54 protein-coding genes and 1 pseudogene (2 of these 55 only partly in view) are annotated in these 55637 nt (G+C 71.8%); 27 read left to right on the top strand and 28 right to left on the bottom strand.

Annotated features, from left to right (window positions below; all coding sequences use genetic code 11):
• Both OG985_RS39460 and OG985_RS39455 read left to right on the top strand, forming a co-directional pair.
• Positions 1–664 carry the 3' portion of an MFS transporter gene (locus OG985_RS39460; RefSeq protein WP_371673178.1) on the top strand. 596 nt of this gene lie to the left of the window's left edge, so 664 of the gene's 1260 nt are visible here — the last part of the coding sequence; its start codon lies off the left edge, out of view; it ends in the stop codon at positions 662–664.
• 83 nt (positions 665–747) lie between these two features.
• Positions 748–1488 carry a maleylpyruvate isomerase family mycothiol-dependent enzyme gene (locus tag OG985_RS39455; RefSeq protein WP_371673177.1) on the top strand — a complete coding sequence of 247 codons (741 nt, stop codon included), beginning with the start codon at positions 748–750 and terminating at the stop codon, positions 1486–1488.
• Between the two features lie 175 nt (positions 1489–1663).
• On the opposite strand, the gene OG985_RS39450 is transcribed toward OG985_RS39455, so the two are convergent.
• Positions 1664–2056 (bottom strand): MarR family winged helix-turn-helix transcriptional regulator, encoded by a 393-nt coding sequence (locus tag OG985_RS39450; protein ID WP_371673176.1) that lies wholly within the window; start codon positions 2054–2056, stop codon positions 1664–1666.
• Positions 2057–2141: 85 nt separating this feature from the next.
• Here OG985_RS39450 and OG985_RS39445 point away from each other — a divergent pair, with 85 nt between their 5' ends.
• Together OG985_RS39445 and OG985_RS39440 are read left to right on the top strand one after the other, a co-directional pair.
• On the top strand, positions 2142–3635 hold the full coding sequence (locus tag OG985_RS39445) for an MFS transporter (RefSeq protein WP_371673175.1): 1494 nt from the start codon (positions 2142–2144) through the stop codon (positions 3633–3635).
• A 208-nt stretch (positions 3636–3843) separates the two neighbouring features.
• Positions 3844–4128 (top strand): DUF6332 family protein, encoded by a 285-nt coding sequence (locus OG985_RS39440; protein ID WP_371673174.1) that lies wholly within the window; start codon positions 3844–3846, stop codon positions 4126–4128.
• Here OG985_RS39440 and OG985_RS39435 read toward each other — a convergent pair.
• The 3 genes from OG985_RS39435 to OG985_RS39425 all read right to left on the bottom strand — a co-directional run bounded on the left by OG985_RS39435 (position 4089) and on the right by OG985_RS39425 (position 6826).
• Entirely contained in the window at positions 4089–4754 is a 666-nt protein-coding gene (locus tag OG985_RS39435; RefSeq protein WP_371673173.1) for a response regulator, read from the bottom strand. The two genes, OG985_RS39440 and OG985_RS39435, sit on opposite strands and share 40 nt — an antisense overlap.
• Positions 4751–5986, bottom strand: coding sequence for a sensor histidine kinase (locus OG985_RS39430; RefSeq protein WP_371673172.1), 1236 nt, complete (start codon positions 5984–5986; stop codon positions 4751–4753). Before OG985_RS39430 ends, OG985_RS39435 begins: the two co-directional genes overlap by 4 nt.
• Positions 5987–6097: 111 nt before the next feature.
• Positions 6098–6826 (bottom strand): TetR/AcrR family transcriptional regulator, encoded by a 729-nt coding sequence (locus OG985_RS39425; RefSeq protein WP_371673171.1) that lies wholly within the window; start codon positions 6824–6826, stop codon positions 6098–6100.
• 145 nt (positions 6827–6971) lie between these two features.
• Between OG985_RS39425 and OG985_RS39420 the strand changes: the two genes are divergently transcribed.
• Positions 6972–7421, top strand: coding sequence for a nitroreductase family deazaflavin-dependent oxidoreductase (locus OG985_RS39420; RefSeq protein ID WP_371673170.1), 450 nt, complete (start codon positions 6972–6974; stop codon positions 7419–7421).
• Here the strand turns inward: OG985_RS39420 and OG985_RS39415 are convergent.
• Positions 7411–8658, bottom strand: a complete 1248-nt coding sequence (locus OG985_RS39415) for a geranylgeranyl reductase family protein (RefSeq protein WP_371673169.1) — start codon at positions 8656–8658, stop codon at positions 7411–7413. The two genes, OG985_RS39420 and OG985_RS39415, sit on opposite strands and share 11 nt — an antisense overlap.
• Positions 8659–8791: 133 nt before the next feature.
• Between OG985_RS39415 and OG985_RS39410 the strand changes: the two genes are divergently transcribed.
• Both OG985_RS39410 and OG985_RS39405 read left to right on the top strand, forming a co-directional pair.
• Positions 8792–10147, top strand: a complete 1356-nt coding sequence (locus OG985_RS39410) for a dipeptidase (RefSeq protein ID WP_371673168.1) — start codon at positions 8792–8794, stop codon at positions 10145–10147.
• A 423-nt stretch (positions 10148–10570) separates the two neighbouring features.
• Positions 10571–10720, top strand: a pseudogene (locus OG985_RS39405) (Asd/ArgC dimerization domain-containing protein); the annotation flags it as partial.
• On the opposite strand, the gene OG985_RS39400 reads toward OG985_RS39405, so the two are convergent.
• From OG985_RS39400 to OG985_RS39390, 3 genes are all read right to left on the bottom strand, one after another.
• Positions 10708–11748 (bottom strand): NUDIX domain-containing protein, encoded by a 1041-nt coding sequence (locus OG985_RS39400; protein ID WP_371673167.1) that lies wholly within the window; start codon positions 11746–11748, stop codon positions 10708–10710. The pseudogene OG985_RS39405 and the gene OG985_RS39400 overlap by 13 nt on opposite strands.
• A gap of 139 nt (positions 11749–11887) precedes the next feature.
• Entirely contained in the window at positions 11888–12079 is a 192-nt protein-coding gene (locus tag OG985_RS39395) for a hypothetical protein (protein ID WP_371673166.1), read from the bottom strand.
• Between the two features lie 7 nt (positions 12080–12086).
• The gene (locus tag OG985_RS39390) at positions 12087–13067 is read right to left on the bottom strand and encodes a DUF1731 domain-containing protein (protein WP_371673165.1); all 981 of its coding nucleotides are present in this window, start codon (positions 13065–13067) and stop codon (positions 12087–12089) included.
• A 290-nt stretch (positions 13068–13357) separates the two neighbouring features.
• Here OG985_RS39390 and OG985_RS39385 point away from each other — a divergent pair, with 290 nt between their 5' ends.
• A complete protein-coding gene (locus OG985_RS39385; RefSeq protein WP_371673164.1) occupies positions 13358–15382 on the top strand; it encodes an NPCBM/NEW2 domain-containing protein in 2025 nt (674 codons plus the stop codon).
• 311 nt (positions 15383–15693) lie between these two features.
• Here the strand turns inward: OG985_RS39385 and OG985_RS39380 are convergent, their stop codons facing one another.
• On the bottom strand, positions 15694–16641 hold the full coding sequence (locus tag OG985_RS39380) for an ROK family protein (RefSeq protein ID WP_371673163.1): 948 nt from the start codon (positions 16639–16641) through the stop codon (positions 15694–15696).
• Positions 16642–16787: 146 nt separating this feature from the next.
• Between OG985_RS39380 and OG985_RS39375 the strand changes: the two genes are divergently transcribed.
• Both OG985_RS39375 and OG985_RS39370 read left to right on the top strand, forming a co-directional pair.
• Positions 16788–17882, top strand: a complete 1095-nt coding sequence (locus tag OG985_RS39375; protein WP_371673162.1) for a LacI family DNA-binding transcriptional regulator — start codon at positions 16788–16790, stop codon at positions 17880–17882.
• Between the two features lie 7 nt (positions 17883–17889).
• Positions 17890–18684 carry a hypothetical protein gene (locus tag OG985_RS39370; protein ID WP_371673161.1) on the top strand — a complete coding sequence of 265 codons (795 nt, stop codon included), beginning with the start codon at positions 17890–17892 and terminating at the stop codon, positions 18682–18684.
• 275 nt (positions 18685–18959) lie between these two features.
• Here the strand turns inward: OG985_RS39370 and OG985_RS39365 are convergent, their stop codons facing one another.
• Entirely contained in the window at positions 18960–20279 is a 1320-nt protein-coding gene (locus tag OG985_RS39365) for an aldolase/citrate lyase family protein (RefSeq protein WP_371673160.1), read from the bottom strand.
• A gap of 182 nt (positions 20280–20461) precedes the next feature.
• Between OG985_RS39365 and OG985_RS39360 the strand changes: the two genes are divergently transcribed.
• The gene (locus OG985_RS39360) at positions 20462–21355 is read left to right on the top strand and encodes an endonuclease/exonuclease/phosphatase family protein (RefSeq protein ID WP_371673159.1); all 894 of its coding nucleotides are present in this window, start codon (positions 20462–20464) and stop codon (positions 21353–21355) included.
• A 58-nt stretch (positions 21356–21413) separates the two neighbouring features.
• Here OG985_RS39360 and OG985_RS39355 read toward each other — a convergent pair whose 3' ends face one another.
• The 4 genes from OG985_RS39355 to OG985_RS39340 form a co-directional block, all read right to left on the bottom strand.
• A complete protein-coding gene (locus OG985_RS39355; protein WP_371673158.1) occupies positions 21414–22376 on the bottom strand; it encodes an electron transfer flavoprotein subunit alpha/FixB family protein in 963 nt (320 codons plus the stop codon).
• Positions 22377–22431: 55 nt separating this feature from the next.
• The gene (locus tag OG985_RS39350) at positions 22432–23220 is read right to left on the bottom strand and encodes an electron transfer flavoprotein subunit beta (protein WP_371673157.1); all 789 of its coding nucleotides are present in this window, start codon (positions 23218–23220) and stop codon (positions 22432–22434) included.
• A gap of 232 nt (positions 23221–23452) precedes the next feature.
• Entirely contained in the window at positions 23453–23962 is a 510-nt protein-coding gene (locus OG985_RS39345; RefSeq protein ID WP_371673156.1) for a flavin reductase family protein, read from the bottom strand.
• A gap of 424 nt (positions 23963–24386) precedes the next feature.
• Positions 24387–24800 carry a TlpA family protein disulfide reductase gene (locus OG985_RS39340; RefSeq protein WP_371673155.1) on the bottom strand — a complete coding sequence of 138 codons (414 nt, stop codon included), beginning with the start codon at positions 24798–24800 and terminating at the stop codon, positions 24387–24389.
• A 75-nt stretch (positions 24801–24875) separates the two neighbouring features.
• Here OG985_RS39340 and OG985_RS39335 point away from each other — a divergent pair, with 75 nt between their 5' ends.
• Positions 24876–25292: a DUF4395 domain-containing protein gene (locus OG985_RS39335; RefSeq protein WP_371673154.1), complete on the top strand. Its 417-nt coding sequence runs from the start codon at positions 24876–24878 to the stop codon at positions 25290–25292.
• Positions 25293–25476: 184 nt separating this feature from the next.
• The gene (locus tag OG985_RS39330; protein ID WP_371673153.1) at positions 25477–26205 is read left to right on the top strand and encodes a lysophospholipid acyltransferase family protein; all 729 of its coding nucleotides are present in this window, start codon (positions 25477–25479) and stop codon (positions 26203–26205) included.
• Between the two features lie 157 nt (positions 26206–26362).
• Here OG985_RS39330 and OG985_RS39325 read toward each other — a convergent pair whose 3' ends face one another.
• The 5 genes from OG985_RS39325 to OG985_RS39305 form a co-directional block, all read right to left on the bottom strand.
• The gene (locus tag OG985_RS39325; RefSeq protein ID WP_371673152.1) at positions 26363–27064 is read right to left on the bottom strand and encodes a B3/4 domain-containing protein; all 702 of its coding nucleotides are present in this window, start codon (positions 27062–27064) and stop codon (positions 26363–26365) included.
• Positions 27065–27077: 13 nt separating this feature from the next.
• Positions 27078–27671 (bottom strand): transglutaminase domain-containing protein, encoded by a 594-nt coding sequence (locus OG985_RS39320; RefSeq protein WP_371673151.1) that lies wholly within the window; start codon positions 27669–27671, stop codon positions 27078–27080.
• Positions 27672–27780: 109 nt separating this feature from the next.
• Positions 27781–28851 carry a low specificity L-threonine aldolase gene (locus OG985_RS39315; protein WP_371673150.1) on the bottom strand — a complete coding sequence of 357 codons (1071 nt, stop codon included), beginning with the start codon at positions 28849–28851 and terminating at the stop codon, positions 27781–27783.
• Positions 28848–29603, bottom strand: a complete 756-nt coding sequence (locus OG985_RS39310) for an SDR family NAD(P)-dependent oxidoreductase (protein ID WP_371674620.1) — start codon at positions 29601–29603, stop codon at positions 28848–28850. The genes OG985_RS39315 and OG985_RS39310 overlap by 4 nt, the downstream gene beginning before the upstream one ends.
• 41 nt (positions 29604–29644) lie before the next feature.
• Positions 29645–31042 (bottom strand): DUF6421 family protein, encoded by a 1398-nt coding sequence (locus tag OG985_RS39305; RefSeq protein WP_371673149.1) that lies wholly within the window; start codon positions 31040–31042, stop codon positions 29645–29647.
• 393 nt (positions 31043–31435) lie between these two features.
• Between OG985_RS39305 and OG985_RS39300 the strand changes: the two genes are divergently transcribed.
• A complete protein-coding gene (locus tag OG985_RS39300) occupies positions 31436–32119 on the top strand; it encodes a glycerophosphodiester phosphodiesterase (protein ID WP_371673148.1) in 684 nt (227 codons plus the stop codon).
• 21 nt (positions 32120–32140) lie between these two features.
• Here the strand turns inward: OG985_RS39300 and OG985_RS39295 are convergent, their stop codons facing one another.
• The gene (locus OG985_RS39295; RefSeq protein ID WP_371674619.1) at positions 32141–32686 is read right to left on the bottom strand and encodes a GNAT family N-acetyltransferase; all 546 of its coding nucleotides are present in this window, start codon (positions 32684–32686) and stop codon (positions 32141–32143) included.
• A 79-nt stretch (positions 32687–32765) separates the two neighbouring features.
• Between OG985_RS39295 and OG985_RS39290 the strand changes: the two genes are divergently transcribed.
• Positions 32766–33158 carry a VOC family protein gene (locus tag OG985_RS39290; protein ID WP_371673147.1) on the top strand — a complete coding sequence of 131 codons (393 nt, stop codon included), beginning with the start codon at positions 32766–32768 and terminating at the stop codon, positions 33156–33158.
• 2 nt (positions 33159–33160) lie between these two features.
• Here the strand turns inward: OG985_RS39290 and OG985_RS39285 are convergent, their stop codons facing one another.
• Positions 33161–34072, bottom strand: a complete 912-nt coding sequence (locus OG985_RS39285) for an N-acetyltransferase (protein WP_371673146.1) — start codon at positions 34070–34072, stop codon at positions 33161–33163.
• A 166-nt stretch (positions 34073–34238) separates the two neighbouring features.
• Between OG985_RS39285 and OG985_RS39280 the strand changes: the two genes are divergently transcribed.
• Positions 34239–35003, top strand: a complete 765-nt coding sequence (locus OG985_RS39280) for a VOC family protein (protein ID WP_371673145.1) — start codon at positions 34239–34241, stop codon at positions 35001–35003.
• Positions 35004–35067: 64 nt separating this feature from the next.
• On the opposite strand, the gene OG985_RS39275 is transcribed toward OG985_RS39280, so the two are convergent.
• The 3 genes from OG985_RS39275 to OG985_RS39265 all read right to left on the bottom strand — a co-directional run bounded on the left by OG985_RS39275 (position 35068) and on the right by OG985_RS39265 (position 40027).
• Positions 35068–37674, bottom strand: a complete 2607-nt coding sequence (locus OG985_RS39275; protein WP_371673144.1) for a cellulosome protein — start codon at positions 37672–37674, stop codon at positions 35068–35070.
• Positions 37675–37811: 137 nt separating this feature from the next.
• Positions 37812–38351, bottom strand: a complete 540-nt coding sequence (locus OG985_RS39270) for a MarR family winged helix-turn-helix transcriptional regulator (protein ID WP_371673143.1) — start codon at positions 38349–38351, stop codon at positions 37812–37814.
• The gene (locus tag OG985_RS39265) at positions 38348–40027 is read right to left on the bottom strand and encodes an FUSC family protein (RefSeq protein WP_371673142.1); all 1680 of its coding nucleotides are present in this window, start codon (positions 40025–40027) and stop codon (positions 38348–38350) included. Before OG985_RS39265 ends, OG985_RS39270 begins: the two co-directional genes overlap by 4 nt.
• Positions 40028–40199: 172 nt before the next feature.
• Here OG985_RS39265 and OG985_RS39260 point away from each other — a divergent pair, with 172 nt between their 5' ends.
• The 5 genes from OG985_RS39260 to OG985_RS39240 all read left to right on the top strand — a co-directional run bounded on the left by OG985_RS39260 (position 40200) and on the right by OG985_RS39240 (position 44939).
• Positions 40200–40748, top strand: coding sequence for a DUF5134 domain-containing protein (locus OG985_RS39260; protein ID WP_371673141.1), 549 nt, complete (start codon positions 40200–40202; stop codon positions 40746–40748).
• Positions 40749–40896: 148 nt separating this feature from the next.
• Positions 40897–41832, top strand: a complete 936-nt coding sequence (locus tag OG985_RS39255; protein ID WP_371673140.1) for a M56 family metallopeptidase — start codon at positions 40897–40899, stop codon at positions 41830–41832.
• A gap of 831 nt (positions 41833–42663) precedes the next feature.
• Entirely contained in the window at positions 42664–43353 is a 690-nt protein-coding gene (locus OG985_RS39250) for a phosphatase PAP2 family protein (protein ID WP_371673139.1), read from the top strand.
• A gap of 51 nt (positions 43354–43404) precedes the next feature.
• A complete protein-coding gene (locus OG985_RS39245) occupies positions 43405–44112 on the top strand; it encodes an HAD family hydrolase (RefSeq protein ID WP_371673138.1) in 708 nt (235 codons plus the stop codon).
• Between the two features lie 152 nt (positions 44113–44264).
• The gene (locus OG985_RS39240) at positions 44265–44939 is read left to right on the top strand and encodes a TetR/AcrR family transcriptional regulator (RefSeq protein ID WP_371673137.1); all 675 of its coding nucleotides are present in this window, start codon (positions 44265–44267) and stop codon (positions 44937–44939) included.
• On the opposite strand, the gene OG985_RS39235 is transcribed toward OG985_RS39240, so the two are convergent.
• Positions 44927–46432 carry an LVIVD repeat-containing protein gene (locus OG985_RS39235; RefSeq protein WP_371673136.1) on the bottom strand — a complete coding sequence of 502 codons (1506 nt, stop codon included), beginning with the start codon at positions 46430–46432 and terminating at the stop codon, positions 44927–44929. The genes OG985_RS39240 and OG985_RS39235 overlap by 13 nt on opposite strands.
• Positions 46433–46625: 193 nt before the next feature.
• On the opposite strand from OG985_RS39235, the gene OG985_RS39230 reads away from it, so the two are divergent.
• Entirely contained in the window at positions 46626–47279 is a 654-nt protein-coding gene (locus OG985_RS39230; RefSeq protein WP_371673135.1) for a DUF305 domain-containing protein, read from the top strand.
• Between the two features lie 60 nt (positions 47280–47339).
• On the opposite strand, the gene OG985_RS39225 is transcribed toward OG985_RS39230, so the two are convergent.
• The gene (locus tag OG985_RS39225) at positions 47340–47795 is read right to left on the bottom strand and encodes a DUF6214 family protein (RefSeq protein WP_371673134.1); all 456 of its coding nucleotides are present in this window, start codon (positions 47793–47795) and stop codon (positions 47340–47342) included.
• Positions 47796–47997: 202 nt separating this feature from the next.
• Here OG985_RS39225 and OG985_RS39220 point away from each other — a divergent pair, with 202 nt between their 5' ends.
• Together OG985_RS39220 and OG985_RS39215 are read left to right on the top strand one after the other, a co-directional pair.
• A complete protein-coding gene (locus OG985_RS39220) occupies positions 47998–49341 on the top strand; it encodes an FAD-dependent oxidoreductase (RefSeq protein WP_371673133.1) in 1344 nt (447 codons plus the stop codon).
• 125 nt (positions 49342–49466) lie between these two features.
• The gene (locus OG985_RS39215) at positions 49467–50879 is read left to right on the top strand and encodes a nucleobase:cation symporter-2 family protein (protein WP_371673132.1); all 1413 of its coding nucleotides are present in this window, start codon (positions 49467–49469) and stop codon (positions 50877–50879) included.
• Here OG985_RS39215 and OG985_RS39210 read toward each other — a convergent pair.
• The gene (locus OG985_RS39210; protein ID WP_371673131.1) at positions 50802–51158 is read right to left on the bottom strand and encodes an ArsR/SmtB family transcription factor; all 357 of its coding nucleotides are present in this window, start codon (positions 51156–51158) and stop codon (positions 50802–50804) included. The genes OG985_RS39215 and OG985_RS39210 overlap by 78 nt on opposite strands.
• A gap of 157 nt (positions 51159–51315) precedes the next feature.
• Between OG985_RS39210 and OG985_RS39205 the strand changes: the two genes are divergently transcribed.
• On the top strand, positions 51316–52395 hold the full coding sequence (locus OG985_RS39205; RefSeq protein WP_371673130.1) for an NADH:flavin oxidoreductase/NADH oxidase: 1080 nt from the start codon (positions 51316–51318) through the stop codon (positions 52393–52395).
• Positions 52396–52799: 404 nt separating this feature from the next.
• On the opposite strand, the gene OG985_RS39200 is transcribed toward OG985_RS39205, so the two are convergent.
• On the bottom strand, positions 52800–54101 hold the full coding sequence (locus tag OG985_RS39200) for a PHB depolymerase family esterase (protein ID WP_371674618.1): 1302 nt from the start codon (positions 54099–54101) through the stop codon (positions 52800–52802).
• Positions 54102–54556: 455 nt separating this feature from the next.
• Here OG985_RS39200 and OG985_RS39195 point away from each other — a divergent pair, with 455 nt between their 5' ends.
• Both OG985_RS39195 and OG985_RS39190 read left to right on the top strand, forming a co-directional pair.
• Positions 54557–55537 (top strand): polysaccharide lyase family 1 protein, encoded by a 981-nt coding sequence (locus tag OG985_RS39195; protein WP_371673129.1) that lies wholly within the window; start codon positions 54557–54559, stop codon positions 55535–55537.
• An 84-nt stretch (positions 55538–55621) separates the two neighbouring features.
• Positions 55622–55637, top strand: partial view of a pectate lyase gene (locus tag OG985_RS39190; RefSeq protein WP_371673128.1) — the start only. The gene runs 794 nt beyond the window's last position; the window shows 16 of its 810 coding nt (coding positions 1–16); its start codon is at positions 55622–55624; the stop codon falls past the right edge of the window.

The following is a 55637-nucleotide window of genomic DNA, read 5'->3' as shown; positions in this document are numbered from 1 at the left end:
CCCGGCGCCCGTGCACGACCTGCCCCGCGAGGAGCGCGCGCCCCGCCGCCTCGACACCCGCACCCGGGGACTCGTCATCGTCTTCGGCCTCATCGCACTGTGCACCGCCTACGGCGAAGGGGCCCTCGCCGACTGGGGTGCCCTGCACCTGGAACAGGACCTCGACGCCTCCCCCGGTCTCGCGGCCGCCGGCTACTCCTGCTTCGCGCTCGCCATGACGGTCGGCCGGCTCACCGGCACCACGCTCCTCGAACGCCTGGGCCGCACCCGTACCGTCGTCGCCGGCGGCACCACCGCCGCGCTGGGCATGCTGGCCGGCTCACTCGCCCCCACGGTCTGGATGGCGCTGCTGGGCTTCGCCGTCACCGGGCTCGGCCTCGCCAACATCTTCCCGGTGGCCATCGAACGCGCCGGTACGGCGGCCGGCCCCACCGGCGTCGCCGTCGCCTCCACCCTCGGCTACGGCGGCATGCTCCTGGGACCACCGGCCATCGGCTTCATGGCCGACTGGTTCTCTCTGCCCGTCGCCCTGACCAGCGTCGCCGGCCTCGCGGCCGTCGCAGCGCTGGTCGGCCTCGCTGTCCACCGGGCGGACGCGAGGCCGGACGCGAGGCCCGACGCGAGGCCCGACGCGAGGCCGGACGCGAGGCCGGACGCGAACTGAGCGGGCATCCCCTCCGCCGACGCCGACCGCTCATGCCGGGACGGCCTCCCTTCGACCCCGCTCCATCGGGCACACTCACCCGCATGGAGACTGCCGAGTTCGTCGAGATCCTGGACCGCGAGGGCCGGTTGCTGGCCGGGGCCGCCGAGGCGGCCGGGACCGACACCAAGGTGCCCACCTGCCCGGAGTGGCAGGTGCGCGACCTGCTGCGGCACACCGGGATGGTGCATCGCTGGGCAGCCGCGTTCATCGCCGAGGGGCACACGTCCTGGCGCCCCGACGGGGGCCTGCCGGACCTCGACGGCACCGCGCTCCTGACCTGGTTCCGGGAGGGGCACACCCACCTCGTGGACACCCTCCGCTCCGCCGCACCCGACCTGGAGTGCTGGTCCTTCCTGCCCGCGCCCTCCCCGCTCGCGTTCTGGGCGCGGCGGCAGGCGCACGAGACGACCGTGCACCGGTTCGACGCGCAGTCGGCCCGCGGCGGCACTCCCGACCACATCGCCCCCGGCTACGCGGCCGACGGCATCGACGAGTTGCTGCGCGGTTTCCACGCCCGCCCCAAGAGCCGGGTCCGCAGCGACCGGCCCCGGGTTCTGCGGGTGCGGGCGACGGACCTCGAAGACGCCGTGTGGACCATGCGCCTGTCCCAGGAGGCGCCTACGGCCGTGCGGGGCGAGGCGGGCGACGCCGACTGCGAAGTGGCGGGACCGGCCGCCCCGTTGTACCTGTCGCTGTGGAACCGGCTGCCGTTCCCGGACGTCAGCGGTGATCCCGCGATCGCCGCGCTGTGGCGCGAGAGGTCGGCCGTCACCTGGAGTTGAGCGGGGAGAGTCGGGCCGTTCGGCCGTCGGCATCCGCGCCAGAGGTGAGAGGCCGGGCGAGAGGCCGAACGCCTCCTGGAGTTGAGCGAGCCCAGGTGCCTGATCGGGCTGTGGGGCGTCCGCGCCGAACACGAGAGGCCGGGCGTCACCTGGAGTCGAAGGACCAGACGCGCCGTCAGGCCGTCAGCATGCGCGTCAGCACCTCGCGCTGTACGGGCAGTACGTCACCGTGCAGCGCGCGCCCCTTCGGGGTGAGCCCCACGCGTACGCCCCGCCGGTCCTCCGGGCACATGCCGCGCTCCACGAGGCCGTCCTTCTCCAGCCGGGCGATGAGCCGCGACAGCGCGCTCTGGCTGAGGTGGACCCGTTCGGCGATCTCCTGGACGCGGTACACGCAGTCACCGTCCGCCGCTCGCGCCTCGGCCAGCACGTCGAGGACCTCGAAGTCGCTTGCGCACAGACCGTGTTGGTGCAGGACGCGGTCGAGTTCACACTGCGTGCGCGCGTGCAGCGCCAGGATGTCCCGCCACTGGTCCACGAGCGCCTGCTCGGCCTTCTTCGCCGCCATGGCCGCACCGTAGCAGAGAAGGAAATTTATTGCATCGACATTAAATGCGTTTGCATTGAATGCATGCGCATGTAGTCTCTCCGGCATGACCTCTCCGCTCACCCACCCCGCGTCCGAGGGACGCTGGACGCCCCGGCTGTGGGGCACTCTGCTGGTGCTGTGCGCCGCGATGTTCCTGGACGCGCTGGACGTGTCGATGGTCGGCGTCGCACTGCCGTCCATCGGCACCGAGCTCGATCTGTCCACCTCGACGCTGCAATGGATCGTCAGCGGCTACATCCTGGGATACGGCGGCCTGCTCCTCCTCGGCGGACGCACCGCGGACCTGCTGGGCCGACGCCAGGTCTTCCTCGTGGCCCTGGGCATCTTCGCGCTCGCCTCCCTGCTCGGCGGGCTGGTCGACTCGGGACCGCTGCTGATCGCCAGCCGCTTCATCAAGGGACTGAGCGCCGCCTTCACGGCGCCGGCCGGACTGTCGATCATCACCACGACCTTCGCCGAGGGCCCGCTGCGCAACCGCGCCCTCTCCATCTACACCACGTGCGCGGCCACCGGCTTCTCCATGGGACTCGTGCTCTCCGGCCTGCTCACCGAGGCCAGCTGGCGCCTGACCATGCTGCTGCCCGCGCCGATCGCCCTGATCGCCCTGGTGGCGGGCCTGAAACTGCTGCCGCGCAGCGAGCGCGAGAAGGACCACAACGGCTACGACATCCCGGGCGCCGTCCTGGGCACCGCCTCGATGCTGCTGCTGGTCTTCACCGTCGTGCAGGCCCCGCAGGAGGGCTGGACGTCCGCCCGTACGCTGCTGTCCTTCTTGGCGGTGGCCGTTCTCCTGACCGTCTTCGTCGCGGTCGAGCGACGCTCGGCGGGCCCGCTGATCCGGCTCGGCGTGCTGCGCTCGGGCAGCCAGATCCGCGCCCAGCTCGGCGCCATGGCCTTCTTCGGGTCGTACGTCGGCTTCCAGTTCCTGGTCACGCTGTACATGCAGTCGCTGCTCGGCTGGTCCGCACTGCACACGGCACTCGCGTTCCTGCCGGCGGGCGCGCTGGTGGCGGTGTCCTCGACGAAGGTGGGCTCGATCGTCGACCGCTTCGGCACCCAGCGGCTGATCGCGGCGGGCTTCGCGCTGATGGTCGTCGGGTACGCGCTGTTCCTGCGGGTGAACCTCGACCCCGTGTACGCCTCGGTCATCCTGCCGTCGATGCTGCTCATCGGCGCGGCCTGTGCGCTGGTCTTCCCCTCGCTCAACATCCAGGCCACCAACGGCGTCGACGACCACGAGCAGGGCATGGTCTCCGGGCTGCTCAACACCTCGGTGCAGGTGGGTGGCGCGATCTTCCTGGCCGTCGTGACGGCCACGGTGACCGCCGGCGCCCCCGAGAACGCCACTCCGCAGGCCGTCCTCGACAGCTACCGGCCCGGCCTGGTGGTGGTGACGGCCATCGCCGTCGCCGGCCTGCTGATCAGTCTCACCGGACTGCGCGCCCGCCGGCCGCGTCAGTCCGTCGTGGTCGCCAAGTCGACGTCCGCGGCCGCCTCCCCGTCCCAGGAGTCGGAGCGCGTGACGGTGCGCGACTGAGGGCGTCGGACGGCCACGGGCAGCAGGCAGTCCGTACACCGACCCGGTGTGAGGCGCCCCGTCAGGCGCTGATCACCGCACCAGGAGGCCGTTGCGACCGGCCGGCGGCACCGACAGCCGCCGGACCCGGTCCGGGGGACGCCTCCGAAGCCTGTGCCCGGCGGGGCCCGCTTGCCCCGCCGGGCACACGGCTGTGACACTCGGCCCCATGGGGAGCTACGGGGGACGGCGCGATCAGGCCGAGCGGGACGCGATCACCGTCGAGATCGGATACGCGCTGTGCAGCGCGTTGTTCGCGGCGGCGGTCGTCTTCGGGGCGGTCGCCGGACCGGCGCTGCTGTTCGAGCTGCCGGACACCGCGAGCCGTCTGCTGCTGCGCGCGGGCCTCGTCCTCGCCCCCGTCCTGGGCGCGGCCCGCACGATCAGCGTGCTGATGCGCTTCCGGTCCGGGCCTCAGCCCAGCCAGCCCGGGCGCACCAACCCCGACTCGTAGGCCAGCACCACCAGTTGGGCCCGGTCACGGGCGCCCAGCTTCACCATGGTGCGGCTCACGTGTGTCTTCGCGGTGAGTGGGCTGACCACCAGGCGGCGGGCGATCTCCATGTTGGACAGGCCGATGCCGACCAGGGCCATCACCTCCCGCTCCCGCTCGGTCAGCCCGGCGAGGGCGTCGGCGGCGGCGGGCTCCTTCGAACGGGCCGCGAACTCGGCGATCAGACGGCGGGTCACTCCCGGTGACAGCAGCGCGTCGCCCCCGACCACCGCCCTGACCGCGCGCAGGAGTTCTTCCGGCTCGGTGTCCTTCACCAGGAAGCCCGAGGCGCCCGAGCGGATCGCCTCGAAGACGTACTCGTCGAGCTCGAAGGTGGTCAGCATGACCACCTTGACGTCCGCCAGCCCACCGTCGGCCGAGATGTGGCGGGTCGCGGCCAGGCCGTCGAGCACGGGCATGCGGATGTCCATCAGGACGACGTCGGGGCGCAGTTCGCGCGCCTTGCCAAGCGCCTCCTCGCCGTCCGCGGCCTCACCGGCCACCTCGATGTCCGGCTGCGCGTCGAGCAGCGCCCGGAAGCCGGCCCGTACCAGTGACTGGTCGTCGGCGAGCAGTACGCGGATCACCGGTCCTCCTTGAGCTTCAACGGCAGAACGGCGAGCACCTCGAAGCCGCCGTCCGGGCGCGGGCCCGCCTCGATCGTGCCACCCAGCGCGGCGGCCCGCTCCCGCATCCCGGCCAGCCCGTTGCCGCTGCCGCCCACGTCGGCTCCGGTCGCGGGCCCGTCGTCGTCGATCCGCAGCCGGAGCGCCGTATCTTCGTGGTCGAGGCGCACGCGTGCGTGCCGCGAGCCCGAATGCCGTACGACATTGGTGAGGGCCTCCTGGACGATGCGGAAGGCGGCGAGGTCCGTGCCGGGGGCGAGACGGGGAGGCCGCCCCTCGACCGCGACCGTGAGCCCCGCGCCCGCCGCCTGCTCCACCAGCTCCGGCAGCCGGTCCAGGCCGGGCGCCGGGGCGCGCGGTGCGGCGCCGGGCGCGCGGAGCGTGTCGAGCACCTGGCGGACCTCGCCGAGCGCCTCCTTGCTCGCGGTCTTGATGGTGGTGAGCGCCGTGCGGGCCTGCTCCGGATCGGTGTCCAGGAGGGCGAGGCCGACGCCCGCCTGCACGTTGATGACGGAGATGCTGTGCGCGAGAACGTCGTGCAGCTCCCGGGCGATCCGCAGCCGCTCCTCGTCGGCGCGTCGCCGGGCCGCCTGGGCGCGCTCGGCACGGTCACGGACCCACTGCTCACGCTTGGTCCGGGCCAGTTCCGACACGGCGACGATCGCCACCACCCAGGTGGCGATGACGATCTCCTGCGCCCAGGAAGCGGACGGGTCGCGGGACGCGGGCAGCCATCGGTAGAGCCAGTGGGCCACCAGGACATGCCCGGCCCAGAGCATGCCCAGGGCGCTCCAGGCGGCCCGCCGGTGGCCGGCGACCACGGCACTGAAGCAGGCCACGGCGACGGTCAGGAAGACCGGGCCGTAGGTGTAACCGGCGCCCAGGTAGACCATGGCGGCCGCCGCCGTGCCGAACACGACGGCCACCGGGTACCTGGTCCGCCACAACAGCAGGCCCGAACCGAGCACCAGCAACACGCGCGCGAAGCCGTCGGGGGCGGTCCGGTCACCCTCCTGGATGTGGGCGGCGGCGTTCGATCCGATCAGTACGAAGACGGTGAACAGCACCGTGGAGCGCCACGGCCACCGGACCGTCCGCTCCTGGCCGCGCCGGCCGTCCCAGCCGGTCCGCCACTGCGGGCCGTGCCGCCACGACCGGGGCGGGCCGCCCCCGCGTACGCGCTGCTCGTCCATGACCGCCACGCTAGACGCCGCACGGCACGGGGGGCGTCAGCCGGGCGCGGTGATCACGCGTACTCCCCGGGGAGTACGTCCCCCGAGATCTGCGGGCCTGCCCGGAGAGGGCTATCCGAGGCCCACGTTGACGCCGAGCCGGGCCGCGGCGTGCCGGAAGAACGGCCCGCGGTCCTCCACGACCCGGTGGAACTGGCCGAACAGTTCGAACCCGATCAGCCCGTACAGCTCGGCCCAGGCAGTGACGAGTGCCGCGACCACCGCCGACGGGAGGTCGGGCGCGAGGTCGGCGGCCATCCGTTCCGCCTCGGCGCGCAGTTCGACCGGCAACGGGGGCTCGACCAGACCGCGGCCGCGGTGGGCGTCCCGGACGATGCCGATGAGCAGCAGACCCACCCGGGAGGCGGACGGAACGGTGCTCACGGGCGCGACATATCCCGGAACCGGTGATCCGTAGATCAGCGCGTACTCGTGCGGGTGCCCGAGCGCCCAGTCGCGTGCCGCCTCGCACACCGCCGACCAGCGCCGCAGCGGATCGGCGTGCGCCACGGCGGCGTGGGCGGCCTCGGCGGCCTCGCCCTGGGAGTCGTAGGCGTCGACGATGAGCGCGGTCAGCAGGTCGTCGCGGCTGGGGAAGTAGCGGTACAGCGCGGAGGAGACCATGCCGAGTTCCCGGGCCACCGCGCGCAGCGACAGCTTGGCGGCCCCGTCCGCGGCGAGCTGTCTGCGCGCTTCGTCCTTGATGGCCGCGGTGACCTCGACCCTCGCCCGGGCGCGCGCGCCCTGTGCGGCGCCGCGGGGGGTGTTCGTGGGAGGAGTGCTCATGGGAGGAGTGCTCATGGGAGGAGTCTTCCACGCTCCTGGAGCGGTGCACACAAACGAGAGCATCAATCAGAAAAGAGAGCAGTGCTCTTGCTTCGTTCGCCGAACTCGTCCACACTCGAACTCAGGCGAGAGCACCGCTCTCCGACGATCTGGGGGCACCATGTCCACGCACGTGCAGAAGCCCGGCTGGTTCACCGTCAACGTCCTCAACCGTGCCGTGAGCTGGATGACGCGCCGCGGCGTCAGCGTGTGGGGCTCCAGGATTCTGGCGGTGCGCGGCCGCAGGAGCGGGGAGTGGCGCACCACCCCCGTGAACCTGCTGACCGTCGACGGACAGCAGTACCTCGTCGCCCCCCGCGGCCACGTCCAGTGGACGCACAACATGCGGGCGGCGGGCGGCGGGGAGCTGCGCCTCGGCAAGAACGTCGACGTGTTCACGGCGACCGAGATCGGCGACGACGACAAGGTCCCGCTCCTGCGCGCCTATCTCAAGCGCTGGAAGGCCGAGGTCGGCGTCTTCTTCAACGGGGTCGGCCCCGACTCCACCGACGCCGACCTGCGGCGCATCGCCCCCGACCACCCCGTGTACCGGGTCACGGTCAGGAACTGACCCCGCTGCCGCCCGAACGCCGGTCGAGCGCCATCAGCGCGCGCTGCGCCATCGGATGGGTGCGGACGAGCTCGCCGAGCGTCGTCGAGCCCCGCGTGATGTCCCTGAACGCGTTCCAGGCCGGGCGGAAGCCGGTGAGTGCCGCGTGGAACAGACCGGGACGGCGTTCGAACGCCGCCAGCATGGTCTTGCCGACGCTCATCTCCACGCCGAGCCCCGCCTTGATGGCGAAGGCGTAGTTGAGGGCCTGGCGCCGGGCGTCCACCGCGTCGTGGGCCTCGGCGATCCGCACCGCCCACTCCCCCGCGAGCCGCCCCGAGCGCAGCGCGAACGAGATTCCCTCCCGGGTCCACGGCTCCAGGAGTCCCGCCGCGTCCCCGCACACCAGCACCCGGCCGCGCGACAGCGGCGAGTCGTCGGCACGGCAGCGGGTCAGGTGACCGGAGGAGATGCTGGGCTCGAAGCCGGCGAGCCCGAGCCGGGCGACGAAGTCCTCCAGATACCGCTTGGTCGCGGCGCCCTCACCGCGTGCCGAGATCACACCGACCGTCAGCGTGTCGCCCTTGGGGAAGACCCAGCCGTAACTGCCGGGCATCGGGCCCCAGTCGATGAGCACCCGGCCCTGCCAGTCCTCGGCGACCGTCTCCGGCACCGGGATCTCCGCTTCCAGCCCGAGATCCACCTGGTCGAGCTTCACCCCGACATGTGCTCCTATCCGGCTGGCACTGCCGTCGGCGCCCACGACCGCCCGTGCGAGCAGCGTCTCGCCGCCCTGCAGCACGACGGCCACCGAGCGCCGGTCCGGGACCGCCGAGCCGTGCTGCTCGACCCGCGACACGGTGACGCCCGTGCGCAGTTCGGCGCCCGCCTTCTGCGCGTGTTCGACCAGCTGCTGGTCGAACTCGGGACGGTTGATCAGCCCGAACAGCATCTGCCGGGAACGGCGCGTGCGGGTGAAGCGGCCGTTGTTGGAGAACGTCACCGCATGCACCCGGTCCCGCAGCGGCAGCTCGAAGCCGGGCGGCAGACAGTCGCGCGACGGCCCGATGATGCCGCCTCCACACGTCTTGTACCGGGGCAACTCCGCTTTCTCGAGCAGCAGTACGCGCCGCCCCGCGACCGCCGCCGCATAGGCGGCGGAGGCGCCCGCGGGTCCCGCGCCCACCACGACGACATCCCACACCTGCTGGACGTCGTCCGCCGAAGAGTCGTCCGCCGAAGAGTTCTCGCTGCTCACGATGGTCTACTGCTCCCGATCAAGCCGCTGCCGCACCTGTCTCCCGCATCCTACGGCGGGTGTCGCCGCAGACCGCTGTGGGAGGATCTGCAGCACTCACCAGTACAACGTCGCACCCACAAGGAGCGTGCCCATGTCGTCGCATCCGGTCGCCGAGACCGTCGCCTCACTGATGCCCGGAGCGAGGGCGGAACTCGCCGAGCTCGTGGCGTTCAGGTCGGTGGCGGACTTCGACCAGTTCCCCAGAAGCGAGAGCGAGGGGGCCGCGCGGTGGGTCGCCGACGCGCTGACCGCCGAGGGGTTCCAGGATGTCGCCCTCCTCGACACGCCTGACGGCACGCAGTCCGTGTACGGCCATCTGCCCGGACCGCAGGGCGCGAAGACCGTCCTGCTCTACGCGCACTACGACGTGCAGCCGCCCCTGGACGAGGCCGCCTGGGCCTCCCCGCCGTTCGAGCTGACCGAGCGCGACGGCCGCTGGTACGGGCGCGGGGCCGCCGACTGCAAGGGCGGCGTGATCATGCACCTGCTGGCCCTGCGCGCCCTCAGGGCCAACGGCGGGGTGCCGGTCCACGTGAAGGTGATCGTCGAGGGCTCGGAGGAGCAGGGCACGGGCGGACTGGAGCGGTACGCCGAGGAGCACCCCGACCTCCTCGAGGCCGACACCGTCGTCATCGGCGACGCGGGCAACTTCCGCGTCGGGCTGCCCACGGTCACCGCCACGCTGCGCGGGATGACCCTCGTCCGCGTGCAGGTCGACACGCTCGAGGGGAACCTGCACTCGGGCCAGTTCGGCGGCGCCGCGCCCGACGCCCTCGGCGCGCTGATCCGCGTACTGGACTCGCTGCGCGCCGAGGACGGTTCGACGACCGTGGACGGCCTCACCCCCGCGACCCGGTGGGAGGGGCTGCAGTACGAGGAGGAGCAGTTCCGCGAGGACGCCAAGGTGCTGGACGGCGTCGAACTGATCGGCTCGGGTACGGTCGCCGACCGCATCTGGGCGCGTCCCGCGGTCACCGTCCTGGGCATCGACTGCCCGCCGGTCGTCGGCGCCACGCCGTCCGTACAGGCCGGCGCCCGCGCGCTGGTCAGCCTGCGGGTGCCGCCGGGTGTGGACGCGGTCGAGGCCACCAAGCTGCTCCAGGCCCACCTGGAGGCGCACACTCCGTGGGGCGCCCGGGTGCGGACCGAACAGATCGGCCAGGGGCAGGCGTTCAGCGCCGACACCACCAGCCCGGCGTACGCCGCGATGGCGGAGGCGATGGCGGTGGCGTACCCGGGCCGGGAGATGCAGTACGCCGGCCAGGGCGGGTCCATCCCGCTGTGCAACACCCTCGCCGCGCTCTACCCGCGCGCGGAGATCCTGCTCATCGGCCTCAGTGAGCCGGAGGCCCAGATCCACGCGGTCGACGAGAGCGTGTCCCCGGAGGAACTGGAGCGGCTGTCGGTCGCCGAGGCGCTGTTCCTGAGCAACTACGCGACCGGCTGAGCCCGGCACTCGCACCCCCGACGGCGAAGGGCCCCTCACCCGAACCCGCACTGGGGGACGGGCGAGGGCCCTCGTCACCCGACGAGGGCCCTTTTCGGCCGTGCGCAGCCCGTTCTGGTGTTGCGCGACGTCACGATCTCGAACGCCGTCGCCGTCGCCGTCGCCGACGGAGAGGCAGAGGGGCCAGGTCTCCGTCCATGACCGGGGTGACCGTGCCGTCCGCGCCCTCGTAGCCCTCGCTCCCTTGTGGAGCTGGACCGCACGCGCAGCCCGTCCTGCCCCTCTGCCACTCGACGCTCTCGACCGTCACGGTGCCGCCGAGCTCCTCGCAGCCCTCGCTCCCCTGCGGGGCCGGGCCGCTTCCGTGAAGGAGCACGAACGCGCCGCCGGCCCCACACGCGTGGGGACCGATGCCGGGCAGGCCTCGGCGCGCCGCACGCCGAGTTCGGGCTGCGTGAACTGGTCGTCTCTTCCTATCAGGCGGTCAGCGGCGCGGGCCGGGCCGGCGTCGAGACACTGCGGCAGCGGCTCGCCCGGCCGGGCACACCTGGTGAGCGGCGTCAGCCGACCGGGACTCCCGCCTCCAGGTACAGCGCCGCGCCGCGCTCCCGCGCCCGCAGTGCCCAGCGCAGCCGTTCGTAGCGGACGGGCGGCAGCAGCTCCGCGGCCTCCTGCTCACCGACGAAGCGCCAGCCGCGCAGTTCCGGTCCGGGCAGCAGGAGTCGGCCGGCCGTGGCGGCGTCGAGCCGGCCGCCGTCGAAGAGGAGTCTCAGGCCGCCGAAGCCGGGAGGTGCGGGGGCCTCCCAGTCGACGACGAGCAGCCGGGGTACGTCGGCCAGCCGGATGCCGGTCTCCTCGGCGACCTCGCGCATGCCGGCGCGGGCGGGGGCCTCGCCGGGTTCGACGACGCCACCGGGGAACTCCCAGCCGGCCTTGTAAGTGGGGTCGACGAGCAGCACCCGGTCCTGCTCGTCGAACAGGAGCACTCCGGCGGCGAGTGTCTCCGCGGTGGGTTCCGGGGTCTGCACGATGTCGCAGACGGGCACGGCACCGGCGCTGACGGCCTCGGCGACCCGGGCAGCGGTCTCGTACGGGGTCAGCGCGCCGTTGTCGACGAGATGGGCGTCGGCGGTGAGCCAGGTGGCCAGGGCGGCGCGGTAGGGCTCGATGTGGTCGTACGACCACTGCCGGACGCGTATCTCGCCGTCGGGCAGGTCCGGCGGGATCTCCCGGTCGGCTATTCGCTCCCGCAGGATCGTTTCCGCCGGGGCGAGGAGCACATGGCGGACCGTGATCCGGCGCGCGGCCAGGCCGCCGAAGATCTCGTCGCGGTACTCCTGGCGCAGCAGGGTCATGGGAACCACCAGGGTTCCCCCTAGCTCGGCGAGCAGCGCGGCCGCCGTGTCGATCACGAGACGCCGCCAGATCGGCAGGTCCTGGAAGTCACCGACCTCGGTGAGGCGTTTGGGCGGCAGCATGTGCGTGAGCGCCGCGCCGATGACCTCGGGGTCGAAGAGCGTGCTGTTCGGGATCAGGTCGATCAGTTCCCGTGCGGTGGTCGTCTTCCCCGCACCGAACGCACCGTTGATCCAGACGATCACGGTTCCCCCTCTTCTGTTGGCCCCCTGTGGCTTGCCCGCTCCACCCTGCCACGGAAACCAGCCCCAGTTGAGGGCGCACAACTGTGGCGCCGACCCCCCTTCCGGGGGTACCGGCGCCACGGTCCTGCCGCCGCGTCCGTCAGCCGTTCCGGCCGAGGGCGTTCTCGTCGACGGCCAGGCTGTCGCCGGCGGCGGTGTGGTCGGGGGTGCTGATGGTGTCGCCCACGTCGAGGTCACCCAGGTCGTCCCCCACGGCGTGGGACGGGGTGAGCGCCGCGACGACGAAGCCGGTGGCGAGGGAGGCGATGGCGAGCATGCTGCGCTTCTTCATGGCCGGTTCAACTGGGAAACGGCGCGGTGGTCACGCCCGGGCCGCCGACGGAGCCCCGCACCCGCCCCACGAGGTCGGCAGCAGCCTCCGGCCACCGCGCGTGACCGAAGGCGAAGTTCGCGTCAAGCAGGCGGCCGGGTACGACACGGCGGCTCTTGAGCAGGAGCTCGGTGTCCGAGCGCAGCACGAAGGCGCCGATCTCGGCCATCCACTTCGTGGCGGGCAGGCCCACCGGGACACCCCACGCGGTGCGCAGGGCCCGCATGAACGCGCGCTGGGGCAGGGGCGCGGGGGCGGCGAGATTGACCGGTCCGGCGAGATCGTCGCGGTCGGTCAGGAACTCGACCGCGCGGACGAGATCGTCTGCGTGGATCCAGGACACGTACTGCGCGCCGCCCGCGACCGGGCCGCCCAGGCCGAGCCGCGCCAGCCGTGACAGGACGTCGAAGACGCCACCGCGGTCGGGGCTCATCACCATGGCCGAACGCAGGGCGACCTTGCGGGTGTGCGGGGTGTCGGCCCGCTCCTGGGCCCGCTCCCAGGCCTTGGCGATCTCGACGCTGTAGCCCCAGTAGTCCGGGACGCCGGCCTCGCCGCCGCCGATCACCCCGGTCGCCTCGTCGTTGGCGGCGTCGAAGCGGTGGGCGTAGACGGTGGCGGTGCTCATCTGGAACCAGACGCGCGGAGGGTGCGCGGCGGCGGCGATCGCCTCGCCCACGACCCGGGCGGAGTTCACCCGCGAGTCCATCATGGCGCGCAGGTTCGCCGGACCGTAGCGACAACTGACGCTGCGTCCGGCCAGGTTGACCACGATGTCGCTGCCGTCGATCTCCCGGGCCCAGCGACCCAGGCTCTCGCCGTCCCAGTGGACCTCCCCCTCGCGCACCGGCCGTCTGGTCAGCACCACCACCTCGTGACCCGCGGCTGTCAGCGCGCGCTTCAGGATCGTGCCCACCTGTCCCGTCCCGCCGGGAATCACGTACTTCATCTGGCTCCCCCTTCGTCCAGGGAAGCCTATCGCAAAAAGTTGAACGTGTTCAAAAAGGTGCTTCAGCCGTGTTCCGCACCGCGCACCACCCAGGTCGGCACCGCACACAAACAAACACGCAGATCACCTTCCCTGTCCTCTTTGCGCCCACGAACAAGGACTCCCACAGGAGACGGAACAACCGCTACCGCTCCTCTTCCACCAGAGACCAACACGGCCTACCGTAAGCGCGCACGATTGGCGCGAGCATGCAGACATCCCATCTGTCGCGAGGATGGAGGAACGTAACGATGCGTCACCTTCCCACCCGCACCTCTCTCCGAAGAGTCGCCGGAGCGCTCACCGCGGGGCTGCTGTGCACGGCCGGGCTCGCCGCCCCGGCTGTCGCGGCACCACCCGCCGCAGCCCCCACGGCGCCCGCCCTGGACGACGGACTCGCCCTCACTCCCCCCATGGGTTTCAACAACTGGAACTCCACGCACTGCCGCGCGGACTTCGACGAGTCGATGGTCAAGGCGATCGCGGACATCTTCGTCACCAAAGGCCTCAAGGCCGCCGGGTACCAGTACGTCAACCTCGACGACTGCTGGGCCCTGCCCTCACGCGACGCGGACGGCCGGCTCGTACCGGACCCGGCCCGCTTCCCGAACGGGATCAGGGCTGTCGCGGACTACGTGCACGATCGGGGACTCAAGCTCGGCATCTACACCAGCGCCGGCAGCAAGACCTGCAACAGCGCCGGGTTCCCCGGCGCGCTCGGCCACGAGTACAGCGACGCCCGGCAGTTCGCCGACTGGGGTGTCGACTACCTCAAGTACGACAACTGCAACAACCAGGGCGTGGACGCGAAGGCGCGCTACACCACCATGCGGGACGCCCTGAAGGCCACCGGCAGGCCCATCGTCTACAGCATCTGCGAATGGGGCGAGAACAAACCCTGGGAATGGGCGGCGGACGTGGGCCACCTGTGGCGCACCACCGGTGACATCAGCGACAGCTGGGGCTCGATGCTCTCCCTCCTGAAGCAGAACCTGCCGCTCGCGGCGCACGCCGGTCCCGGGCACTGGAACGACCCCGACATGCTGGAGGTCGGCAACGGCGGCATGACGGACACCGAGTACCGCTCGCACTTCTCCCTGTGGTCGGTGATGGCCGCCCCGCTGCTCATCGGAACGGATCTGCGCAAGGCGTCCGACGCGACCTACGACATCCTCGGCAACAGGGAGGTCATCGCCGTCGACCAGGATCCTCTGGGCAGACAGGGCACGGTCGTGTCCTCCGAGGGCGGCCGCTGGGTCGTCGCCAAGGAAATGGCCGACGGCAGCCGCGCGGTGGCCCTCTTCAACGAGTCCGGGCGCGCCCGGCGCATCGCCACGACCGCCGGGGCCGTCGGACTCCCCGCGGCCCGCGCCTACACCCAGCGCGACCTCTGGCAGCACCGGAGCTCCAACACGGCGGGCACCGTCTCGGCGACCGTCCCGGCACACGGCACGGTCCTCGTGCGGGTCGCAGCAGACCGCGCGTGGGCCAAGTATCCGCCCGCCGTCGAACTCGGCCTCGACGCCGACCCGTTGGTCGAGGCGGGCACGCCGGCCACGCTGACGAGCACGCTCACCGACCTGGGACGTACGCCCGCCGAGCGGGTCAGGGTCAGACTGACCGGGCCCGAGGGCTGGACCGTCAAAGCCGCCTCGCCGACCACGGCCGCCTCGCTGCCGACGGGCCGCTCGCTGCGCACCAGATGGTCGCTCACCGCTCCGCCGGGGACGCCGACCGGGTCGTACGACCTCACACTCGCGGCGAGTCACCGGTCACCGGCCGGTGTCCGCGTCGACAGCGTGCTGCCGCTCACAGCGAACGTGGTGCTGTCGCCTCCGCCGGGCACGAGTGGCTTCGGAGACCTTCCGTGGCTGTCGGCCACCAACGGGTGGGGACCGGTCGAGCGCGACACCAGCAACGGGGAGCAGGCCGCGGGCGACGGCCGCCCCCTCACCCTCGGTGGCGTGGTGTACGCCGAGGGGCTCGGTGTCCACGCGGAGAGCACCGTCGAGTTCTACACCGGCGCGGCCTGCGAGACGGTGACCGCGGACGTCGGCGTCGACGACGAGAAGGGCGCCGCCGGAAGCGTCGCCTTCGAAGTCTGGGCCGACGACACCAAGGCCACCGCGACCGGTGTCCTCACGGGCGCGATGCCCGCCCAGCCGGTCACCGCGGACGTGACCGGCGCCCGGGTGGTCCGGCTCGTCGTCACCGACGGCGGCGACGGCATCGACTCGGACCACGCGGACTGGGCGAACGCACGCCTGAGCTGCTGAGCACACCGTCAGCCTCCGGGGCCGGCCCCTGAGCCCCGGAGGCCACGCACGGCGGACGCACGGCTGAGCCGCCCAGCGTCGACCCCGCGCTCCGGAAACCGCGAAAGCCACCGCGGACGCACGCCTGAGCTGCCCAGCCGCCGAGCCAGTCCCCGAGCCCCCGAGCCCCGGAGCCCCGGAGCCCCGGAGCCCCGGAGCCCCGGAGGCCACGAAAGCCCACCGCGGACGCACGGCTGAGCCGCTCAGCCCCCGAGACCGCGCACAGCGCACAGCGCACAGCGCACGAGTGAACGTTCCTGCCGCGTCCCGGCTCAGACCGCGGCCGCGGTCTCGCGCCCGACGAGCGCGGCCGCGGCCGCTCCCACCAGCCCCGCGTCCGTGCCCATCTGGGCGGGCGTCACCGTCAGCCGCTGGACGAAGGACAGCGTGGCGTAGTCGGCCAGCGCCTTCCGCAGCGGCGCGAACAGGACGTCACCCGCCTTGCCCACGCCCCCGCCGATGACGGCGATGTCGATCTCGACGAGGGTGGCGGTGGCGGCGATACCGGCGGCCAGGGCCCGCGCGGCGCGCTCGAAGGAGGCGATGGCCACCGGGTCGCCGGCGCGCGCCGCGGCCGCCACCGCCACGGCGGAGGTGTCGCCGTCCGGGCCGGGCAGCCAGCCGCCCTCGATCGCTCGCCGGGCGATGTTCGGGCCGCTCGCGATGCGCTCCACGCAGCCGCGCGAGCCGCACGGGCACAGGTCGCCGTCGAGTTCGACGCTGATGTGGCCGATGTGGCCCGCGTTGCCGGTCGGGCCCGGGTGGAGCTGCCCGTTCAGGACCAGGCCGCCACCGACGCCCGTCGAGACCACCATGCACAGGGCGTTGTCGTGGCCGCGGGCCGCACCCTGCCAGTGTTCGGCGGCCGTGATGGCCACGCCGTCACCGATCAGCTCGACGGGCAGTCCACCGGCCGCCTCCCGGACCCGCCGGACCAGGGGAAAGTCACGCCAGCCCGGCACGTTCACCGGGCTGACCGTGCCCGCGGAGGCGTCCACCGGGCCGGCGCTGCCGATACCGACGGCTGTGGCGCTCCCCCACAGCGGAGCGGCGGTCAGCTCGCCGAGCACCTCCTCGACGGCCCGCATCACGGTCTCGCCGTCCTGCTGTGCGGGCGTGGCGCGCTGCGCGCGGACCAGGATCCTGCCGTGGCCGTCGACCAGGCCTCCGGCGATCTTGGTGCCGCCGATGTCGAGCGCGGCCACTAGGTCGGTGTGCATCAGTGTCGGATCTCCCCGTCAGCCATGAGAAAAAGGGTGGCCGGTCGCAGTGGGGGGCGCGGGCCGGAGATTGCGGTGGACAGTGTCTCGCGCATCTGACAACGTTGTCCAGGCTCTATGCTCGACGCCACATCTTCATATAAATCATGGACCGACGCATCCCCGTGGACGACAGGACAGGACGCCGCACCGTGCCCGAGACCCACCGCCGAGCCGACCGCCTCCCCGGAAACCGCTACGGCACCCGTCCGACGATGAAGGACGTGGCGGCTCGTGCGGGTGTCGGGCTGAAGACGGTCTCGCGTGTGGTCAACGCCGAGCCGGGCGTCACCCCGGAGACGGAGCGGCGGGTCCAGGACGCCATCGAGGCGCTGGGCTTCCGCCGCAACGACAGCGCCCGGGTGCTGCGCAAGGGCAGTACCGCGAGCATCGGCCTGGTCCTGGAAGACCTCGCGGACCCCTTCTACGGCCCGCTCAGCCGCGCGGTCGAGGAGGTGGCCCGCGCCCACGGCGCCCTGCTGATCAACGGCTCCAGCGCGGAGGACCCGGAGCGCGAGCAGGAACTGGTGCTGGCCCTGTGCGCCCGGCGGGTGGACGGGCTGGTCGTGATCCCGGCCGGCGACGACCACCGGTACCTCGAGCCGGAGCTCAAGGCGGGTGTGGCGACGGTGTTCGTCGACCGTCCGGCGGGAAAGATCGACGCCGACGTCGTACTGTCGGACAACTTCGGCGGCGCCCGCGACGGGGTCGCCCATCTCATCGCCCACGGACACCGCCGGATCGGCTTCATCGGTGACATGCCCCGCATCCACACGGCCGCCGAGCGGCTGCGCGGCTACCGGGCGGCCATGGAGGACGCGGGCATACCCGTGGAGGACGCCTGGATGTCGCTCGGCGTCACCGACCCCGAGCGGGTGCGCGCGGCGGCCGAGGAGATGCTGTCCGGCCCCTCGCCCGTCACGGCGGTCTTCTCCGGCAACAACCGGGTGACGGTCACCGTGATCCGCGTCATCGCCGAGCAGGACCGGAGTGTCGCCCTCGTCGGCTTCGACGACATCGAGCTGGCCGATCTGCTGCGACCGGGCGTCACCGTCGTCGCCCAGGACGCGGCGGCCATCGGCCGGACCGCGGCCGAGCGCCTCTTCCGGCAACTGGACGGCACCCTGCTCGCCCCCGAGCGGATCGAGCTGCCCACCCGCCTGATCACCCGCGGCTCGGGCGAGCTGCCCCCGGCCGAGTGAGCCGCCCGTGACCGGCCGCACCCTCGAGACGCTGGGCCTGGCCGAGGCCCCGCGCGACCATCCGCTGCTCTATCCGGGAGCCTGGCCGCGGGAGTCGGGGGTTCTGCACGGGGACCGACTACTGCCGCTGGACCGCCCCGTGCACGAGGGTCGCAGCCCGGTCCTCGCTGTCGGCTCCAACGCCAACCCCGGTCAACTCCGGGACAAGATGGCCGAGTTCGGGATCACCTCGCCCATCCCCATGGTGCGGTCCCGGGTGACGGGCATCGGCGTGGGCGTCTCCGCCCATGTGAGCCGGCTCGGCTATGTGTCGGCGTCGCCGTTCCACGCGCCCGCTGCCGTACGGGAGTTGTTCGTCATCTGGCTCGACGAAGAGCAGCTCAGGGTGGTCGACGCGAGCGAGGGCGTGCCGCTGCCCAAAGGCAACTTCCGCCGGGCCTGGCTGTCGGCGCCCGAGGTGCGGATCGAGGTGGCGGACGGCGTGACGCTCCCGGGCGGGTACGCGTACGTCAACCGCCACGGTGTCCTGCGCGACGGCAGCGGCGCCCCGCGCGCCCACCCGGGCCAGCGGGAGCTGCTCTCCGAACTCCTCGCGGGATCCGCGCGGTGGCGGGAGCTGTTCGGTGTCACGCCCGAGGAGTTCTGCGCCCGGGCCCGCGCCGATCACCGCCTGTGCGAACGCGGTACCCGGCTGTTCGCCGACGAGAAACGGGTGACGGCGTCCGGCCTGGAGAGCTACCTGACGGGTCGGCACGGCGAGAGTCCGGGACCGGGCGCGTCCTCGTCGCCGTCCTCGCCCTGACCCGTGCGGCGTCGGCCGGGCCCTCGCCGTCCCCGGTCGCATTCGTGCCGCGGAGCGGCAGGTGGGAACAGCCGCACTCCATCCCCTTCGGACGCTGGCGAACCGCACCGCACCGAACCGCACTGAGCCGGACCGGATCGCACAGAACCGCATCGCACCGCATCGGACCTCACCGAGGGGACGGGCGGGGCCCGGCGGGGATGGCGCGTTCTCTCGCCCCGCCGCCCGTACCCGGTCCGCCCCGTCCTCAGGGGCTCCGCCCCCGCACCCGATCCTCAGACGCCGGAGGGGCTGATCGCCGACCCGGTCAGGTCCGCGCGCCTCGGTGACGCGAAGGCCTCCAGGTCGGCGCGGGTCAGGCCGGCCAGGCGGGCCACCTCGGCGATGTCGAGGGCGCCGCAGTCCAGGCCGCGCAACAGATAGCCGCTGAGGGCCTTGGCGGTGGCGGGCTCGTCCATGACGTCGCCGGCGGTCCGGTTGGCGTAGCGGGACAGGCGGGCGGCGGCCTCGGCGAAGCCCTCGCGGTAGAAGGCGAACACGGCCGCGTAGCGGGTGGGGATGTGCCCGGGGTGCATGTCCCAGCCCTGGTAGTAAGCCCGGGCCAGGGCGCGGCGGGTCAGGCCGTAGTGCAGGCGCCAGGCGTCGTGGACCTTCTCCGTGGGACCGACCGGCAGGACGTTGGTCGACCCGTCCGAGACGCGTACCCCGGTGCCCGCCGCCGCGACCTGCATGATCGCCTTGGCGTGGTCGGCGGCCGGGTGGTCACTGGCCTGGTGGGCGGCGGAGACGCCCAGGCAGGCGCTGTAGTCGAAGGTGCCGTAGTGCAGGCTGGTGGCGCGGCCCTCGGCGGCCTGGATCATGCGGGCGACGGTGGCGGTGCCGTCGGTGGCGAGGATGGACTGACTGGTCTCGATCTGGATCTCGAAGCCGATCCGGCCGGGCTCCAGCCCGCGCGCCTTCTCGAAGGCCTCCAAGAGCCGCACCATGGCGGTGACCTGCTCGGCGTACGTCACCTTCGGCAGCGTCAGGACCAGACCCCCGGGCAGGCCGCCGGCCTCCGTCAGACCGGTGAGGAAGATGTCGAGGGTGCGGATGCCCCGGTCGCGCACGGGGGCCTCCATGCACTTCATGCGGATGCCCATGTACGGGGCCGCCGTGCCGTTCTCGTACGCCTCGGCGATCAGCCGGGCCGCCCGGGCCGCGGCCTCGTCCTCCTCGGCGTCGGAGCGGTTGCCGTAGCCGTCCTCGAAGTCGACGCGCAGGTCCTCGATCGGCTCGCGCTCCAGCTTCACGCGGACGCGGTCGTACACCGGCCCGGCGAGTTCGTCCGACAGACCGAGGACCGCGGCGAAGGAGGCCGCGTCGGGGGCGTGTCGGTCGAGCGCGTCGAGGGCCCGGTCGCCCCAGGACCGCACGGTGTCGGCGGCGAAGACGTCGCCGGGGACGTAGACGGTGTGGACGGGCTGGCGGGTGCCGGGGTCTCCCGGGTAGCGGCGGTCGAGCTCGGCGTCGACCGGCGCGAGGGAGGCGCTGATCTCCTCGCTCACCGCGCCCGCGAGGCTCGTCGCGACCTTCTCCTGCTGGCCCTGACCCATCCCAACACCCTCCAGTTTTCCGCTGTGCGGAATCAACAATCCGTAGAACGAAGCTATCCGTGGACCTTCCCGCCGGTCAACACCCGTCCCACAGCCTGGTCCACCCTGACACTCCTTCCCCTACGCCTCCTTCCGCACGACAGGGCTCAGCCGTCATCCTGGCTCGCGAGGGAGGGGATCGCGTGTCGGACGTGAACGGAGTGACCCGTCGGGCGGGCCTGCGGACGGCGGGGGTGGCGGCCGTGACCCTGCCCCTGTTCACCACCGCGTCCGCCTCCGTCCTTCGCGGGAGGGGCCGGCGGCTGGAGGTGATGAGCTTCAACCTCCGCTTCGCCGGCACCACCGGACCCAACAGCTGGGCCGCCCGCCGCCCGGTGATGCGCGAACTCCTGCGTCGCGAGGCCCCCACGGTCATCGGCACCCAGGAGGGCCTCTACCAGCAACTGCGCGACATCGACTTCGACCTCGGAGCGCGCTACGACTGGATCGGCACCGGCCGCGCGGGCGGCAGCCGCGACGAGTTCATGGCCGTCTTCTACGACACCCGCCGCCTCGCCCCCGCCGAGTACGACCACTTCTGGCTCTCCGACACCCCCGAAGTGGTCGGCTCGAACACCTGGGGAGGCTCCACCATCCGCATGGTCACCTGGGTGCGCTTCCGCGATCTGCGGGACGGGGAGCGGGAGTTCTACCTCCTCAACACCCATCTGGACAGCGGCAACCAGGACGCCCGCCTGCGCTCGGTACCGCTGATCGCCCGGCGGATGGCGGGACTCGACCCGGACCTGCCGCTGCTGACGACCGGCGACTTCAACGCTCCCGCCCACGGCAGTGCCGTCTACGACGCGATGCTGGGCACCGGACTGGTCGACACCTGGGACGCGGCGGCCGAACGCGGTGCGCCGTACGGGACGTTCCACGGCTACCGGCCGCTCGTCCCCGGAGGGGACCGCATCGACTGGATTCTGGCCACACCCGGCGTGACGGTGCGGCGCGCGCGGGTGAACACCTTCTCGCGGGACGGGCAGTTCCCGAGCGACCACCTGCCCGTGCAGGCCTCCCTCACCCTGCGCTGAACGCGCGAGGCCCCCGTGACCGTGGCGGTCGCGGGGGCCTCGTACGGCGGTGCGGTGATCAGCCCTTGCGGGTCTTGACCTCCTCGGTGAGCTGCGGGACGACGTCGAAGAGGTCGCCGACCACGCCGTAGTCGACCAGGTCGAAGATCGGGGCCTCGGCGTCCTTGTTGACGGCCACGATCGTCTTGGAGGTCTGCATACCGGCGCGGTGCTGGATGGCGCCGGAGATGCCGTTGGCGATGTACAGCTGCGGGGAGACGGCCTTGCCGGTCTGGCCGACCTGGTTGGTGTGCGGGTACCAGCCCGCGTCCACCGCGGCACGCGAGGCGCCGACGGCCGCGCCGAGGGAGTCGGCGAGGGCCTCGATGATCGCGAAGTTCTCGGCACCGTTGACGCCACGGCCGCCGGAGACCACGATCGCGGCCTCGGTCAGCTCCGGGCGCCCGGTCGACTCACGCGGCGTACGGCCGGTGACCTTGGTGCCGGTGGCCTGCGCGGAGAAGGACACCGACAGGGCCTCGACGGCGCCGGCGGCCGGGGCGGCCTCGACGGCGGCGCTGTTGGGCTTGACCGTGATGACCGGGGTGCCCTTGGCGACCCGGGTCTTGGTGGTGAAGGAGGCGGCGAACACCGACTGGGTGGCCACCGGGCCCTGGTCGCCGGCCTCGAGGTCGACGGCGTCGGTGATGATGCCGGAGCCGATGCGCAGCGCCAGCCGTGCGGCGACCTCCTTGCCCTCCGCGGAGGAGGGGACGAGCACGGCGGCCGGGGAGACGGCCTCGACGGCCGCCTGGAGGGCGTCCACCTTCGGTACGACGAGGTAGTCGGCGTACTCGGACGCCTCGTGGGTGAGGACCTTGACCGCGCCGTGCTCGGCGAGGGTGGCGGCGGTGTCGGCGGCGCCGTTGCCGAGGGCGACGGCGACCGGCTCGCCGATACGGCGGGCGAGCGTCAGCAGCTCGAGCGTGGGCTTGCGGACGGCGCCGTCCACGTGGTCGACGTAGACGAGAACTTCAGCCATGAGAAGGGTCTCCTGCGTGTTGCGAAGTCTGGGGGGGCGGTGAGCGGATCGGGTCTCAGATGAACTTCTGGCCCGCGAGGAACTCGGCGAGCTGCTTGCCGCCCTCGCCCTCGTCCTTGACGATCGTGCCGGCCGTGCGGGCCGGACGCTGGGCCGCGGCGTCGACCGAGGTCCAGGCACCCTCCAAGCCGACCTCCTCCGCCTCGAGCTCGAGGTCGGACAGGTCCCAGGACTCCACCGGCTTCTTCTTGGCCGCCATGATGCCCTTGAAGGACGGGTAGCGGGCCTCACCCGACTGGTCGGTGACCGACACGACGGCCGGCAGCGAGGCCTCCAGCTGCTCGGAGGCGCTGTCGCCGTCGCGGCGGCCCTTGACCGTGCCGTCCTCGACCGAGACCTCGGACAGCAGCGTCACCTGCGGGACGCCCAGGCGCTCCGCCAGCAGCGCGGGAACGACGCCCATCGTGCCGTCGGTGGAGGCCATGCCGGAGATCACCAGGTCGTAGCCGGCCTTCTCGATCGCCTTCGCCAGCACGAGCGACGTGCCGATCGCGTCGGTGCCGTGCAGATCGTCGTCCTCGACGTGGATCGCCTTGTCCGCACCCATGGACAGCGCCTTGCGCAGCGCGTCCTTGGCGTCCTCCGGGCCCACCGTCAGGACGGTGATCTCCACGTCGTCGTCGGAGTTCTCCGAGATCTGCAGTGCCTGCTCGACCGCGTACTCGTCCAGTTCGGAGAGCAGACCGTCGACGTCGTCACGGTCGACGGTCAGGTCATCGGCGAAGTGCCGGTCGCCGGTGGCGTCGGGCACGTACTTCACAGTGACAACGATCCTCAAGCTCACGCCGGCTCTCCTACTGCATCGTCATTTTTCGGCTGCCTACTTGCAGGCAGCATAGGCGCCCCAAGCGGCCGATCCCGGTCGGGGCGGCCTGCGCTCCGACCGGAATATTACTCGTCAGTACACCTAGTTCTTTCCCGCTAAGCAAGCGCTTTGAACTGTGACCTGTGCAACGCAGCGTAATCGGAACTCGACGGCTTCGCAGAGGGAGATCGCTCACGCGGCAGACGGCCGGTCAGTCGCGCAGGCCGTTGAACCGTCCCTGGTGATAGAGGAGCGGGCGGCCCGGGCCCGCGGGATCGCCCAGCACGACCTCGGCCAGGACTATGCGGTGATTCCCGGCCGGAACGCGCCCCACCACCCGGCACACCAGCCACGCGAGCACGTCGTCGAGGACGGGTACGCCTTTCGGGCCCTCACGCCAGGCGGTGGGCGCGCCGAAGCGGTCCGCGCCGCTGCGGGCGAAGACGCCGGCCAGGTCCTGCTGGTGCTCGCCGAGTATGTGGACGCCCACATGGTCGGCGTCGGCGATGGCCGGCCAGCTCGAGGCGCCGGTGCTGATGCCGAAGGAGAGCAGCGGGGGCTCGGCGGAGACGGAGGTGAGAGAGGTGGCGGTGAAGCCGACCGGGCCGGTGTCGCCTGCGGCCGTGATCACGGCGACTCCCGCCGCGTGCCGCCGGAAGACGGAGCGCAACAGGTCGGGAGAAGCGAGCTGCGGTGTGCGGAGGTCGGGCGTGGCCGTCATGGACGTGTCCTTCTGCGGGAGGTGACGAGCTGGTCCGTGGCTGCTCAAAAGCCCGGACAGCGCGCGCTCGCGGTACGGGCGAGGTCGACGTGGACCCGTCCGACAAGAAGGAGATCAGAAGGCATACGGTCAGGCTGACGATAGGTGGCGCGCGCAGTCAAGTACGTTCCGGCATATGGGAGGTGCCTCACCGTCCGCCCACCTGCCCGCAAACCGCCGCCACCCCGGCCCCGTCCGCCGCTTCGGGCACACACCCGCCCGCCGGACCCGGTACCGGCCCGTCCGCCGAACCCGGTACCGACGTCCCCGCCGGACCCCGTACGGGCCCGTCCACCGTTTCCCGTAAGGACACTTACGACGCTTCGCGGGAGGACACTCCCGACGCTTCGCGTACGGATCCTTCCGTCGTTTCCCGTACGGGTCGTCAAACCGCCTCCCCCAGCGCGGCGATCACGTCGGCCTTGCGCGGCTGCCCGGTGGCGCGCCGCACGATCCGGCCGTCGGCGTCGAGGACCAGCACGGTCGGCGTCTTGAGGATGCCGAGTTCGCGGACGAGGTCGAGGTGGTCCTCGGCGTCGAGTTCGACGTGCGAGACGCCGGGGACCATGCCGGCCACCTCGCCGAGGACCCGCCGGGTCGCCCGGCAGGGCGCGCAGAAGGCGCTGGAGAACTGCAGGAGCGTGGCACGCTCCCCCAGTTCCCCGCCGAGCTCGGCCGTGCCCAGCCGCTTGCCGTCGTCACGCCCGCGCACCCGTACTCTCCCGCTCCGCCGCCGATGCAGCACTCCGTAGGCGCTCGCCACGGCGAGCACAGCCACGCACACGACAAGTCCGCTCATGAGCTGCTCCAGCGTTCACGAGACTGCAAAGATTCCCGACTCCATGAAGGGTTACCGATGCGGAATGCTTGATTCATGGACATCGACGTGAGGGGTCCGCGCTTCGGGGCGGCCGTGACGACCCTGGTGCTGGCGGTCGTGCTGATCACGGGCAGCGCCTGGCTGCTGGCCTGGCAGACCCTGGCGTTCGCGCTGGGCGCGGCGGGTGGAGTGGGCCGTTCGCCCTACGGTTGGCTGTTCCGCACACTCGTACGCCCCCGGCTCGGCCGGCCGACGGAGTTCGAGTCGCCCGAACCGCCGCGCTTCGCGCAGGCGGTGGGCCTCGCCTTCGCCGGCGTCGGCCTGGCCGGCTTCACGCTGGGAGCGGACTGGCTGGGAGTCGCCGCCACGGGGGCCGCACTCGCTGCCGCCTTCCTCAATGCCGCGTTCGGGTACTGCCTGGGTTGCGAGATGTACCTGCTCGTGCGGCGTCTGGCGGTACGCGCGGAGTAAAGGCGCCTTAAAAGCCCGAGGTGGATCACGGGCCGACGTGACAAGAATCTCGCCGTTCCGGGGCGACAGGACTGGCTCCCCGTCCGTTCTTGGGGCACGATCTGCGAGATGCCGTAAACCTACGGCTGCGTAACTTTTCACCGGGGGCTTCCCCCCGGCAGAGAAGGAAGGGCCCACTCCGTCCATGGCAGAGCTTGTCTACCGTCCCGTCGTCGGTCTCGCCCGCACGTTGTTCAAGGCGTGGGACCTCAAGATCGACTGCAAGGGTTCGGAGAACATCCCGCGCTCGGGCGGAGCCGTGCTGGTCAGTAACCACATCAGCTATCTGGACTTCATCTTCGACGGGTTGGCGGCGCTTCCGCAGAAACGTCTCGTTCGCTTCATGGCGAAGGAGTCCGTCTTCCGGCACAGGATCTCCGGTCCGCTGATGCGCGGAATGAAGCACATCCCGGTGGACCGCACACAGGGCGAGACGGCCTACGCCCACGCGCTGGAATCGCTGCGCGCCGGCGAGATCATCGGGGTGTTCCCGGAGGCCACGATCTCGCCCTCGTTCACGCTGAAGAGCTTCAAGTCCGGTGCCGCGCGCATGGCCCAGGAGGCCGGTGTCCCCCTGATCCCGATGGCGGTGTGGGGCACGCAGCGGCTGTGGACCAAGGGCCAGCCGCGCAACTTCAAGCGCAGCCACATCCCGATCACCATCCGGGTGGGCGAGGCGATCGAGGCGTCACGCGACAAGTACGCGGGCGCGATCACCCGGCAGTTGCGTGAGCGCGTGCAGGAACTCCTGGAAGCCGCGCAGCGCGCCTACCCGGTGCGGCCCAAGGACGCCAACGACACCTGGTGGATGCCGGCCCACCTCGGCGGCACGGCGCCGACCCCGGAGCAGGTCCGCGAGGCCGAAGCCCGCTGACGTAGGCCGGACCCCGGGACACGGCAGGCGGACGGGCCTCGCTCACGCCCAAACGGCCCCGGTGGCGCGGCCGAGTCGACACGGCCGACCCCTCCCCGCCACCAGCCGTCCTTCGGGCGCGTTGAGCGGGGCCGGAGACTCACGGCCGACGGCGCGCTCAGGCCGCGGACTCCGGGGCGTGGACGGTGATCCGCGCTCCCGGGCTGAACTTCTCCAGCAGTTCGGCGAGTTCGGCGCCCGCAGCCACCACGTCGGCGACCGGCATCGGCGCCAGGCTCTCCAGCAGGAAGATCGCGGAGACGGACTCCTCGGTGAGCCGGGTGCGCGGGCCCTGGCGCCAGTTCCAGCGACGGCAGGTCACACCCGCCTCGTCGCGCCACACGACCTCTCCGGCGTCGGGGTGCTCGACGGTCTCCTCGCCGCCCGCCGTGGTCACGAAGTCCTCGTCGCCGGTGGCCCGTACGAGCCGCATGCCGCCCTGGACGCGGTCCAGGTCCTCGCCGCCGACCGGAATCAGGTGGGCGACGCTGATCGCGTTGTAGAGGTCGACGAGCAGGTTGATCCGGGGCAGTCCCGACTCCGTCAGGGCCCGCTTGGCGAGCGCCTCCGCGGAGTTGCGGGTGCGTGAGGGCTTCGAGCCGAACGCCGTGTAGACCTCGCGCCAGGCGGCCACGTGCGGGTCCTCGTGCGGGGCCCGGCCGTCCAGGCGTACGGCCAGGCGCCGGGCCGCGTCCTCGAGAAGCGCCGAACTCTCGTCGGTGCTCGGTCCGTTGACGAGACCGTGGGCCTCGACGGCGACGTGCGTGAAGCCTGGAGCGAGGGTGCGCACCTCGTCGGAAACGGTCAACGAGAGAGTCATGGTTCGTCGTGCCTCACAGTCCGGTGGGGAGCGTCTTCCACAGATGCGGCCGGTCGGACGCGGCCTTCAGCGCGCCCAGAACGACAGGGTGAGGTTCAGCATACAGGACTGGATAGTCCATCTCACTGGACTGCACGTCCGGGATCCAGGCCAGCCGCTCACCCTCGAGGGAGAAGTGGGCGTCCACACCGGGTTTGTTGCCGCGCGGATCCTGCCGGTGCCAGGCGCCGTTGAACCGCACGGCGACCAGCCCGTGCACGACATGGCCACCGCCTTCGTCGTGCGCCAGGCGCTGATAGCAGAGCGCCGTGGGTATGTCCTCGGCGCGCAGCAGCGCGGCCAGGGCGTGAGCCTTGGCGAAGCAGATGCCGGTGCGCTGTTCCAGGACGTCGGAGGCTCGCCAGGTGACCCGCAGGTCGCCGCTGTCGGCGGAGTGGGGAATGGTGTCGCGCACGAATTCGTACGCTGCCCGCGCATAGGAATACGAGTCCTGTGCATTCGCGGCAAGCCGGGCGGCCACCTCCCGGACGACGGGGCGGTCATGGTCGATCACCTCGTCAGCAGCCAGATAGGCGGACAGGTCGGGGGTGTTCTGGATCAGCTCCATACCCGCAGAGCATAGGAAAGCGATCACTCGACAGTCAATGACTTTTCAAGTGATCGCATACCTATGCATCATTCGACCCTGCTGCCGAAGGTCCGTCCGGCGGGTCCGCCTAGCGAGCCATCTCCTCCTTCAGGGCCGCCACGAACGTGTCGACGTCGTCCTCGGTCGTGTCGAAGCCGCACATCCAGCGGACGTCACCCGCGGCCTCGTCCCAGAAGTAGAAGCGGAACCGCTTCTGCAGACGCAGGCTCACCTCGTGCGGCAGGCGGGCGAAGACGGCGTTGGCCTGCACCGGGTGGAGGATCTCGACGCCGTGCACGGCACGGACGCCCTCGGCCAGCCGCTGGGCCATCTCGTTGGCGTGGCGGGCGTTGCGCAGCCACAGGTCCCTGGCGAGCAGGGCCTCCAACTGCACGGACACGAAACGCATCTTGGAGGCGAGCTGCATGGACAGCTTGCGCAGATGCTTCATGTGACTGACCGCGTCCGGGTCGATGACGACCACTGCCTCACCGAACAGCGCGCCGTTCTTCGTCCCGCCCAGCGAGAGGATGTCGACGCCGACGGCATTGGTGAACGTGCGCATCGGCACGTTCAGCGAGGCGGCCGCGTTGGATATCCGGGAACCGTCGAGGTGCACCTTCATGCCGTGCGCGTGCGCGTGGTCGCAGATGGCGCGGATCTCGTCGGGTGTGTACAGAGTGCCGAGTTCGGTGCTCTGGGTGATCGAGACGACCTGTGGCATCGCGCGGTGCTCGTCCTCCCAGCCCCAGGCCTGTCTGTCGATCAGCTCGGGGGTGAGCTTGCCGTCGGGTGTGGGCACGGTGAGCAGCTTCAGGCCGCCCATGCGCTCGGGGGCGCCGCCCTCGTCGACGTTGATGTGCGCGCTCTCGGCGCAGATCACCGCACCCCAGCGGTCGGTGACCGCCTGGAGCGCCACCACGTTGGCGCCGGTGCCGTTGAAGACCGGGAAGGCCTCCGCCGTGGCGCCGAAGTGGCTGCGGACGATCCGCTGGAGATTCTCGGTGTAAGCGTCCTCGCCGTACGCGACCTGGTGCCCGCCGTTGGCCAGGGCCAGGGCGGCGAGCACCTCCGGGTGGGCCCCGGCGTAGTTGTCGCTGGCGAAGCCGCGGACGCCCGGGTCGTGGTGGCGCCGGGCGTCGGTCTTCGGAGGGTTCACGGCTTCTCGGTCAGCCACAGCCGGTTTCCGTTCACTTCCGCGGCGGGCTTCGTCCAGACGTCGACGATCGCCTCGGCCAGATCCTTGACGTCGGTGAAGCCCGCGAACTTCGCGTTGGGGCGCTCGGCGCGCATCGCGTCGTGCACCAGCGCCTTCACCACCAGGATGGCAGCCGCGGACGTCGGACCGTCGGCGCCCTCGGAGATCCCGGCCTTGCGGAAGTAGTCGGCGAGGGCGAGTGTCCAGGCCTCGGCCGCGGCCTTGGCGGCGCTGTACGCGGCGTTGCCCGCGGTGGGATTGCTCGCGCCGGCCGCGCTGATCAGGACGTAACGGCCGCGGTCGCTGCGCTGCAACGCCTCGTGGAAGGCGAGGGAGGTGTGCTGCACGGTGCGGATGAGCAGCATCTCCAGCAGGTCCCAGTCGTGCAGGTTCGTCTTGGCGAAGGTCTCGCTGCCACGCCAGCCGCCGACGAGGTGGACCACGCCGTCGACCCGGCCGAACTCCTTCTCGACGTGGACCGCCCAGTCGCGGGTCGAGTCCAGATCCAGCAGGTCCACCGTCTCGCCGACCACGGTGGCACCGCCGTGCCCGTAGCGGGCGGCGTCCACGGCCTCCGCCAGACGCTCGGGATCGTTGTCCGCTCCGACGACGGTCGCGCCCGCCTCCGCGAGCCGTACGAGCGCCGCGCGCCCGGCCGGTCCGCCGGCGCCGGCCACCGCGATCACCGCACCGCTGAGAGCCCCGTTCCCCACCATGTTCCTCGCCTCCTGAGCAGTGTTCTGTGCGCGGTCGCTCACGCGGCGACCGGTTCGGCGCTCTCCGCGGTGATGCCCCTGGTGGAGGCGATCACGTTCTTCAGCTTCTTGGAGAGTGCCTCATAGAACATGCTCAGCGGAAACTCGTCGGGAAGCACGTCGTCCACGAGTTTTCGCGGCGGCTGGTTCAGATCGAGGGCGTCGGGGCCCTTGGCCCAGCGGGAGCCGGGGTGCGGGGCGAGGTAGGTCGAGACCAGCTCGTACCCGGCGAACCAGTGGACGAGCTTGGGCCGGTCGATGCCGTCGCGGTAGAGCCGCTCGATGTCGGCGCACAGCTGGTTGGTGACCTGCGGGGCGCGCTGCCAGTCGATGTGCAGCTTGTTGTCGGTCCAGCGGACGACGTCGTGCTTGTGCAGGTAGGCGAAGAGGAGCTGGCCGCCGAGGCCGTCATAGTTGCGCACGCGCTCACCGGTGACCGGGAAGCGGAACATGCGGTCGAACAGCACCGCGTACTGCACGTCACGGGCCTGCGGGACGCCGTCGTCGGCCAGCTTCACGGCCTCCTTGAAGGCGGTGAGGTCGCAGCGCAGCTCCTCGAGGCCGTACATCCAGAACGGCTGGCGCTGCTTGATCATGAACGGGTCGAAGGGCAGGTCGCCGTGGCTGTGGGTGCGGTCGTGGACCATGTCCCACAGGACGAAGGCCTCCTCGCAGCGCTTCTGGTCGTGGACCATCGCGGCGATGTCCTCGGGCAGTTGGAGGCCCAGGACGTCCACGGCGGCGTCGGTGACCCGGCGGAAGCGGGCGGCCTCGCGGTCGCAGAAGATGCCGCCCCAGGTGAAGCGCTCGGGCGCCTGCCGCACGGCGATCGTCTCCGGGAACAGGACGGCGGAGTTGGTGTCGTAGCCGGCCGTGAAGTCCTCGAAGGTGATGCCGCAGAAGAGGGGGTTGTCGTAGCGGGTGCGCTCGAGCTCGGCCAGCCAGTCCGGCCAGACCATGCGCAGCACGACCGCCTCGAGGTTGCGGTCCGGGTTGCCGTTCTGCGTGTACATCGGGAAGACGACGAGATGCTGCAGACCGTCCTCGCGGTGCGCGGCGGGCTGGAAGGCCAGCAGCGAGTCGAGGAAGTCGGGCACCTCGAAGCCACCGTCGGCCCAGGCGCTCAGGTCCTTGGCGAGGGCCTCGTGGTAGGCGCTGTCGTGCGGGAGCAGCGGGGAGAGTTCCCCGACGGCCTGCACGACACGCCGGACGGCTCGTTCGGCGTCCGCCGGGGCGGGGGCGCCCTCGGCCTCGAAGTCGATGGACCCGTCCTTGGACTGCCATGGCCTGATCTGCTCCACGGCATCCTTGAGCACGGGCCAGGCAGGGTGCTCCACCACCCTGGCCACGGGAGGAATTCGTTCCTCCGAACCCACCTGCACAAGAATTTCCGTCATGTCCCATCCTTCACGGGAGAAGCTAGCGTATGAAGACCGTATACATACGAGCTTCCTCCCAGCAAGTGAAGACTCGGGAAATTATCCTGCGTAGTCAGGTCGTCACCTCACTTTTTCCTGTCGGAAACCATCGGAGTCCCTACCCCGGTCGCGCGCGATCACACGTGCGACGTACGTCGGGGGTCGCTACCGGTCAATGCGCGCGGGACTCGCCCACGCCAGGGTGACCGCCGCGCGCACTGCGCGGCAGGTCGGCACGGCCGCCGCACCAATCTCCGGTGTACGTGCGGGTTCATCGGGGAAGGTGGCCGTTAGGCTGCGGCTCTGCCCGTGCGACCGTCCGCTCCGGTCGCGCGTGCGACCGAGCCGCCGTCGACGGAAGCGAGTTGAACCTTGAACTTCCTTACCATCGGTCATCGCGGAGTCATGGGTCTCGAGCCCGAGAACACCCTCCGTTCCTTCGTCGCCGCCCAGCAGGCCGGCCTCGACGTCATCGAACTCGATCTGCACCTGAGCAAGGACGGCGCCCTCGTCGTCATGCACGACGCCGACGTGGACCGCACGACCGACGGCACCGGCCCGATCGCCGAGAAGACCCTCGCCGAGCTGCGCTCCCTGGACGCCGGCCACGGCGAACGCGTCCCGGTCTTCGAGGAGGTCCTGGACAGCGTGCGGTCGCCGCTCCAGGCCGAGATCAAGGACGTGGCGGCGGCACGTGCCCTGGCCGAGGTCATGCACCGCCGGGATCTGGTCTCCCGGGTGGAGGTCTCCTCGTTCCACGACGAGGCGATCGCCGAGATCGCCCGTCTGGTGCCCGGCGTTCGGACCGCGCTCATCGGCAGCCGCTTCGGCCCAGACATCGTGGACCGCGCCGTCGAGGCCGGCTCCGCGACCATCTGCCTGAACATCCGCCGGCTGACCCTGGAGGTCGTGGAGCACGCGCGGAAGGCGGACCTCAAGATCATCGGCTGGGTGGTGAACACGCAGGAACACCTGCGCCTCGTGCGGGCCCTGGAGCTCGACGGCGCGACCACCGACTATCCGGAGATCAAACGCACCGGCCGCTTCACGGCGTGACGCCGGGGCACGCCGTGACCGTCACGCGAGCTCCTTGACCAGCAGCTCGAACTGCAGGTCGTCGCGCTGCGGGACGCCGAAGCGTTCGTCGCCGTACGGGAACGGGGTCATCCGGCCCGTACGGCGGTAGCCGCGCCGCTCGTACCAGGCGATGAGGTCCTCGCGTACGGAGATCACCGTCATGTGCATCTCCGTGACGCCCCAGCTCTCGCGGGCCGCCCGCTCCGCCTCGGCGATGATGACCTTGCCGAGACCGGCGCCCTGGAGGGCGGGGCTGACCGCGAACATCCCGAAGTAGGCGTGGTCGCCGCGGTGTTCGAGCTGGCAGCAGGCGACGACCTGCCCGTCGCGCTCGACGGTCAGCAGCCGGCCGTCGGGCGACTTGACGACGGCCCGCACACCCTCCGGGTCGGTCCGCTGTCCCTCGAGGATGTCCGCCTCGGTGGTCCACCCGGCCCGGCTGTCGTCCCCGCGGTAAGCCGACTCGATCAACGCCACCAGGGCGTCGACGTCGGCGTCCACGGCGTCCCGGAAAGTCAGTCCGGTGGTGGTGTCGGCGGTGTCCATGGGGCGTTCTCCGATCTGCGGCACGGCTCGGCACCGATGAGAGTAACGCCGCACCGGCCAGGCCCTAAGCTCCGGGTGCATGGTGCACGTACTGAGCGGCCGGATTCTGCTCCGCCCCACCGACCCCGAGCGCTCCCACGCCTTCTACGGCGGACAGCTGGGCCTCGCCGTCCACCGTGAGTTCGGTACCGGGCCGGAGCGCGGGATCGTCTACTTCCTCGGCGGCGGCTTCCTGGAGGTGTCCGGGCGGTCCGAGACCCCGCCGTCCCCGGCCGTACGGCTGTGGCTCCAGGTGGAGGACGTCGTCGCGGCGCGGGAGGAGTTGCTGGGCCGGGGGGTCGAGATCGTGCGACCGCCGGTGCGGGAGCCCTGGGGACTGATCGAGATGTGGATCGCCGATCCGGACGGGACACAGATCGTGCTGGTGGAGATCCCGGCGGACCATCCGCTCCGGTACCGGCCGGGGATCTGAGGTCACCGGGGGCGGTGCTCCCAGCCGCGGTCCGTGCGCGTCAGCTCCCGGAAGCCCGCGCTGCGCAGGACGTCGATCGCGGCGCCGTCGGTGGCCGCCTCGTACGCGAGGAGCCGGTCGGTGCCGCACAGCCGCAGCCAGTCGGCGGCCCGGGCCAGCAGACGGTGCTCCCAGCCCTCGCCGGCGTCCGGGGCCACGTGCAGGTTGCCGACGTCGGCCAGGCCCGGGGCACGCGTGTGGCGTTCGGGCCGCGCCAGTGCCGTGTCCACCTCGACGAACCCGAGGGCGCGGCGGCCGTCGTACGCGGTCAAGCGGGTTCCGCACTCCCCCAGGGTGCGCTCGAAGGTGACGCCGGGGTGGGTTTCGGGCCGGGGCAGGTCGTCCACGTGCGCAATGAGCAGCACCTCCGTGTCGCCGGTGTGCCGGAAGCCCGCGCGGTCGTACACAGCCCGGATGTGGGGCCAGGGGCGCGGGAGTCCGTATACGGCGGGGGCGGGCAGGGCGCCGTCGGCGTAGCGCACCCGCACCCGCCAGCGGGCCAGCCGCGCCAGGCAGGCGCTCATCAGCAGGTCCGCGGCCTGTTCGGAGTCGGGCCGGTAGGACGCCGGAGGACGGCAGACGAACCAGTCGATCGCGCCCGCGTCCCGGTAGTGGTCGCCGACCTCGGGGCCGGAGCGGTAGCGCAGCAGGTGGGCGGCGGCGACGACGTGCCCGCGCTGTTCGGCGACGAGTGTCGTCCGCTCGCTCACCCAGGGGTCCGTGATGAACTCGTCCGGCTGCCGTTCCAGGCCGCTGAGCACGGTGTTGGTCGAGACGGAGACACCGGGGACCACGGCGGCCACGTGCAGGTTGATCAACTCGGTGAGCTGGTCGCGGTCGACGCGGTGGAAGGGGCGCACCTCGAGCGCGGGCATGCGGGACCTCCGGAGGCAGGGGGAAGAGCCGGGGCCGCCATGCGATGCGGTACGGGGCCGAGCGTACGGCGACTTCGGGGCCGCAGACGAGGGATCGCGCCGGATGGCCTTGGCCTGTGCCGGGGACTAGCGTGCTGGAGGGGGTTTTCCTTTCGGAAGGAACGCCATGAAGCTCGAGAAACCGGTCGACGGCGGCCCCTGCTGGACCGAGCTGGGGACCAGTGACCTGGAGGCGGCCAAGCGGTTCTACGCCGAGTTGTTCGGCTGGCGTCCCGAGACGGATCCGCGCCAGGAGGCAGGCGGTTACACGGTCGCGCACCTGGGGGACGCGGCGGTCGCCGCGCTGTCGCCGCTGTACCAGGAGTCGCAGCCCGTCGCGTGGAACGTGTCCTTCGCGGTGCCGGACGCGGACGCCGCCGCGCGGAAGGTGACCGAGGCGGGCGGGACGGTGCTGGTCGGGCCGATGGACGTGTTCGACGTCGGCCGTTTCACGGTGGCGCTCGATCCGGGCGGCGCGGCCTTCCAGATGTGGCGGGCGCGGGCCTTCCCTGGTGCCGGGCTGTTCAACGCGCCCGGCGCGCTGGGCTGGGTGGAACTGATGACGCGCGCCCCGGAGCGAGCCGTCGGCTTCTACACGTCGGTGTTCGGCTGGAGCGTCAACTCCTCGGAGCACTACACCCAGTGGGGGATCGACGGCGCGGACTTCGGCGGCATGGTGATGATGGACGACAGGTTCCCGCCCGAGGTGCCGCCGCACTGGCTGCCGTACTTCGCGGCCGCGGACGTGGACGCCACGGCGGGCGTGGCCGTCGGCGCCGGCGGCACCGTCCTGATGGAGCCGACCTCCGTGCCCGACGGACCACGCATCGCGGTGCTGCGCGATCCGCAGGGCGCGGTGTTCGGCGTGTACCGGGCGGGCGACGAGCAGTGATGCCGCCCCGACGGTGAGCCTGGCCGGCCGCCGGCGCAGGCTCCGGCTCCGGACGCGCCGGCCGTCAGGCCAGCGGTGTCACCGTGACCCGGTCGATGACCGGGGCGTACGCGGAGCGCTGCCCGAACCGGTTCCGCGTGATGCCGTCGAAGTCGGGGAGTTCGTCGGCGGTGAAGGTGACCGTGTTGGCTCCCGGCACGAGCGTGACGGGGACGGAGAGGTTCCAGAAGTTGTTGAAGTGGAAGGTGGTGGGGAACAGGACGCGGTGCGGCGCGGCCCGGTTGACGGAGATGTCGGCGTGGCGGCAGACCGGGTCAGGGTTGTAGTGGGTCGCGGGCGCCTGTTCGCCGTTGGAGTAGCGGATCGTCAGCGCGTGCCGTCCGGCGCGCTCGGCCGTCACCACCAGGGTGAGCGCGTTCGCGGGGCCGGCGCCGACGCCCCCGACGGCCTTGCCGCCGGTGGCGTACGAGTGGGCGCCGGTCACCGTCGCGGTGCCGGTCAGGGTGCCTTCCTCGGCGGCGTACACCGTGCTGGGCAGCTGTCCCCGGGACGGGCCCACGCGTACCCGGTCCACCACCAGGAGCTCCGAAGTCCCGGTGATCGTCAGCTTGTTGACGCCGCCGGAGAGGAACAGCGCGGCGGCGCCGGGCCCGACGGGCCCGAGGTCCTCGCCGTTGACCGCGATCAGACCCTCGCCGGGGCCGAGGACGTCGACGGTCACCGTCGCCTCGCCGTCGTCGGCCGCGTGCACCCAGAAGGTGGCGGTGCCGCCCGGCGGCAGCACGGCGGCGCCCGGGCCCGAGGCGCCGCGGTGGTCGTAGGCGGCGCGCGCGCCGGCGCCGAGGTCGGCGTACTCGGCGTCGTACACGGCGGTGGGGTCGCTTTCGCGCAGGGCCAGGTCGAGCCTGTCGACGACCGCGTCGCCCCGGGTGACGCCGAGGTCGGGGTCCTGGGCGGCGAGGGTGATCCGGTGCCGGCCGGCGGTCAGTGCCACCTCGGTGTCGGTGTGACCCCATACCGCCCACTTGTAGCCGAGGGGCAGCCGCAGTTCACGCGCCTGCCCGCCGTCCACGCGCAGGAAGACGTTGGTGGGGCCCTGCTCCCGGACCGGGTCGGCCAGGTTGTGGGAGTTGGCGAAGACGCTGACGTCGTACGTCCCGTCCTGCGGGGCCTCGACGTCGAAGGTGAGCACGCCGTCGGAGCCGGTGCGGAGTCCGCCCACGTGATACCCGCCGGAGGTGGCGAACCGGTCGACGGCGGTCGGCGATCCCTCCGGACCGTTGAGGGAGTGGCCGCCGCCCGTGTACGTCGCCTCCTCGGCCTCGTACGTCCTCCGCCGACGGGTCGGGGGCGGGACGGCCACCGCCCCGTTGCCGCCCGGGGCGAGGACGAGCTGATAGGCGGACATCTCCTGAAGGTCGCCGACGTGCAGGGTCACCCGGCCGTCCCGGACGGGCAGTTCCCTGTCCCCGAGCGGCGACGGCTGCGCTGCGGCGCCGACCTGGCCGGTCCACGGGATCTCGAGAAGCCGTGCGTGGACGGTCGTGCCGAAGACCAGCGGGTCGACGTGCTCGAAGACCAGCTCGGCGGCACCGCTCGCGCCGCCGAACAGCAGCCGGGCCTGCCGCTTGGCCCGGTCCAGCGCGGCGACGCCCTGGAGGGTGTACTGCGCGTCGGGGTGCGGCGCGGTGACCCGCACGGTGTCGCCGGTCAGCTGCCCGTAGGCGTTGAACAGCCACCACTGGCCGTTGCCCTTGTTCGCCTCGACCGCCGAGTCGTTGAGGTTGCCCGCGATGTTCCAGTACGCCATGTCGGCGTCGACCTTCGACTCCTCGACCGCCGCGATCCACTGGACCATCTGCCCGGGGACCGACAGATGGTAGTTGTGCGCGTACTCGTTGAGGTTGACCGGCAGCGGGCCGATGCCCAACTCCCGCTCCAGCACGCGGTACTCGGCGACGCTCGTCCGTACCTCGGCCGGCGAGGACAGCTCGTGCCAGGTGACCACGTCGGGCAGGACGTCGTGGGCCTTGGCGAACTCCAGGAAGCTCCTGACCTCGGGGTAGAGGACGCAGGTGTTGGGGCCCGCGACGCGCGCGCCGGGATCGAGGCCCTTGATGAGGCGGTACATGTCCTTCCAGGCCGCGAAGTAGTGCCGCGGGTCGGTGCGCCAGGAGACGCGGTCGTAGCTCCACTCCCCCTCGCCGAACATGTTGCCCTCGGGCTCGTTGAACGGGACGTACACGACGTGGGACCGCAACTCGCCCAGGGGCAGCACCTGTTCGACCTGGCGCCGGATGCTCGCCCGGAACCCGGCGAGTCGTTCCTCACCGGTCGTGCCGGGCCACTCGTAGGGGAAACCTCGATGGATGTCGGTCATGTAGAGGTACAGGTCCCGGCCGCCCGCCGCGACGAACGACGGCAGGATCTCCAGGGCGTCGGCGCCCGGATGCTGCGTGCCGTCCTGGGCCTTGGTGGTCACTGTGCGGACGTACATGCCCTCCACGACGGCACGGCTGGGGACACCGTCGCCGTACAGCCCGTAGAGCGTTCCGCTCGCGCCGCCGTGGAAGGGGCCCGTCCCGGCGCCGAGGTCGACGGTGAGCCTCTCCGGTGCGGGAGGGGGCGTGGCGGGGGTGGCGGGGACTTCGGCTGCGGCCACGGCAGGCATCCTTCGTTCGCACGTTCGACATTTCGCACATCGGCCGATGATCCGAACCGATCTGCTCGAACGTAGGAAGAGGGCAACGGTCCCGTCAATGGCCGGTCGGCCACCGAAACTTCCGGCCCGTCCGGGAGACGGACCGCTCAGCCGCGCAGGGCTCCGAGGCGCCCCTCGAGCTGTCCCAGGAGACCGCCCAGCAGCCCGGCGAGTTCGTCCTGCCGGGTCGGGTCCATTCCGGACAGCACGGCGGTCTCGTAGGCGAGCTGCTCGGGGAGGATGCCGTCCACCAGGTCGCGCCCGGCCTCCGTGAGGCGGACGTGGGCGACGCGGCGGTCACGGGTGTCGCCACGGCGCTCCACCAGGCCCCGTTCGGTCAGCACCTTGAGGCGTTTGGTGACCGCGGCCCCCGAGGAGAACGTCTCCCGGGCCAGGTCACCGGGGGTCAGCTCGTGTGCCGTGCGCCGCAGGGCGCCCAGCAGGTCGAACTCGGGGCGGCTGAGACCGGCCCGGCGCAATGGGGCGTCCTCCGCCTGCTGGAGGAGGGCGGCGCAGCGGTTGATACGGCCGATGATCTCCATGGGGCCGGTGTCGAGCTCGGGACGCACGGCCTGCCACTGCCGGACGACCGCGGCGACGGTGTCGTCCCTGGTCGCGCCCGCCTGCCGCCCGTTCGGTGCCGTCATGGCCGTACACCCTCCGTCGTCCTGGCCTCGCGCTGGTCCAGGTGCAGCCCCTGACGCCGTACCGTCGCGGCGAGCGTACGGTGCGCCGACCGCTCGGCGAGCACGACCCGCTCCTGCGGCAGGGCCCGCTGCCACCACTCGCCGCTCGCGGCGTCGGTGGTGACGCGCAGCTCGGTCAGCGCGGCGGCGAGGTCCCGACGGGCGGCCTCCAGGGCCCTGCGACCGGGCCGCGGCTCCGTCAGCAGGACAGCGGCACTCCCCCGCGCCCGCTCCACGGCGGTCAGGGCGTGCTCGATGCGATCGCCCGCGCGCCGGTTGGTGACGACGACGGCGGCGGCGAACCCGACCAGCGCGCCGATCAGGGTGTCCACGACCCGCTCGGTGATCAGTTTCCCCGGCTCCTGAACGCCGGCGAACTCGGAGATGAGCAGCGCCATCGGGGTCACACAGACGCTGCCGAGCCAGTAGTTGCGGCCGATCAGTGCCTCGGCCCCGAAGTTGAAGGCCAGGCAGCACAGGACGAGGGCCGCCCCGCCGAGATGGGCGAGCGGGGCGACGGCGGCGAACAGGAGCACGCCGACGAGGTTGCCGACGACGCGCTGGACGCCGCGACTCCAGGTCAGGGTGATGTTCGCCTGGTAGAGCGAGGCGGCGGTGACCAGAGCCCAGTAGGGGCGGCCGACACCGAGGGCGAGGGAGGCGTAGCCGGCGAGGGCGCAGCCGAGTGCCGTGCGCACGGCCAGGGGGGTGAGCGGGCCCAGCCGGGTCCACCACGGGCGGGCCCCGGCGGCCAGTTCGGCGTCCACGCCGAGCAGTTCGTCGGCGTCCGGCGCCGGATGACCGGCCTGCGGGACCGGGCCGTTGCCGCGCAGTGCGCGCGCCCAGGCGAGCAGCGGCTCCGGGTCGGTGTCGGCCGGTGCGGCCAGGGCGACCTCGGCGCGTACGACGAGCCGCTCCAGAGCGCGCCGGGTGGCGTTGCGCGGCCCGGCGGACAGCAGCGACTGCCAGGCCGCGTGCACGGCGGCGGCCGCGCCGGCGCGGGCCCGGGAGTGGCCGTCGCCGGTGCCGCGCGTGACGGCGTACGCGGCGGCGGCGTTCAGGGCGTGCGCGGTGGCCCGGCGCTCCGGGCCGTGCGGGCGCAGCAGCCCGGGCGCCATGCCGACGAGCCAGGCCCCGACGCCCGCCGCCGCGGCCAGCCCGAGGTGGCCGGGGACCTGCCCGAGGGCCTGCGGCGCGAAGAGGGCGGCTGAGCTGACGAAGGTGAGGATCACATTGCCGGGCGGGCCGATCCGGGTCGCGTCGCACAGCGCCTTCTGGGCGGCGGCCAGCAGGGCGCCGACGGTGACCAGCACGACGGCGCTGCCGGTCAGCGAGGCCGTGACCAGGGAGACGGCGAGACCGCCGAGCATGCCGAGCACGACCCAGGCCAGCGCGCGGGCGCGGGCGGCGTACGGGCGGTTGTGGGCGTAGAGCGCGCACAGGGAGCCGGCCATGGTGTACATCGCCAGGTCGAGCCGGTCCAGCGCCAGCAGCGTCAGGTTGGGCGGGGCGACCGCGGCGACCACGCTCAGGGCGGGCTTGTACCAGATGTCGGAGGGCCGCCCGAGGCGCAGCACGCCGGCCAGCGGGAGACGTCGGGCGGGCGGGGTACCGGGGGCGGGGGGCGCACTGCTCATAAGCATCAGTTTAACAGGTGTTTTACTCGTGAATGATTCTGCGCCTCTCCCCCGTCACCTGTCGTGCTCCCGCGAACGCTCCCCGTGTACATCCCTGCGCTCGCGTGCGCGCCGCGATGCCCGGGCATCCCTTGACCGACCGTCGGACCGACCGTCGAGCACGGAGGTGGGCGTGCACGGACCGGCCTCGCCCGGCTGGCTGCTGGTGGCGCTGTGCGCTGCCACCGGCGCCTACTGTCTGCTGCGGATGCGCAGCAACGTCGTCGAACAGCGCCGTGCCGCGGGAGGCGAGGCGCTGATGGGCTTCGGGATGGCCGCGATGGCCGTACCCGCGACCGTGTTCACCCCTCCTTCGTGGGCCCTGCCCGGCTATGTGGCCGTCTTCGGCGCGGCCGCGGTGCACGCCCTGTGGGCGGCCCGGGCCAGCGGGCACCACCTGCACCATCTGGTCGGGGCCTCCGCCATGCTCTACATGGCGGTGGTGATGGCCGCTTCGCCCACCCCACCGGGCGGGCACGCCGGGCACGGCGGCTCCGACTTCCCGCCGCTGACGGGGCTGTTGCTCCTGTACTTCGTCGGGTACGTGCTGCTGTCCGGTGTGCGGCTGGTGCCCGTCGCGGTCGATGCCGGGGCCGTCGGCTGGGGCGACCGGCCGGAGTTGGCCCGGGCCTGCCGGCTGACCATGGGGATCGCCATGGTCGCGATGCTGCTGACGCTCTGAGACTCTGCCGCAGCCGCCGGCCCGGGCGGTGCGACGGGGACTTTCGGCAGGGACCTGAGACGGGCCGCCGCTGTCCGCAACCGTTGCCTGCGTCACTTTGCCGCGGCAGGCCTCACCCGGGCCGCTCCGCGCTCATAGGCTGCCCCCCATGATGGTCCCCGCGGCACTGTTGCTGCTCGGCGCGCTGGCCGCCGTCGTCGCCCCACGGCTGCTCGCCCGGGCCGACTGGCCGGACCGCGAACCGGTGCTCGCCCTGTGGGTGTGGCAGTGCGTGGTGGCGGCCGTCCTGCTGTGCTGCGCGCTGTCGATGACGCTGAGCGCGGCGGCCTCCTGGCAGGCGCTGCACGGCCATCTGTTCGCCCCCGCACCGCGTTCCGTCGTGCAGGCCTACGCGATCGGTACGGCGGCGGGTCCCTGGGCGGCGACGACGGCGGTGGCGCTCGCCTGCGGTGGCGCGTGGACCGCGGCGATGCTGGTGCGCGAGGTCGTACGGACTCGCGCCCGGCGCCGGCTGCGCAGGGCCGAACTCCTCGTCCGTGCCCCGCTGTTGCCCGGTGAGGAACCAGGGGGGCGGCTCGTCGTCCTGGAGGGCGAGCGGTGCGACGCCTGGTGGCTGCCGGGCACCGCGCCCCGGCTCGTGATCACCACGGCCGCGCTGCGCCGCCTGGAGAGACGGCAGGTGGACGCCCTGGTCGCGCACGAGGAGGGTCACGCCCAGGCCCGGCACGACTGGCTGCTGCACTGCTCGGCCGCGCTGGCCGGCGGGTTCCCGCAGGTGCCGGTGTTCGCCGCGTTCCGCGACGAGATGCACCGCCTGGTCGAACTCGCCGCCGACGACATGGCCTCCCGCCGCTTCGGCCGACTGACCACGGCGCTCGCGCTGGTGGAGGTCAACGAGGACCGGGGCGTGTTCGGCCCCGGCCCGACCCCACAGGCCCACGTCCCGCAGCGGGTGGACCGGCTGCTCGCTCCCCCGGACCGGTTCACCGCGGGCCGCCGACTGCGGCTGACGGCGGCGGCCGCGCTGGTACCCGTGGTCCCGGTACTGGTCGCCTTCGTACCTGGCCTCAGAGCGCTGGGATGACCGGGGCCGCCGTGCAAACGGCGGCCCGGAGCCGACGCCCGGAGGGGGCCGCAGTCCGGACGGCAACCCGAAGCCGGGGCCCAGGACCGGAGAGGACCGCTGTCCACACGGCGGCCCGGAGCCGACGGCCAGAGGAAGCCGCAGTGCGGACGGCAACCCGAAGCCGCGGCCCAGGACCGGAGAAGGCCGCTGTCCACACGGCGACCCGGAGCCGACGGCCAGAGGAAGCCGCAGTGCGGACGGCAACCCGAAGCCGCGGCCCAGGACCGGAGAAGGCCGCTGTCCACACGGCGACCCGGAGCCGACGGCCAGAGGAAGCCGCAGTGCGGACGGCAACCCGAAGCCGCGGCCCAGGACCGGAGAAGGCCGCTGTCCACACGGCGACCCGGAGCCGACGGCCAGAGGAAGCCGCAGTGCGGACGGCAACCCGAAGCCGCGGCCCAGGACCGGAGAAGGCCGCTGTCCACACGGCGACCCGGAGCCGACGGCCAGAGGAAGCCGCAGTGCGGACGGCAACCCGAAGCCGCGGCCCAGGACCGGAGAAGGCCGCTGTCCACACGGCGACCCGGAGCCGACGGCCAGAGGAAGCCGCAGTGCGGACGGCAGCCCGGGGCCCGGAGGCCGGACCGCACCCCCGGGTCGGCACTGAGCACTGAGGACCCGGCACCTGGCACCCGGCACCCGGCACCCGGCACCCGGCACCCGGAGATCCCTCCCCAGCCGCAGTTCCGTCCCGGCGGCGACCGGACGCTCGCCTCGATCCTCCGTCACAGCGACCGAGGCGCGCCCCGGAATTCGCCTCCCGCACCGTCGGTCGGGGAGGATCGCAGCATGCACTCGTCCTCCGTCGACTCCCCACCCCGTCAGCCGGAGCACCGCACCGCCGCCCGTTCCGCCGGTGCTCTGGCGGTGTGCTCCGCCCTGCTGCTCACGCTGGTGGCGGCCCGGTGGGGTCCGCTGATCACCGTCGACGGTGACATCTCCCGCACCACCCATCGCTGGGCGGTGAACGACCCCGACACCACTCAGGTGTTCCGCGTCCTGACGGACTGGGTCTGGGACCCCCTGACCATGCGCATCCTGTGTGCGGTCGCCATGGTGTGGCTGGTGTGGCGGCGCTCGGCATGGTGGACGGCCCTATGGCTGGCGACCACATGTGCGCTGGGCACACTGCTGCAGCAGGGAATCAAGGCCGCGGTGGACCGCCCGCGCCCCGTCTGGTCCGACCCCGTCGACTCCGCCCACTACGCCGCCTTCCCGTCGGGCCACGCCCTGACCGCCACGGTCGTGTTCGGCCTGCTCCTGTGGCTGCTGCACCACCACGGCGCCGGCCGCGTCCTGTGGGGTACGGCCCTGACCGTGGCCGCGCTCTCCGTGGTCGGCGTCGGCCTCACCCGGATCTGGCTGGGCGTCCACTGGCCCTCGGACGTGCTCGGCGGCTGGCTGCTCGGGGCGCTCGTCGTGGCGGTGGCGGTGCCGGTGTACGGCCACCTGCCCCACCGCCGACGGCCGCCGCTCTGACGCGTCCCGGCGAGGCGTCCGCCGGCGAAGGGCGCCGGTACAGTCCGGCGCATGTCTGCCGTACTGTTCGACTTCTCCGGAACCCTCTTCCGCATCGAGTCCGCCGAGTCCTGGCTGCGAGCCGTCCTGGACGAGGCCGGACTCCGCCTCGGCGAAGCCGAGTTGCTCCGGACCGCGCAGGCCCTGGAGAGCACGGGCGCCCTGCCCGGCGGCGCCCCCGCCGAGCGGCTCCCCGACGCGGTGGCCGACATCTGGCGCGTCCGGGACGAGAGCGCCGAACTGCACCGGGCCGCGTACACGGGCCTCTCCCGCCAGGTGCCACTGCCCGACCCCCGGCTGCACGACGCGCTGTACGACCGCCACATGACTCCGGCCGCGTGGACCCCGTACCCCGACGCCGCGGAGGTGTTGCGCACCCTGCGTGAGCGCGGGATCGGCGTCGGCGTGGTCAGCAACATCGGCTGGGACCTGCGGCCGGTCTTCCGTGAGCACGGTCTCGACGCCTACGTCGGCACGTACGTCCTGTCCTTCGAGCACGGGATCCAGAAGCCGGATCCGCAACTGTTCGCGACGGCGTGCGACGCGCTCGGCGCCGACCCTCGCCGGACCCTGATGGTCGGTGACGACCGGCGGGCCGACGGCGGTGCGGCGGTCCTCGGCTGCCGGGTGCACTTCGTGGACCATCTGCCGGTGTCCCGGCGGCCGGACGGACTGTTGCCGGTACTGGATCTGGTGGACGCCGGTACGGCGAGGAAGTAGCCCCGGGCCACCACTCGAGAAGTGCTCACCCGCCCTGGACGATCCCCCGCGCCGCCCAGGGCAGGCAGCAGCCCGGACAGACTCCGCGAAAGAGCCGGTCCGGTCGCGTTGAGTATAGTTGGCTGGCAACCAGTCAACGCAGGAGTTACAGCATGTCCCCGCGCAGCGCCTCGGTCAATGAAGAGTTGCGCCGGCGTTCCCGGGAGCGGCTCCTGCAGGCGGCGGTCGAGCTGGTCGGCGAGCACGGGTACGAGGCGACGACGCTCGGCGACATCGCGGACCGGGCGGGCTCGGCCCGGGGCCTGGTGTCGTACTACTTCCCCGGCAAGCGCCAGCTCGTGCAGTCGGCCGTGCACCGGCTGATGCACCGCACGCTGGAGGAGGCCCTGGAGCGGGAGCCGCGTACCGAGGACGGCCGGGAGCGGCTGGCGCGGGCCATCGACGCGATCCTGGGCCTGGCCCGGGACCGGCCGGTCCTGATGCGCCAGCACATGGCGGGCCTGCTGCAGGCCGAGGGGTTCGTGCAGTGCCCGGAGCAGAAGCGCCTGTCCGAGCTGCTGGGAGACACCGTCGCCCGCTACGGCTCCCAGAACGTCGGCGCCGACTACCCGATGCTGCGCGCGGTGCTCATGGGCGCGGTCTTCGCGGCTCTGGTGCCGGGAGTTCCGATGCCCGTGCCGGTGCTGCGGACGGAGCTGTTCCAGCGCTACCGGCTGGCCCCGGAACTCGGGGTCCCGCCGGACGACGAGGCGTCCGGCGGGACGTGCGAGACCGATCTGTCACGGTTCTTCGCTACGGGTGAGCAGGCGTCCGGTCAGTCGAAGTAGTCCGGCTGCGTCTGGACGTTGAGCTCACGCACGTGCACCCGCCTGGCGGGGTCGGTGCGGCGATCGCTGAGCTTCAGGACGTCGAAGCCCTTGGTGATGTCGTTCGAGTAGATGTAGCCGTTGTAGTAGTACGCCGACCACGAGCCGCCGACCGAGAGCGCGTCGGTGGTCAGCGGGCCGCGCTCGAAGTAGGCGATCTCCTTCGGGTGGGCGGAGTCGGTGAAGTCCCAGACCGACACGCCGCCCTGGTACCAGGCCTGGACCATGATGTCCTTGCCCTTGACCGGGATCAGCGAGCCGTTGTGGGCCACGCAGTTCTCCGTGTCGGCCTGGTGGCGGGGGATCTTGTAGTAGCCGCGGAAGACGAGCTTGCGCTTGTCGCCCTTGCCGACGATGTCGTAGATGCCGTCGGCGCCGCGGTTCGGGCCGATCGCCGCGTTGCAGGTGGCCGCACCGCCGCCGCCCAGCTCGTCGGTGAACACGACCTTGTTCGCCTTCTGGTTGAAGGTCGCCGAATGCCAGAACGCGAAGTTGACGTTGTCCTGCACCTGGTCGATGACCTTCGGATGCTCGGGATCCTCGATGGAGAAGAGGATGCCGTCACCCATGCAGGCGCCCGCGGCCAGGTCCTTGGAGGGCAGGACCGTGATGTCGTGGCAGCCGGTGGTCTTGGAGACGCCCGGGTTGGTGGGCGCACCGGGGTTGCCGCCGCCGTCCGGGCCCTCACCGGGGAAGAGCACCGGGAAGCCGACGACCGCCGCCTGCTCGGGCGCCTTGCGCGGCACCTTGATGACCGAGATGCCGTCGTGCGGGGGCTGGCAGTCGGGGTAGGCGGCGTTCGGCGAGTACGAGGAGACGTAGACGTAGACGTTCTTGCGGTCGGGCACCAGCGAGTGGGTGTGCGAGCCGCAGGCGGTCTCGACGGCGGCGACGTACCTGGGGTTCGCCTTGTCGCTGATGTCGAAGACCTTCATGCCCTCCCACGACGACTTCTCGGTGACAGGTTGCGTGGTGCTGTTGCAACTGCTGTCGCTGCGCGAGGAGTCGGTGGACAGGAACAGCAGGTCGCCGGAGACGGAGATGTCGTTCTGCGAGCCGGGGCAGAGGACCTGGGCGACCGTCTTCGGCGCCTTCGGGTCACTGATGTCGAAGATGCGGAAGCCGTCGTAGTTGCCCGCGAAGGCGTACCTGCCCTGGAAGGCCAGGTCCGAATTGAAGCCCGCGAAGGCCTCCTTGGGGACGTTGGCGAGGTGCTCGACGTTGGCCGAGTGGACGATCTCGTCCTGTCCGGGTATCCCGCCGTCGGCGATGGCCGCCCTCACCTCGGCCTGGGCTCTCTGGGACACCTCGGTGTTCGTCGTACCCGTGCCGTCCCCGGGGTCGGGGGTCGCGGCGGCGGGGCCGGCCGTCAGCAGCGCCGCCAGGAGTCCGGCCGCGGCTGCGGCAACTCCCAGCCGTCTGCGCCGCGTTCGGGGGTCGCTTAACAGGATCACTGTTTCCTCCCTTGGTCCGTTCCGCGTCGGAACGGTTCACGCACCCCCGCAGTATCGTCTTCACCATGCACATATCAACAGACGGCAACGAAGACGTAATGAAGGTTTTTGATCACTCGCGCGCGGAAGCGTGTTAGGACGGTCATCGGTACTTACGAGGTGTGCCTCGTCCCGCCTGCCACTGGAGGTCGTTGTGCTCTTACGCCGCGCGTCGCGCGCGTCCCTGGTCACGGCCGCACTGGCCGTTCTCGCGGCGCTCGCACTCGGAGGCTGCGACTCCGGATCCGACGCGAAGACGCCCGCCGCGACCGGGCCGTCGGTACTCGTACCCGGCAAGCCGGGTGAGGCGAACCAGACTCTGTCCGCCGCGGACGCCGCCGAACAGCGCGTCGACGACGACTCCCCCAACTCGGCGGACGTGACGTACGCGCGCACGATGATCGAGCACCACACGCAGGCCCTGGAGATGACCGAACTCGTCCCCGACCGCGCCCGGTCGTCGAAGGTGAAGCGCCTCGCCGAACGGATCGCCGCCGCGCAGGGCCCGGAGATCACCGGCATGCGGGGCTGGCTGCGGACGTACGGCGAGGACGAGACGGGCGGCGGCCACGCGCACAGCGCGATGCCCGGCATGGCGACCGAGGCACAGCTGGGCAAGCTGCGCGCGGCGAGGGGGAAGGCGTTCGACGAGCTCTTCCTGACGCTGATGATCACTCACCACGAGGGCGCGATCACCATGGCGGCGAACGTGAAGGCGCAGGGCAACAACATCCGGATCGAGGAGATGGCCGACGACGTGGTCGCCCAGCAGACGAGCGAGATCACGCGGATGCGTGAGATGGGGTGAAGGGCGGCGCGGCCCGCCCGGCCGTGGTCACCGAGGTGGCCGCCGGGCACGTCCCCGTGCTCAGCGCCGTGCGTGACCGGGTGCCAGGAAGCCCGCGTCACGCGCCTGGGCGATCAGCCTGAGCGACCTGCGGCGGCCGTGCCCGGTCGCGCACATCACCGCGAGCACGGGATCGACGCCGCCCTCCTGGGCCGCGCGGTACTCCCGCGCGACGAGCCACCGCCCCTCGATCCCGCCCGGCCACGCCGGCCGGGCCCGGTTGCGGGCCCCCGCCTCGCCGGCCTCGGGCGCCGCACCGCACGCCTCGGACAGCGGTCCCTCGATCCATTCGGCGAGCACGGGGAGATCGTCCAGTGGCAGGGCCGGCCGCGCTCGCACATCCTCGAGCGAGAGGCATCCCCCGGACACCACCGCGAGGACGTCGATCCGTGCGCCGTCGGTGAAGGCCAGCCGTACGTGGAACCACGACGTCGTTCCACCGTCCTCCCGCACCTCCCACGCGGGCCACACGGACACCGCGCCGTCCGTCGGGCAACGATCAGAAAGGTTAAAAAAGGATGCTTCTAGCACACACGCAACGTAACCGCATGATCACATTCCATCCGAACGGACACGCGCACCCCAGTCGGCCGCAACACCCTGTCAGCGGAGCACCAGCGGTGCCATCCTGGAAGCGTGAGCGACCTCCGCTGAATCCTTCGGGGTAAGGAGTTCCGCCGTGCTGCGTGTCGCCGTCGTCGGCTCCGGGCCGAGCGGGTGCTACACCGCCCAGAGCCTGGTCCAGCTGGACTCCGAGGTACATGTCGACGTCCTGGACCGGCTGCCGTGCCCGTACGGCCTGGTGCGCTACGGCGTGGCACCGGACCACGAGAAGATCAAGTCACTCCAGGGAAACCTGCGGACGGTGCTGGAGCACGAGCGGGTGCGTTTCCTCGGCGGCGTCCGGATCGGGCCCGGCGGGCTGTCCGGTGCCCGGTTGCGGGAGCTGTACCACGCGGTCGTGTACTGCGTGGGCGCCGCCACCGACCGGCATCTCGGGATTCCCGGCGAGGAGCTGCCGGGCAGCTGGTCGGCGACCGAGTTCGTGTCCTGGTACAGCGCCCATCCGGACGCCGCCGTCGACGGCTTCGTGCGCGGCGCCCGCTCGGCCGTGGTCATCGGCGTCGGGAACGTGGCGGTGGACGTCGCCCGGATGCTGGCCCGGGGCCCGGCGGAGCTGAGCCCCACCGACATGCCGCAGGCCGCCCTCTCCGCGCTGGCCGCGAGCCGGGTGACCGACATCCACATGGCGGGCCGGCGCGGCCCCTCCCAGGCCCGCTTCACCACCAAGGAACTGCGCGAGCTGGGCGCCATGCCGGAGACCGACGTGCGGGCGGACCCGGCGGAACTGGCGCAGGACCCGGCGTACCTCGACCCCTCGGGGCTGCCCGCCGCGCAGCGCCGCAACGTGGAGGTGCTGCGGGACTGGACGCGGACCCCGGCGACGGGCGCGCCGCGCCGGATCCGGCTGCGCTTCTTCCTGCGCCCCGTCGCCCTCCTCCCCGACGGCGGCAGGGTGGGCGCGGTGCGCTTCGAACGGACACGGCCGGACGGGCAGGGCGGGGTGACGGGCACGGGGCGGTACGAGGACGTCGAGGCGCAACTGGTGCTGCGCTCGGTCGGCTACCGCGGGGTGCCGCTGGAAGGGCTGCCGTTCGACGCCGCGACCGGCACGGTCCCCCATCTGGCCGGGCGCGTGCTGCGCGAGGGCGTGGTCGCGCCGGGCGAGTACGTGGCCGGCTGGATCAAGCGGGGGCCGACGGGCGTCATCGGCACCAACCGGCCCTGCGCGAAGGAGACGGTGCTGTCACTGCTCGAGGACGCCGACGTGATCGTACGGAAGGAGATTCCCGCGGATCCGCCGGCGGTACTGCGGGCCGAGGGGATCGACCCCGTCGAGTGGTCGGGATGGCAGGCGATCGAGCGGGCGGAGGCGCGGCTCGGGGCCTCGCTCGGGCGGGGCGTGGTCAAGCTGCCCGACTGGGAGTCACTGCTGACGGCGGCCAGGGGAACTGCCTCGTAGCGGGTGCCGGGCGGCGCGGGCGGCAGGTCACACAGCGGCAACAGACCGGAAATCAACAAACTGTTCAAGGCGCATACGGTCACGTGCTGTTCGGAAGTCCCTCCACCCGCCGCTCTGGAGTCCCCATGGCAACGACCGCACCCGTCCATCCCGTCGACGAGGTACCGCCCGTACGGCAGTTGGCCGCCTTCGGTCTGCAGCATGTGCTCGCCATGTACGCGGGCGCGGTGGCCGTTCCGCTGATCGTGGGCGGTGCGATGAAGCTGTCGCCCGCGGACCTGGCGTATCTGATCACCGCGGACCTGCTGGTGTGCGGCATCGCCACGCTGATCCAGTGCATCGGCTTCTGGCGCTTCGGGGTGCGGCTGCCGATCATGCAGGGCTGCACGTTCGCGGCGGTGTCGCCGATGGTGCTGATCGGCACGACGGGCGGCGGACTGCCCGCGATCTACGGCTCGGTGATCGTCGCGGGGCTGGCGATCGTGCTGCTGGCACCGGTCTTCGGGAAGCTGCTGCGGTTCTTCCCGCCCCTCGTCACGGGCACGGTGATCCTGATCATCGGCCTCTCGCTGCTGCCGGTCGCGGGCAACTGGTCGGCGGGCGGCGCGGGAGCGAAGGACTTCGGGGAGCCGAAGAACCTGGCGCTGGCGGGCCTCGTCCTCGCCGTGGTGCTGGGTGTGCAGAGGTTCGCGCCGGCGTTCCTGAGCCGGGTCGCCGTGCTGATCGGCATCGTGGTGGGGCTCGCGGTCGCGGTGCCGTTCGGGTTCACGGACTTCGGCGGGGTGGGGGACGCGGACTGGGTCGGGATCAGCACGCCGTTCCATTTCGGGGCGCCCACCTTCGAGGCGTCGGCGATCGTGTCGATGCTGGTGGTGGCCCTGGTGACGATGACCGAGACGACCGGTGACCTCATCGCGGTGGGCGAGATGACCGGGCGGAGGATCGAGCCGCGCCCGCTCTCGGACGGCCTGCGCGCCGACGGCCTGTCGACCGTGCTCGGGGGCGTCTTCAACACCTTCCCGTACACGGCGTACGCGCAGAACGTCGGTCTCGTCGGCATGACGCGCGTCCGCAGCCGCTGGGTGGTGGCGGCCGCCGGCGGCATCCTGGTCCTGCTCGGGCTGCTGCCCAAGCTGGGCGCGGTGGTCGCGGCGGTACCGGCGCCGGTGCTGGGCGGTGCGGGTCTGGTGATGTTCGGGACGGTGGCCGCCGGCGGACTGCGCACCCTGGCCGCGGTCGACTTCAGGGGCAACGACAACCTGACGGTGGTGGCCGTCTCGATCGCCATGGGTGTGCTGCCGGTCGGTGTGCCCACCGTCTACGCGCAGTTCCCCGACTGGTTCCAGACGGTGATGAACAGCGGCATCAGCGCCGGCTGCCTGACCGCTGTCACGCTGAACCTGCTCTTCAACCACCTTCCCACGAGGGCGCGTTCAGCCGCCTCGACCGGTGCGGTCGCTTCAGCCGCCGAGGCGGGCGGCCTGGCGCTCGGCGGCGGCGAGGAGGGTGTCGAGAAGCCCCGGGAAGAGGTCGTCTAGGTCGCCGCGGCGCAGGCCGTTCAGCTTGGCCGTGCCCCGGTAGGTCTGCCGCACCACCCCGCTCTCGCGCAACACCCGGAAGTGGTGCGTGGTCGTGGACTTGGTGACGGGCAGGTCGAAGTGCGAACAGGAGAGCTCGGCGCCGTCGGCGGCGAGCTCTCGCACGATCCGCAGCCGCATCGGGTCGGACAGCGCGTGCAGCACCGACTCCAGCCGGATCTCGTCCGGCGCCGGATGCGGAAGGTCGCGGCTGCCTGCGGCGGGGGCGGCGGTGGTCACGGCGGGCTCCAGTTCGTCCGGGAGGCTCCCCCGTTGCGGGAGGAGTCCCCAGTCTACGAGACCTTGTACGAGATCTCTCGTAGTTTGACATCCACCGTACTACGATGCCTATCGTACGAGTCGTCCGTCGGCCTCGCGATGAATGGAGCAGCTCGCCGTGAGCTCACTCTTCCAGCCCTTCGACCTGCGTGACGTGACCGTCCCGAACCGGGTCTGGATGCCCCCGATGTGCCAGTACTCGGCCGCACCGCAGGGCCCTGCCACCGGCGCACCCGCCGACTGGCACTTCGCGCACTACGGGGCGCGTGCGGCCGGCGGTACCGGCCTGATCGTCGTGGAGGCCACCGCCGTCTCGCCCGAGGGACGCATCTCCCCGTACGACCTCGGGATCTGGAACGACACCCAGGTCGAGGCCTTCCGGAGGATCACGCGCTTCCTCACCGGCCAGGGCACGGTGCCCGCCGTCCAGTTGGCCCACAGCGGCCGTAAGGCCTCCACCGACCGACCGTGGAAGGGCGGCGCGCCGATCGGGCCGGACGCCCACGGATGGCAGCCGGTGGCGCCGAGCCCGGTGGCCTTCGACGACGCGCACCCGGTACCGGGCGAACTGACCGTCAGTCAGATCCAGGAGGTCGTGGAGCAGTTCGCCGACGCGGCCCGTCGAGCCCTGGCCGCCGGATTCGAGATCGCCGAGATCCACGGCGCCCACGGCTACCTGATCAACGAGTTCCTCTCCCCGCACTCCAACCACCGCACCGACGGCTACGGCGGCTCGTACGGCAACCGCACCCGCTTCGCCCTCGAAGTCGTCGACGCCGTACGGGAGGTGTGGCCGGACGAGAAGCCGCTGTTCTTCCGCATCTCGGCGACCGACTGGCTGGACGACGGCGGCTGGTCGGCGGACGACACGGTCCGCTTCGCGCACGAACTGCACGCCCACGGGGTCGACCTCCTCGACGTCTCCTCCGGCGGCAACGCCTCCGGTGTGCGCATCCCGCTCGGCCCCGGCTACCAGGTGCCCTTCGCCGCCCGCGTGAAGGCCGAGTCGCCGATGCCGGTCGCCGCCGTCGGACTCATCACGGACGCCGAGCAGGCCGAGAAGATCCTGGCGAACGGCGAGGCCGACGCTGTCCTGCTGGGCCGCGAACTGCTCCGCGACCCGTCATGGGCGCGGCGAGCCGCACGCGAACTCGGGGCCGAGGTGCGGGTGCCGGAGCAGTACCACCGCTCGGTCTGAGCACGGCGGCCCGGCGGGATCGCGAACCTCCGCAGCAACACGTACTCCGGAGCAGCACGTACTCCCGTGACGGCGCGTAGTCCTGGAACAACCTGCACTCCCGGCGAGGCACTACTCCCGGAGAAGTACGGGCGACCCTGATGACTGCGCCCGGAAGATCGGGGTAGATCACCTTCCCGGGCACGATGTGCGCGCCCGCGCCGGCGACCAGGCTGGTCGCATCAGGTATGAGGAGGGCGTCATGAACCGCCAGATCCGCATCCGCGTCAGCCGTCGGCCCAGCCCGTCACGCGACCAGACCATCGACCGCAGGACGCCCTCGGGACGTCTCCTGCCGTACTGACGACGTCACGAACCGACGGTGGCCGGAGAGGACTCTCCCGGCCACCGCCGGTTTCGGGGCGTCAACCTGTCGTACAGGCCTTCCCGTTGAGCGTGAAGGCCGCCGGCGCCGCGCTGTTGCCGGTGTGGCCGGCCTGATAGCCGATGGTGACGCTCGTGTTCGGTGCGAGCGCGCCGTTGTACGAGGCGTTCGTGGCCGTCACCGCGCCGGACGCGGGCGCGTAGGTGGCGCCCCAGCCGTTGGTGATGGTCTGGCCGGCGGGCAGCGTGAAGCCGAGCTGCCAGGCGGCGATCGCGGTCGTACCGGTGTTGGTGATCGTGACCGAGGCGGTCAGGCCCGTGTTCCAGGCGTTGGTGCCGGCGGTCACCTTGCAGGCACCCGGCTCGGGTTGGGGCGCGGGGCCGGAGCCGTCCAGGCCGAAGAAGGTGAGCGCGCGGGAGGCCATGCCGTAGCTGTACAGGTTGTGGCCGACGCCCTGGAGACTGATGGCCTCCACGGGGGCCTGGTCACCGGTCGAGCCGTAGCGGGTGCGGGTCCAGCCGGAGGCGGGCGAGTCGGTCGCGGCCGGGGTCTGGCCGGCTCCGAGCACGTTCGTCCACTGCTTGATCTCCTCCCCGAAGTTGGGGTAGCGCAGCACGTCGTCCTCGGTGCCGTGCCACACCTGCATGCGCGGGCGGGTGCCGGTGTAGCCGGGATGGGCGCCGCGCACCAGGTCGCCCCACTGCTGCGGGGTGTGGATGACGGTGCCGCCCGAGCAGGCGCTGTTCCACTCGGAGCCGTCGGTGGTGGCGAAGCAGCCGAAGGGCACGCCGGAGAACGCGGCGCCGGCCGCGAACACGTCGGGGTAGTCGCCCAGCAGGACGTTGGTCATCATCGCGCCGGAGGAGATGCCGGTGGCGAAGATCTTCGTCGTGTCGGCGTCGTAGGTCCGAGTGGTCCAGTCGATCATCGACTTGATCCCGACCGGGTCGCTGCCGCCGCCGCGCTTCAGCGCCTGCGGGGAGGAGACGTCGAAGCACTTGCTGGCGCGGGTGACCGACGGATACATGACGACGAACCCGTACCGGTCGGCCAGCGAGGCCCACTCGGTGCCCGAGTACATCGCCGGACCCGAGCCGGTGCAGTAGTGCACGGCGACCACGACCGCCGGGTGGGCGGTGACGTTCGCCGGGACGTACACGTACATCTGGAGGTTGCTGGGGTTGTCGCCGAACCCGGTGACCTCGGTCAGCGTCGCCGTGGGAACCGCGGCGGGAGCTGCGGCGGGAACCGCGGCGGGCGTCTCGGTCCGGGCCGCCGCAGGTGTGGTGAGAACGGTGGCCGCGAGTAACGGCACCAGTGCGGCGAGAAGCGCCAGGAGCATCGAACGTGGCGTGCTCCGCGCGGTGTTGCGGGGTGTGGGGGACACGTTCTCGAACCTTTCCGGTCGCGGCTCTGCGGGTGTGGTTCAGCAGTCGGCGTTCACCCGTCCTCCGGGCCGACAGGCCGGGAGAGGGGCTACCGCTGCTGCCGGGTTCTCATGGCTCACCCCTCTCGGAAGGGAAGCGTCCGCGGAGCATCGTGGCATGGGCATGGCCATCATGGAAGCGCTCCCACGGTATGAACCCGAACGGCGCCCCCCGCCACCGCGCATGGCTGGATTCCTTCTGCGCAAAGCGTTGACTAGAAAGCGCTTACCCCCTACGTTCCGTTCAGCAGTGTGACCGAGGGGTACCACCCCAGCCCCGGTAAGGCCGCACTGACTGCGCGCGGTGTTCCACATGGCGTACGACATTCACGTACATGACCCTCACTGGCACCCGGAAGGGACGCACCCGCATGCGTATACGCCCCCCACATACACAGACGCAAAGATCCACACTGGTGGCGGCCGCCACCGTCGCACTCGCCACCGCGGCGGTCCTCGTCCTCCCGCAGCCGGCAGGCGCGGCGGAGACCTCACCGGTCGGGTTCGGCGCCGGGACGACCGGCGGCGGCAGCGCCACCGCGGTCACCGTCTCGACACTGAGCGCCTTCAAGACGGCCGTCACCGGCAACACGGCCAAGGTCGTCAAGGTCAACGGACTGATCTCGCTGAGCGGTCAGGTCGACATCGGTTCCAACACCACGGTCCTGGGCGTCGGTTCGTCCTCCGGGTTCACCGGCGGCGGGCTGCGCCTGAAGAAGGTGACCAACGTCGTCGTCCGCAACCTGAACATCAGCAAGCCGGTCGCGCCGGCCGACGGCATCACCGTCCAGGCGTCCACGAAGGTGTGGATCGACCACAACTCCTTCTCGGCGGACCGCGATCACGACAAGGACTACTACGACGGGCTGCTCGACATCAACCACGGCTCCGACTACGTCACGGTGTCCTGGAACACCTTCAAGGACCACTACAAGGGCTCGCTCGTCGGCCACAGCGACAACAACGCGAGCGAGGACACCGGCCACCTGCGGGTGACGTACCACCACAACCAGTTCAGCAACGTCTACTCGCGCATCCCCAGCCTGCGCTTCGGCACCGGCCACTTCTACGACAACTACGTCGTCGGGGCCGAGACCGCCGTGCACTCGCGCATGGGCGCGCAGATGCTCGTCGAGAACAACGTCTTCCGCTCGACGACGGTCGCCGTGACCACCAGCCGCGACAGCGACGTGGACGGCTACGCGAACCTGCGGGGCAACGACCTCGGTGGAGCCGCCACCGAGATCTCCCGGGTCGGCACCTTCACCAGCGCTCCCTACGGCTACACCGCCGAGCCCGCCTCGACCGTCGTCGCCTCGGTGACGGGCGGCGCCGGCGCCGGAAAGCTCTGACACCTCCCACGCCACGACAGACACCACGGACACCACGGACACCACGGACACCACGGCACAACAACGATCAGAAGGAATCGGGACATGACTTCTGCAGCTC

This window comes from Streptomyces sp. NBC_00289, assembly GCF_041435115.1.
Classification (GTDB): domain Bacteria; phylum Actinomycetota; class Actinomycetes; order Streptomycetales; family Streptomycetaceae; genus Streptomyces.
The sequence above is the reverse complement of the archived record's forward strand: the minus strand, read 5'-3'. Positions and strand labels throughout refer to the sequence as shown.

Coding starts and splice junctions, on each gene's coding strand:
- OG985_RS39455 (WP_371673177.1), top strand. CDS start 748: ATGGAGACTGCCGAGTTCGTCGAGATCCTGGACCGCGAGGGCCGGTTG.
- OG985_RS39450 (WP_371673176.1), bottom strand. CDS start 2,056: ATGGCGGCGAAGAAGGCCGAGCAGGCGCTCGTGGACCAGTGGCGGGAC.
- OG985_RS39445 (WP_371673175.1), top strand. CDS start 2,142: ATGACCTCTCCGCTCACCCACCCCGCGTCCGAGGGACGCTGGACGCCC.
- OG985_RS39440 (WP_371673174.1), top strand. CDS start 3,844: ATGGGGAGCTACGGGGGACGGCGCGATCAGGCCGAGCGGGACGCGATC.
- OG985_RS39430 (WP_371673172.1), bottom strand. CDS start 5,986: ATGGACGAGCAGCGCGTACGCGGGGGCGGCCCGCCCCGGTCGTGGCGG.
- OG985_RS39425 (WP_371673171.1), bottom strand. CDS start 6,826: ATGAGCACTCCTCCCATGAGCACTCCTCCCACGAACACCCCCCGCGGC.
- OG985_RS39420 (WP_371673170.1), top strand. CDS start 6,972: ATGTCCACGCACGTGCAGAAGCCCGGCTGGTTCACCGTCAACGTCCTC.
- OG985_RS39410 (WP_371673168.1), top strand. CDS start 8,792: ATGTCGTCGCATCCGGTCGCCGAGACCGTCGCCTCACTGATGCCCGGA.
- OG985_RS39395 (WP_371673166.1), bottom strand. CDS start 12,079: ATGAAGAAGCGCAGCATGCTCGCCATCGCCTCCCTCGCCACCGGCTTC.
- OG985_RS39390 (WP_371673165.1), bottom strand. CDS start 13,067: ATGAAGTACGTGATTCCCGGCGGGACGGGACAGGTGGGCACGATCCTG.
- OG985_RS39385 (WP_371673164.1), top strand. CDS start 13,358: ATGCGTCACCTTCCCACCCGCACCTCTCTCCGAAGAGTCGCCGGAGCG.
- OG985_RS39380 (WP_371673163.1), bottom strand. CDS start 16,641: ATGCACACCGACCTAGTGGCCGCGCTCGACATCGGCGGCACCAAGATC.
- OG985_RS39375 (WP_371673162.1), top strand. CDS start 16,788: ATGGACCGACGCATCCCCGTGGACGACAGGACAGGACGCCGCACCGTG.
- OG985_RS39365 (WP_371673160.1), bottom strand. CDS start 20,279: ATGGGTCAGGGCCAGCAGGAGAAGGTCGCGACGAGCCTCGCGGGCGCG.
- OG985_RS39355 (WP_371673158.1), bottom strand. CDS start 22,376: ATGGCTGAAGTTCTCGTCTACGTCGACCACGTGGACGGCGCCGTCCGC.
- OG985_RS39345 (WP_371673156.1), bottom strand. CDS start 23,962: ATGACGGCCACGCCCGACCTCCGCACACCGCAGCTCGCTTCTCCCGAC.
- OG985_RS39340 (WP_371673155.1), bottom strand. CDS start 24,800: ATGAGCGGACTTGTCGTGTGCGTGGCTGTGCTCGCCGTGGCGAGCGCC.
- OG985_RS39335 (WP_371673154.1), top strand. CDS start 24,876: ATGGACATCGACGTGAGGGGTCCGCGCTTCGGGGCGGCCGTGACGACC.
- OG985_RS39330 (WP_371673153.1), top strand. CDS start 25,477: ATGGCAGAGCTTGTCTACCGTCCCGTCGTCGGTCTCGCCCGCACGTTG.
- OG985_RS39325 (WP_371673152.1), bottom strand. CDS start 27,064: ATGACTCTCTCGTTGACCGTTTCCGACGAGGTGCGCACCCTCGCTCCA.
- OG985_RS39320 (WP_371673151.1), bottom strand. CDS start 27,671: ATGGAGCTGATCCAGAACACCCCCGACCTGTCCGCCTATCTGGCTGCT.
- OG985_RS39305 (WP_371673149.1), bottom strand. CDS start 31,042: ATGACGGAAATTCTTGTGCAGGTGGGTTCGGAGGAACGAATTCCTCCC.
- OG985_RS39295 (WP_371674619.1), bottom strand. CDS start 32,686: ATGGACACCGCCGACACCACCACCGGACTGACTTTCCGGGACGCCGTG.
- OG985_RS39290 (WP_371673147.1), top strand. CDS start 32,766: ATGGTGCACGTACTGAGCGGCCGGATTCTGCTCCGCCCCACCGACCCC.
- OG985_RS39285 (WP_371673146.1), bottom strand. CDS start 34,072: ATGCCCGCGCTCGAGGTGCGCCCCTTCCACCGCGTCGACCGCGACCAG.
- OG985_RS39280 (WP_371673145.1), top strand. CDS start 34,239: ATGAAGCTCGAGAAACCGGTCGACGGCGGCCCCTGCTGGACCGAGCTG.
- OG985_RS39275 (WP_371673144.1), bottom strand. CDS start 37,674: ATGCCTGCCGTGGCCGCAGCCGAAGTCCCCGCCACCCCCGCCACGCCC.
- OG985_RS39270 (WP_371673143.1), bottom strand. CDS start 38,351: ATGACGGCACCGAACGGGCGGCAGGCGGGCGCGACCAGGGACGACACC.
- OG985_RS39265 (WP_371673142.1), bottom strand. CDS start 40,027: ATGAGCAGTGCGCCCCCCGCCCCCGGTACCCCGCCCGCCCGACGTCTC.
- OG985_RS39255 (WP_371673140.1), top strand. CDS start 40,897: ATGATGGTCCCCGCGGCACTGTTGCTGCTCGGCGCGCTGGCCGCCGTC.
- OG985_RS39250 (WP_371673139.1), top strand. CDS start 42,664: ATGCACTCGTCCTCCGTCGACTCCCCACCCCGTCAGCCGGAGCACCGC.
- OG985_RS39245 (WP_371673138.1), top strand. CDS start 43,405: ATGTCTGCCGTACTGTTCGACTTCTCCGGAACCCTCTTCCGCATCGAG.
- OG985_RS39240 (WP_371673137.1), top strand. CDS start 44,265: ATGTCCCCGCGCAGCGCCTCGGTCAATGAAGAGTTGCGCCGGCGTTCC.
- OG985_RS39215 (WP_371673132.1), top strand. CDS start 49,467: ATGGCAACGACCGCACCCGTCCATCCCGTCGACGAGGTACCGCCCGTA.
- OG985_RS39200 (WP_371674618.1), bottom strand. CDS start 54,101: ATGCTCCTGGCGCTTCTCGCCGCACTGGTGCCGTTACTCGCGGCCACC.
- OG985_RS39195 (WP_371673129.1), top strand. CDS start 54,557: ATGCGTATACGCCCCCCACATACACAGACGCAAAGATCCACACTGGTG.